This is a genomic window from Ferrimonas sediminicola (assembly GCF_005116715.1).
GTDB classification, from domain to species: domain Bacteria; phylum Pseudomonadota; class Gammaproteobacteria; order Enterobacterales; family Shewanellaceae; genus Ferrimonas; species Ferrimonas sediminicola.
Window position 1 is genome coordinate 1 of record NZ_SWCI01000001.1, and the last position, 57,421, is coordinate 57,421.

Consider the following 57,421-nt stretch of genomic DNA (forward strand, 5'->3'; position numbering starts at 1 on the left):
CGACTACATCGAGATGTTTTACAATTCGAAGCGCCGACATGGTTCCAATGATGGCTTGTCACCGGTAGAGTTCGAGGCCCAGTATTTTTCTAACCAATCGGGTGTCTAGGAAAATAGGGGCTATTCACACCACCACCTACTATGTCGACAAACTGTTTGAGAGCGACAGCGACGGTAGCTGGAGAGTATTCATAGATGATGTGGCGGTTGTGAGCTATACCCCGGATCGCAAACACCAGATTCTGTATACCTTGCGGGACCGGCTTGGGAGCGGAACAACGCTGGCTGACCACAATGGTGGTGTAGTTAGTCGTCGTTACTTTGATCCTTTTGGTCGCACTGCGTCAATGGGGGCGGACCACCACAACGACTTGCTCGGTGCTAATGTCAGCCTCTCGAAGTTTATGGATCTGGAGGGTACCAACAATTACCGCCGTGGATTTACCGACCACGAGCACTTGAATGAGCAGCAGCTGATTCATATGAATGGTCGGATTTACGATTACAACCTGGGCCGTTTCCTGAGTGTGGACCCGGTGATTCTGGACCCAAGCAGTACTCAGGCAATCAACCCTTACAGCTACATCATGAACAACCCGATGGCCGGGACGGATCCAACAGGTTACTGCCCAACGGCCAGTCGAGCGGGCGGTGGTGGTGGCATGCAATGCGTGTCAATTCTATATGATAAAGGAGAAGATAAGGGCGCCAGTGGCTCTAAACCTGAGGCAGAACAGAGTGAGCCTCCTCCAGTAAATGGTGCTCAAGCACAGCAATCTACTAAAGTGAAAGGGTCATCTACGAAAAGTGATGATGCTACCAGTGGAATTGGAGGAGCATTAATTAGCAAGCATGTATACGGGGAAGGTGGTGAACTTCCTGACGGGGTATCTCAAGTAAGCCCTGAGCAACTTAAGAAGTTAAAACTTGATGGGCTAGCTTTTAGTGATAGTGATTCTGGGTTTCAATCTGCGCTTTACTATGACTCTAATAATAAGAGCTATATATATGCCTTTGCAGGAACAAATGGTGATGGTGATATGGCCGAAAACTTTGCACAAGGAGCGGGAAGGTTTGCAACTCAATACGATTTAGCTCTAAGCAACACCAAGGCTATAAGGAGTGCTGTTGGAGGTGGCTTATCTCTCTCAGGGCATTCTCTGGGAGGGGGGCTCGCAAGCATGGCGGCTGCACTTACAGGGCTTTCAGCAAACACATATAATGCCGCAGGAGTACATATGAGTACACTTGCTAGGTATTCTGGAGGGATGGCTAATGCGGTTAGGTTGGCTGGGTCTGCAAATGTAAATGCGTACAATGTTGTGGGTGATGGGCTTACCAGCTTACAACGTTATAGTTCTTTTGCTCCCGCCTTGCCTTCAGCGTTAGGTCGTAATATCTCATTAACCCCAAGGGGTTTAGATGCTGTGATTGGTATGACTCCACTTTATGGAGGGTATCACCTTCATAAAATGGACACCGTTATAAACTCGCTGAGGTAAGCTAATGTTAAAACATATAACACTGTTAACTTGTATTTTAGTTTTCCTGAACATAGCTGCATGCGAAAGGCTTTCTGGCGAACCAAGTGTCTTTTCTTATATTAAGAACGGAAAGCTAGAAGAGGTGAAGGAGAAGGTGGAGGAGAAAGGTGTATTCGAATCCTTGAACTCTAGTGGTGTAACACCTTTGATTTACTCTATTGAAGAAAATAATTTTGATGCGTTCAATTTGTTGTTGGAAAGCGGGGCTAACCCTAATTTTAAAATTGCAAGTGGAGGAAGTGCCGTGACTTTCTCCGTTATAAATGACAACCCTGATTACTTGCGGACTTTGATTAAGTATGGGGCGAATGTTGATACCTTTCACGAAGAAAGGAAGCGAAATGTTATTTTTGATGCGCTATCACCAAACAAAATAGAACACCTAAAAGCCCTTGTGAGTGCAGGTGCGGAAGTTAACGTTAGGGATGGAGTTAATCAAACGCCTCTTATTGTTGCTGCAAATTTAAACCAATATGAAGTCGTTTTGTTTCTTCTCGAAAATGGAGCCAACCCCGACCTGACTGATAACTTTGGCAACAAATTATCAAGTGTTCTCGAAAGCAATGTTAAATTTGAAAGTGAATCAATGGCTAAAATCAAGTTGAAAATCCTGCCTTTCCTAGAATGATTTTGCTACGATGGTTGAGGTGAAAGGACGGCCTCAACCATCATCACAGTTTCAGTGGGTTGGTTTCGGACTGGAAATTAACAGAGTAGCAGCTATAAATGTGTTGGGCCGAGGAAGTTTATAACAGCATGGATAGAAAAAAGTACTATATGAAGCTGATGAGTGATTTTCTCGATGAGTCACTGACTATCGAAGAGTCTCAGAGAGAATTTTTGGAAAGATTTGAAAGTGAAGTGAAATTATTTTAAGAAGGTGGGCATGAGATTCTTGAAGGGGTATTTTGCTCTCTCGATATGTATAGTCCACAAGGTTCAATTGCTTTCTTAGGGGCAGTAAGCTGCGAAGATGTTGCGTCCGATGCAAGTCAGGCGCCGAAAAGCATAAGTTAGTGATTTTATTGGTGTTCTGGGCGCTTGTTTTTCGTAAAAACGTCGCTGAAACACTGCAATATTTAATGCCTTAACACTAAAGAACTTTGTCATTCTTGTTATGGTTGAGGTTTACCAGCAAGGGAGTTCCTCCGGAAGACAGATACGTTGAGACTTGAAGCCGTACATTGACCAGATTTCATCGGAAAGCTGGCCATTTTTTTTTGGACGTGTGGCCAGTTTTGTGCGGACGGGTGGTCGAGTTGGGGTGGAATCTACAGGGTTAGTTCAGTCTCCTACTGACCCTTCAGTTTGGAAGGTGTCCAGCACCAGTAGAGGTGTCCAGCTTTTTGCAGCAGGGTGGTCGGCGGTGGCCAGCGCTGCCATACCGCGATTGTTTCCCGATCTAAGCTTGTGCGACCTTCCTGGTGGGCAGGGGCCGAAAGTGAGTCGACGACTTGATGTGAAGCGGTAGTGTACAAACTTTATTGTTCCAAAGCGCTCTTGTGTACAAACTCTATTGTGCCTATACAGAGGTGAGGACCTCCGGGGCAGACTGGGGCTAGTCTCCCCCAGGCTCCGGAATCTCGATGGTAAACCTGGCTCCCCCCAGGTCACTGTCACCCACCGACAGGGTGGCGCCGAGGCGATGGGCCGCCGCCTGGGCGATGGCCAGTCCCAGCCCCAGGCCTCCGGTGGCCTGGGTGCGGCTGCTGTCCAGGCGCGAGAAGGGGATGAAGATCCGCCTCCGATCCGCGTTCGGGATCCCCTGGCCATCCTCGTCGACGTGGACGCGCACCCCGGCGCCGCAGGGCTCGGCGCTGAGCCTCACCTGGCTGTGGCCGTAGCGCTGGGCGTTGCTCATCAGGTTGTCCAGCAGCAGCCGGAAACAGGTGGGGTTGACCTCGATGGGGGGCAGTGGCGGGATACTGGCCCGCACCGGCAGGGTGCCGGTCTGCTGGAACCACTGTAGCCGCTGCTCCAGGACCTGACTCAGGGGCTGGTCTGGCTGTTCGCTGCAGGGGCGTCGGTCGGGGGAGTTCAGCCTGAACAGGGTCAAGACCTGCTGGGTCAGCTGATCCATGTCCTCAATGTAGTTGTCGATGTCATCCAGCAGCTCAACCTGTTCGGGCTTGTCGCACTGTTTGCGCAGCAGGCCATTGGCCAGCTGGATGCGGCTCAGGGGGGTGCGCAGTTCGTGGGGAACCGCCTGGGCCAGCACCCGGCTCTCCTCGACCGAGCGGCTGATGGCATCGGCCATCCTGTTGAACCCCTTGCTCAGTTGCCGAACCGGCTCGGAGCGGGGCACCAATGCCCTGGCGCCCAGGGCGCCGCGGCCGAAGCGCTCCTGGGTGTGGGCCAGTTGCCGTATCTGGCGCTGCAGCTGACGGGCGGGCAGGTAGAGCACGGCCCCGAAGGCGGACAGCATCAGGGCGAACAGCATCAGGGTGCTGGCCACATCCGGGTCCTCCTCCAGGACGGTCATCAGATCCTCGTCAAACTCGTCAAACTCCTTGTCGTACAGCAGCAACCGCCCGCCCTCCTCCAGATGGGTGAAGGCGGAGAGATAGCGAAACTCCTCCAGCTGATACACCCGCCCCCCTTCGAAGCTGGTCATCAGGGTGCACCCTTCGCAGGGCGCGGCCGCCAGATTGTCCTGCCAGGCGGCGTTCCAGGGAGACAGGCTCAGGTCGATGGCATCGATGTACGCCTGGGGGGAGATCCCCTGCATCTGCCAGCTCTTGCTCAGCAAGGTATCCATGGCATGGGTGTCGGCATAGAAGTCCTTCACCTCGGTCTCCTCATACCAGGAGTCGGTGTAGCTGGCGGTGAGAAACACGCTGCCGATCAGGGCCAGGATCATCCCCAGGTAGAGGCGGGTGAACAGCGGAGGGATCAGTCTATTCATTGATCAGCATATAGCCCCGGTTGCGGACGGTGAGGATCAGCCGGTAGGGAGCCTTGGCATCACCCAGCTTGCGGCGCAGGCCGGAGATGCGCATGTCAACCGACCGGTCGTAACCGTCGTAATCGATGCCGCGGAGGGCACGACAGCAAGCCTCCCGGGTGACCACCTGGCCGGCGCTCTCGGCCAGCAGCAGCAGCATCTTGTATTCGGATTCGGCCAGTTCCACCTCCTCCTGGTTGAGGCAGACCCGCTGGCGGCGGCGGTTGATGGTGATGGGGCCCACCTCGAGACACTCCTGCCCCTGGGGCTGCCAACGGCGCAGCAGTGCCTCGATGCGGGCGGCCAGAAGATGGGGCTTGACCGGTTTGGTCAGGTAGTCGTCGGCACCGATCCTCAGCAGGCTGATCTCGCTGAACTCATCGTCGCAGGCGGTAAGCACCATGATCGGTCGCTGGTAAAACTCCCGGGCGGCACGGCATACCTCGATGCCGCTCATCCCCGGCAGCATCAGGTCCAGCACCACCAGGTCCGGCTGAAACTCGCCAATGGCGGTCAGTGCTGCTTCACCGCGGTCCACCACTCGGGTGTGGTACTGTTCTGCCTGAAGGTACATGGCGGTGAGTCGGGCGATCTCGGCGTCGTCCTCGACGATCAGAATTCGGGCTTTAGCCACCTGGGTTCACTCTGCTGACGGTTTTCCGGAGTCTAAGTGTACCCACAGGCGCGGCGATACCCCAGCCCCCTTACATCGTCTTACAGCCTTGGGGCGATCGCGATCGCGGCCGCGATGGCGTGCCGTTCACCGGGGGCAGATCGCCGCTACCCCTCTGGCTGGCAGATCTCGTCGTCGACCACCGCCTTGAGGGTGCGGACCAGCAGCAGCAGGATCACAGCGGTCACCAGGGCCAGCAGGGCGTAGGCCAGGTAGCCGAACACCGCCTTGGCGGTGGTGGCGTACATTACCTGGGCGGCCACCGACGCGGCGGCCAGGGGGAAGGAGTAGGCCCACCAGCTGATGAAGAAGCGGATCTTGGTGAACCGGGGAAACTGGGTCACCAGCAACAGCACCAGGAACATGGCCACGTTGAACAGGATCTGGCCCATGGCGTCGATACCGCCGGTCAGCTTGGTGTAGGCGACAAAGCCCACCGCCGGCGGTGCGATAAAGATAAACAGGGTGGGCAGCAGCTTTTCCGGCAGGGGATCATGGAAGATCACCCGGTTGAGGATCAGCGCCTTGAGGATGATCCAGAACAGGATGCCGATGGAGAAGAAGAACCAGCTCAGCGCCATGAAGCCGTGCTCCACCCCGGCCAGGGGGACGATGACGTTGCCGACGATGGGGATAAACCAGGCCGGGGTGCTGTGGGCAATCTGGAACTTGGGGTGGTGGATCCACTGAGTCAGTACGTACAGGGTAAACAGCAGGTGCAGGGCGGCGCCGATGGCCCACAGCAGCAGGGAGAGCGGCTTGGAGACCGGCAGCAGGGCGGCGCTGAGCAGCAGCAGGCTGATGGAGATGGTGGGGAAGAAGCTTAGTTTCACCGGGTGCTCCAGCTCCGCCTGTACCGCCTGAGGCTGGGTGGCCAGCTTCATCAGGTAACTGCCGGCCACCACGGTAAACAGGCACAGAGTCAGCCCCAGTAGCAATTGGCCAATCAGTTCCGGGGCGCCCAGGACAAGGTGAGCTTTTTCCCAGGCCAGGGTCAGGCCACTCATGCCCATGATCATGGCGAAGAAGGAGATGGGGAAGTAGGCCAGCTTCGAAGCGTGGCTCAGTCGTGCCTGCTGATTCATCCAGAAGTCCTTATTTAGATAATTCTAATACAATAGGGCGGCAAGAGAGAAATTACCAGCAGGGTTGCCTCGGTCCGATCACAAAGCCGGTTACTGGGAGGAGACAACGAAAAAAGCCGCCCCAAGGGGGCGGCCAGGTTTCCGACTTTCATGATGCGTTGTGTCCGGGTCGGAAAAGTCAGCAGGGTCTACTTGTGGATCTTACCTCCGTAGTTGTCCTGCAGGCTCTGCAGCTTGCTGCCTTCGGCGTGACACTGGCCGCAGGCCCAGGCCTCTTTCAGGAAGGGGTTCATCTTGCTGTCTTCGCTGATTTGAGGCTTCTCGTTGAACAGGTCGATGGTCACCACGTGGGTCATCTCGTCACCGAAGGTCACCCCGCCATTGGTGGTGGTGCTGGTGGCGTTCTTCACCACTTCCGGCATGTGGCAGCTGGTGCAGTCGAAATTGGCATGCAGGCTGACCGTACCGTCGTTGAACGCCTGGGTGGCGTGGCAGTCGGTACAGGCCTTCACCGCGCCGTTGTGCTCCGCCTTGTCCTTGTTAACGGTGGACTTGTGCGGGTCGTGGCAGCTGACACAGTCCAGGCCGGCCAGGTAGTGAGGGTTGGTGGCCTCACCGGTTTCAGGGTCGATGCCAAAGAGTTCATCGGCGGTCTGGTGGTGACGGGTCAGCCCACCCTTGGCGTCGATGCGGCCAGCGCTCTCCGGCAGGGTGCTGTCGGGGAAGGCGGTGTGGAACTTATTGACGTAGCCGTTGCCATGGTTACGGTCGCCATCACGGGTGTGGCACTCACTGCAGTGCACGGCGGCGCCAAAGCCCATGGTGTCGCTCTGCAGCAGTTCCGAGGCGCGTGGCTGGGCGATCCTGGTGATATTGTCTGCAGAGGGAGCCTTGATGTGCTCGGAGCCGGCGCCGTGGCAGGCCTCACACTGTACCGCCGCCAGGGCGAAGGTGCCGCCCATGCCCGGCAGGTCATCCTGACGGTGGGGGTTCAGCGTTTCGTCGAAGGGTTTCCAGCCGGTGTTGTGGCAGTTACCACAGCTGTAGATCATGTCGACGTCACCGTCGTGGTAGCCGCTCATCTGGTTGCCCGCGGCCTCGGAGCCATAGAGGTTAAACTGCACCGCCGAGCCGCTGACGATGTGGCCGTTCTTATCGAACCAGCGAATCTTCTTCCAGTAGCCGCCGGTGGTGTAGCTGACGTCGGCATAGGAGTTGGGGGCGCCCAGGGTGTTATCGGTCAGGCCGTCGGTGTCGGTGTCGGTGGCTGCGTCAGAGATCAGGGTCAGGGCGGCGTCGAGATCCACCTCCTCGGGCAGATAGGGGAACTGCGGAGCCTCGTCGTTGACGATCTTGGAGATCTTGAAGTTGTGGCCGTGCAACTGATGAGTCTCAAACTCGTTGGCGTGGCAGGTCTGGCAAGACTCAGAGCCGACATAGGTCAGTTCGATCACCTCTTCGGTCACCGTCACCAGAATCTTGGCGGTGGTTTCGTCGGTGCCATCACTGACCTTGTAGTCGATGACATCATCACCCACAAAGCCGGCGGGGTCATACTGGATCTGACCATCTTTGATCTCGGCGTTGCCGTAGGTGGCGATGGCGGAGCTGAGAGTCAGGGTGTCGCCATCGGCATCGCTGGCGGACGCCAGGGCGTCGATCATGATGGCGGTGGCACTGGTGGTGGCGGCGTCCAGGTCCGTGGCAACCGGCGGTGTATTGGGGTCCGGAAGGACGGTGTCGCTGTTATTGTCGTCGCTGCCGCAGGCGGTCAGCAGGGTCGCGGCAATCAGGCTTGCCAGCAGCTTGGTGTGGGTTTTCATCATCATTCTCCTGCAGTGGTGATCCACTGTCTGTTTCCCAACTGCAGTATCGAATTTGATGAAAATGTCATCCAGATTAGGGAAGTTGACACAACCTTACCCTTTGATAAGAGAATTTATCAGAACCGGATTAATATTTTGATTTAATTGGTTATTTTAGTCTGATGATGAGCTGATCAACGCCACCATTTGTTGCCCCTGTGTTGTCAGAAAATAGATCTTGTTCGCATTTTGCTCGACCAGACCACTCTGACGAAGCTGTCTCAGGTGGAAGTTGAACTGGGTGTGGTTCTCCACACCGGCCAGACGGCACAGATCCATGAAGCGCAGCTTCTTATGGCGTGACAACTGCTGCAATACCGCCCGGCGCATCGGGTTGGAAAGGGCGGAGAAGACCCGGTTGGCGTCCTCATCTTCCAGGGCCATGGAGGGCTGTTTCTGGGCCTGAACCCGCCTCAGGGTGGTGATCAGGGTGGTTAGGTTGAAGGGCTTGGTGACAAAGTCGTCGGCCCCCTTCTTCATGGCGTCGACGGCAGTATCCACGGTGGCAAAGGCGGTGGTGATCACCACGCCGATACCGGGCTGCAGACGTTTCAGGGCGGCGATCGCCTCCACTCCGGTCATTCCCGGCATCACCAGATCGAACAGGGCGATGTCGAACTTGCGCTGTTCCGCCAGGTCCAGCGCCTGCTCGGCACTGTGGCAGGCGCAGACAGTACAGCCCTCGGTCTGAAGCACCTCGGTAATGGTGTCGTTGAGGGCCAGGTCGTCTTCGGCGAGCAGTATGGTCAGGCTCATGCACGGCTCCTGGGCATTGAAAAGGAGGCAACCAGTCCGTTGTCGCCATTGGCGAGGAGCAGCTCACCCTGGTGTTGCTGAATGATCTGCTGACAGATCGCCAGCCCGAGGCCGGTTCCCTGGCCCTGGGGTTTGGTGGTGAAGAAGGGGCTCATCGCCTGGCTCAACTGCTCAGAGGCCATACCCTTGCCCCAGTCCTCGACGCTGACCACCACCCGGTTCCGGAACTCTTTGACTGACAGCTTGAGCCGGCGGTGGTCACCACTGGCATCGATGGCGTTGTTGACCAGGTTGATGATTACCTCCTCCAGCTTGATCGGGTCCCCCTCAACCTGCAACTCCTCCTGCAGGTCCAGCTCCACATCAAAACTCTTCAGCCTATGCTGCATCAGCCGCAGGGCGGAGTCCACCACGCAGCCGATTCTAACCAGGCGATGTTCGCTGCTGTTTCTGGCGAAGTGCAGCACCTCCTGGCTGATGTGGCTGGCCCTTTCCAGACCATGACGAATCCGCTCCAACTGGCGCCTGGCCTCGGTAGAGTCTCCTAGCTGCCTTTCCAGCAGGTCACAACTCAGGGTGGCGTAGCTCAGCGGGGTCTTGATCTCATGGGCGATGCCGGAAGCCAGCTCCCCCATGGCTCGCAGCTTCTCTCCCCGCATGATGCGCCGTTGCTGCTCCTCAATCTGTTCCTGATACTCCAGGTCGAACAGCTTCAGGGCTTTTAACAGGCTGACCAGCAGGCCGAAGGCGCACAGCATCCGTACCATGGGAACCCAGATTCCCCAGGAGGAGGAGAGCAGCCCGGCGGCAACGGCATAGCCAATCAGTGTGATCCCGGCCCAGGCAAACGGGTGTGCCCCCTGGTGATGCAGGGCAGACAGTTCGCGAGCGTAGTAGATCATGGCGCCGCCCGCCAGGGAGCCTCCGGCCAGGCCGAAGATCCAGCGGGTCAGTTGTACCGACAGCAGCAGTGATTCCTCGACCGGAAAGATGGCCAGGTGCACCAGGGTAGCCAGCAGGTAGATCAGCAGCAGGCCCGGTACCAGGTAGCCGAGCCAGCGCCGGTGGGGAGCGGTAAGGATGTCCAGCATCTTCCAGGCAAACCAGACCAGCGCCAGGAAGGAGATCAACAGCTTGGCAATGCGCATCATCTTGATCCACACCCACCAGTCATGGCTCAAGGTGCTGCTCCACAGCTTGAGATAGAGCTCAGACCATTCGTGGAAGGCATGGGTGAAGCCGAACAGCGCCAGGGCGGGCAGGGCAGAGGCGATGGCTAACTTACTGAACTTGAGGTTGCGGAAGCTGATGACGCAGCCGATGGTGAAAAACACCAGGCCGTAGAACAGATAGACATTGAACAGAATCAGCTCATTCATGGTGCAAGCCTAGCTTAATCAAGGGGGGGATGAGTGTGATCTTTCAGGTGTTTTTTCCGCCAAACCCAGAGGCTGTTCACAAAAAAGCCTCCAGAGGTGGAGGCTTTTTCCGTTGCTGGTGCCGACGCTACTTCTCGGTGGCCAGGTAGTTCATCAGCTCGGTCAGTTCGCTCAGGGTGCGGATCTGGCTCATGTTGATCATGTACTTGTCGTTGACCACGAAGGTGGGCACGCTCTGGATACGAAACTTCTGCTGATCCATCATCCAGGCGGTGACCTTGCTCTTCACCGCATCGCTGGCGGCGATCTTGTCGTAGTCGGCGACGTCGACCCCGTTGTCGGTGAACACCTTCTTGATGTCGCTGCGGGTCTTGATCTGGTCTTCGGTCTCGGGGTCATGGGCTTCGCCGGGACCATGGTGGTGATCACCGCCGGCGAGGATGCCGAACAGCGGCTTCTTCACCTTGTCTTCGACGCCCATCTCCTGCATCACCGCCAGGGAGAGGATCACCTCGGTGCCGATCTCGGAGTTCATGAAATCGACGTGGGCCTGCTGGAAGTCGATGGACTTGTCCAAGCCGGGCTTGATCAGCGGCAGGTAACGCTTCTCCATGTTGTAGCAGTGGCCACAGTAGAGGGAGAAGAACTCCTTGATCACTGGGGTCTCGGTCGCCGGCTTGTCGCTGACGACCATGTAGTGGGTACCTTCGACAAATTGGGCAGCCCAGGTCGCCAGGGGGGCGCACATCAGGGCCAGGGCCAGGGCAATTCGCTTGCTCACTCGGTTGTCCTTCTGGTCAGGTTGTGGATTCAGCTTGGAACGTCTGCTGATGGGTATGCTAAACCCTGGGGCTACACCAAGGTCAATCCCCGTCGTCGCCAAAGGGTGAAGCGCTTCGCCTTTTGTAAACTCTTCAGGATTTTCGGGAACTTTCATCCGCTGGGGCAAGTGACCGGTGGAGACCGGGCGGAGGATCGCCGTCGGCCGCGGCGGCTGGGCGCCGGGACCGACACCGGTCCTGCGGTCGAGCCCGTGGACCTTCATCGTGGCCGGCATCATCCGCCTCTGCCTGCGGGTCGGAACCCTCTGGAACGGGCACACAAGCGACCCTCTGGCCAGCCACTGAGCTCGGCATTCCCGAAGGATAAACCCGCCGCAGCTTAGCCAGAGATGACCCGGAGGGTAACCGGCCGGAACTCCCTTGGCACCGGCGGAGGGGATCACTCCTCAGCGGCGGATTCCTGCTTGGCTTCCAGCTCGGCCAGGCGGGCCTCCAGCTGCTCCACCATCTGGCGGGTCTTGGCCAGCACCGCGCTCTGGCGGTCGAACTCTTCGCGGCTGACCATGTCCAGTTTCGACAGCTGGCTCTGCAGGATGGTTTTGGCCTTGGACTCGAAATCTTCGGCGGCGGCCTTGAGTCCCGGGGGCAGGGCATCGTTCATCTGCTTGGCGATCTGTTCCAGTTTGTCCGTGTTAATCATGGTATCTACTCCGTAATGCTTGGATTTATGGTAACAAAGAAATCGCCAACAGGGGGAGTCTGATGACCTGCGCACCGGGGCGCCATTTCCGGTAGAATAGCGCCCCTAACGGAAACGGGAGCAACGATGAGACTGAATCCTGGTCAGCAGGCGGCCGTAGAGTACGTGTCTGGCCCCTGCTTGGTACTGGCCGGCGCCGGCAGCGGCAAGACCCGGGTAATCACCAACAAGATCGCCTACCTGGTGCAGCAGTGCGGCTACCAGGCGCGCCATATTGCGGCGGTGACCTTCACCAACAAGGCATCCCGGGAGATGCGCGAGCGGGTGGCCCAGACCCTGGGCAAGAAGGAGGCCCGGGGCCTGTGGGTGTCCACCTTTCACACCCTGGGGCTGGAGATCGTCCGTCGGGAACACAAGTCTCTGGGGCTCAAGCCCAATTTCACCCTGTTCGACGACCAGGACAGCCTGGCCCTGCTCAAGGAGCTTACCGACGATGAGCTGCAGGGGGACAAGGACCAGCTCAACGGGCTGATCAGCGCCATCAGCAACTGGAAGAATGACCTGGTGCTGCCGGACAAGGCGCTGCAGCTGGCCCGTGACCCCCAGTCCATCCTGTTTGCCCAGCTCTACGGCCGCTACCGGGAGCACCTGACCGCCTACAACGCCCTGGATTTCGATGATCTGATCATGATCCCCACCCTGCTGCTGGCCAGCAGCGAGGAGGTGCGTGAGCGCTGGCAGAACCGCATCCGCTACCTGCTGGTGGACGAGTACCAGGACACCAACACCAGCCAGTACCAGCTGGTGAAGCTGCTGGTGGGCGAGCGGGCCCGCTTCACTGTGGTGGGAGACGACGACCAGTCCATCTACTCCTGGCGGGGCGCCAAGCCGCAGAACCTGGTGCTGCTGGGGCAGGACTTCCCCAGGCTGAGGCTGATCAAGCTGGAGCAGAACTACCGTTCCAGTCAGCGGATCCTCAAAGCGGCCAACATCCTGATCGCCAATAACCCCCATGTCTACGACAAGCGGTTGTTCTCCGAGCTGGGTTATGGCGATCCCTTGCGGGTGCTCAGCGCCAACAACGAGGACCACGAGGCGGAGCGGGTGGTGGCCGAGTTGATCCGTCACCGCTTCGTCAACCGCACCGGCTACAAGGAGTACGCCATCCTCTATCGGGGCAACCACCAGGCGCGGTTGTTCGAGAAGGCGCTGATGACCAACCGCATCCCCTACAAGCTGTCCGGTGGCACCTCCTTCTTCTCCCGGTCGGAGATCAAGGACATCATGGCCTACCTGCGGCTGCTGGTGAACGGCGACGACGACAACGCCTTCCTGCGCATCTGCAACGTGCCCAAGCGCGGCATGGGTCCCGCCACCCTGGAGCGGCTGGGCCGGCTGGCCAACCAGCGACAGCTGAGCCTGTTCGCCGCCGCCTTCGAGCCGGACCTGGAGCAGCACCTGCCCAGGGCCGCCGCCGAGTCGGTGATGGTGTTCACCCGCTGGGTGGTGGAGCTGGCGGACCGGGCGATGCGCGGCGATACCCTGGCGGCGCTGAAGGACCTGGTGCGGGAGATCAACTACGAGGATTTCCTCTACGACACCTCCCCCAGCCCCAAGGCGGCGGAGATGCGGATGAAGAACGTCTCCGAGCTCTACCGCTGGATCACCGACATGCTGGAGGGGGACGATCTGGAGGAGCCGATGACCCTGCCCCAGGTAGTGACCAAGCTGACCCTGAGGGACATGATGGAGCGTAACTCCGAAGAGGAGGAGGCGGACCAGGTGCAGCTGATGACCCTGCACGCCTCCAAGGGCCTGGAGTTCCACTATGTGTTCATGGTGGGGATGGAGGAGGGGCTGCTGCCCCACCAGAGCAGCCTGGATGAGAATAACGTCGAGGAGGAGCGACGCCTGGCCTATGTGGGGATCACCCGGGCGCAGAAGGAGTTGATCTTCACCCTGTGTCGCGAACGCCGTCAGTTCGGTGAGCAGATCCGATGCGAACCCAGCCGCTTCCTGGCGGAGTTGCCCCAGGATGACCTGGACTGGGACAGGGGCCACAAGCGTCAGACCGAGGCCCAGCGCCAGCAGACCGGCAAGGCCAACATCGCCGCCCTGCGGGCGATGCTGAAGAACAAACAGTGACTATCTTCGGTGTCGGGTGACAAAAACCGCCGCTTTAGCTATTTTTTGGTCGGTCGGGCGGCTTTTTTGGAAAAAACGTTGGACCTGTGTCGGTGTTCGCCGTAACATAGCCGCCGTCAAAGGAAGCGCCCATAGCTCAGCTGGATAGAGCGCACCCCTCCGGAGGGTGAGGCCGGGGGTTCGAATCCTCCTGGGCGCGCCATCTTCCCCCCGGGGGATCTGGTTTGACACAAAGACTCTGTGGTGGCTGTAGCTCAGTTGGTAGAGTCCCGGATTGTGATTCCGGTTGTCGTCGGTTCAAGCCCGATCAGCCACCCCATCATTTAGATTAAGCCCCTGATTTTCAGGGGCTTTTTCGTTTCTAGAATCTGTTTACACTCTGTCTGGTGGCGTTTATGGTGGCGTTTATGGTGGCGTTTAGGGCACCACCACTGGCACCATTCGACATTTTCGATCTAATTTTTCCTATGGTGGCACATCCTGTCTTGAAGTCGATACAGTCTATACCCCTGATGAACGCAGGCAATGGTATCGTGGGTTTAATCACGTTAGTTCGAAGAAATCGAAGGATTTGTGCTGAAATCGAAATGTTTGTGCTGAAATCGAGATAGTGTGCGCCACCAGAATCCTTGGTAACCAATTGATTTGAAAGAATATAATGGTGTCTCCGGTTGTCGTGGGTTCAAGTCCCATCAGTCACCCCATCATTTAGATTAAGCCACTGATTTTCAGGGGCTTTTTCGTTTCTAGAATCTGTTCACACTCTGTCTGGTCCCACATTGGGTCCCATTTTGGGTGGCACCAAGAATGACGCTTAAGCTATCGATATATAGATTGATGCTTTGCGTGGATTCAAGCCTCATCAGTCGTCTCACTGTTCCTGGAGGAATCGCTGTTTATCAGCGGCTTTTTCTGTTTCTGCCCCTCAGGAATGGTCCCCCGGTTGCCTCGGTTCCTGCCCCCTGACGGAACCCGTCTCCGCCCGGAGGGCGGCAGAAAAAAGCCCCGCACTCGGGCGGGGCTTACTGTCTGCAATCCAGATCGGGCTAGCCCCCGGTCAGGCTCATAAAGCGCAGGATCTGGGTGCCCTCTTCGTGACCGAACAGGTGCTTCTCCGGTTTCACCTTCATGGCGGTGATGATCGCCTGCTTGACCGCTTCGACGCTGCCGTCGTTGTCCCGCAGCACCCGCTTCAGGTCCACCGAATTTTCGTTGCCCAGGCACAGCAGCAGCTCCCCCTTTACCGTTACCCGCACCCGGTTACACTCGTGGCAGAAGTTGTGGCTGTGGGGAGAGATAAAGCCGATGCGGATATCGCTGTCTGCCATCCGGTAGTAGCGGGCGGGACCACCGGTCCGCTCCGAGGAGGGGGTCAGCGGATAGCTGGGTTCGATCAGGGCCCGAACCTCTTCTGAGGTGCACAGGGTCTGTTCGCGGCGATCGCTGTCGAACGCCCCCAGGGGCATCTCCTCGATGAAGCTGATGTCCACCCCCTTGTCCCGGGCGAAGTTCACCAGATCCAGCACCTCGTGGTCGTTCTTGCCCTTCATCACCACGGCGTTGAGCTTGATCCGCTCGAAGTCTGCGTCCAGGGCGGCGTCGATGCCGTCCAGCACCCGCTCCAGGTTGCCCTTGCGGGTTACCTGGGCAAAGCGTTCGGGATCCAGGGTGTCCAGGCTGATGTTGAGACGCTGCAGGCCGTTGCCGGACATCACGTGGGCAAACTTGGTCAGCCGCGAGCCGTTGGTGGTCATGGAGAGATCCTTCAGACCCGGCAGCTTGGCCAGCTTGCGCACCAGCACGCTGAGATCGGTCCGTACCAGGGGCTCACCGCCGGTGAGGCGAATGCGCTCCACTCCCAGTTCGGTGAACGCCTGGGCGATGACGCTCAGCTCCTCCAGGGTCAGCACGTCATCCCGTTTGAGGAAGGTGGGGTTCTCATCCATGCAGTAGACACAGCGGAAGTCACAGCGGTCGGTGACCGACAGCCGCAGGTAATCGATCTTACGGCCGAAGCCGTCCATCAGGCTCATGGGGTGCTCCCGTTACAGCAGATCGGCGAAGGGCTGAACCCAGACCGACTCGCCAGCGGCAACGTTGCCCTGGCATTCTTCAATAATAATCAGGCAGTTGCCTTGAACCATCGAGCTCAGGATGCCCGAGCCCTGGGCGCCGGTGGTGGTCACCGTCAGTTGTCCCAGGCTGTTCAGCTGCATCACCCCTCGCTGGAATTCGGTGCGGCCCGGCTTGGAGCGCATCGCCTCGGCGGCGGTGGCGCGCATCATCTGCGGCTGCCAGTCGGGTTCGCCCATCATCTTGCGCAGGGCGGGTTGAACAAACTGCATAAAGGAGACCATCACCGCCACCGGATTGCCGGGCAGGCCGAACAGCAGGGTGTCCTTGATCTTGCCGAACGCCAGGGGGCGGCCGGGGCGCATGGCGATCTTCCAGAAGTCGATGTGGCCTAGGCGTTCCATTACCGGCTTGATGAAGTCGGCGTCACCCACGGAGACGCCGCCGGAGGTGATCACCACGTCTGCCTGCTCGCTGGCGGCCTGCAGCGCCTCGGCCATCGCTTCTTCGGTGTCCTCCAGGATCCCCAGATCCACCACCTCGCAGCCCAGCTTGGCCAGCATCCCCTGGATGGTGAAGCGGTTGGAGTCGAAGATGCAGTTGGGCTTCAGCGGCTCGCCGGGCTGGCATACCTCGTCGCCGGTGGAGAACACCGCCACTTTGGGTTTGCGGTAGACCGGCAGCTCACCCAGGCCCAGGGAGGCCAGCAGCCCCAGCTCGGCGGGGCCGATGCGCTTGCCTGCGGTCAGGGCGGTGGCACCCTCGGCGATGTCCTCGCCGGCCTGGCGGATGTTCTGGCCGGTCTCGATGGCGCCCTCGAAGCGCACCTGGTCGCCCTCCTGGGTAGCCAGTTCGCGCATGATGACACTGTCCACGCCGGCGGGCAGCGGGGCGCCGGTCATGATCTTCACCGCTTCGCCAGACTGCACCTCGCCATCATAGCCGTGGCCGGCCAGCACTTCGGCGACCACGGTAAAGCTGTCGTGCTGGCCGTCATTGCGGATGGCGTAGCCATCCATGGCGGAGTTGGTGTGCTGGGGGACGTTGACCGGGGAGGCGATGTTGGCGCCCAGCACCCGGTTCTGGGCCTGCAGCAGGGGTGTGGTTTCGGTGGCGGTGACCGGCTTCACCTCGGCCAGGATGCGGGCCTGACCCTGGGCCACGGAGAGCTGTTTGCGTTCCACGTCGTCGCAGCCGCAGCTGCCCAGGGGGGCGTAGCCCACCGGCTTCCAGTCGGCGGCGAACCGCTCGATGAAGTCGGCGATGGCGTCCACGTCGTTGATGTCCAGCACCGGCAGGGCCAGATCGTCGGGCAGCCGGGTGGCGGCGTCCACGGCGATGCCGCGGATGGCCTCATCCCGGGTAAAGACGAAGGGCTTGCCCACCTCGGCCCGGTGCAGTTCCAGCTTGGGCAGGGGCAGCTTCTTGAACCCCTCCACCAGGATCATGTCCACCCGGTCCTGGTCGATCATCCCCAGCAGCTCCTTGAGGTCGGGGTCGCCGTCGGTGACCTTCTCCGCCATCAGGGCGCGGCGGATGTGGGAGGCCACCAGCATCTGCTCGGCGCCGGCTTTGCGCAGTTCAAAGGAATCCTTACCTGGGATGTCGACGTCGAAGTTGTGGTGAGCGTGCTTGATCACCGCCAGCTTTTTGCCGCGGCGGTTCAGTTCGGGGATCAGCTTCTTCAGCAGGGTGGTCTTTCCGGTGCCGCTGTAGGCGCAGATGCCCAGAACCGGCACCCGGCAATCCGCCAGAATTTGGTCGACATTCATAGTTACAAATCCTTATTCGCCAGCAGCCGCTGTTCCAGCTCGTCCCGCTGCTCGGCAGTATTGATATTGGCAAAGGCCTCGGCCTGACCGGAGAAGGTTACCTTGGTCAGGCGTTTCTGGTTGTACCAAAGCAGAATTTTGCGATCCCCGTTGGCCAGAAACTCATCGATGGAGGGGCCTAAATCCGACCTCATTAGTAGGATAACGGAGTGTTCGCGCTCATCGTCGCAGGCTACGGCGATCTGCGCATCCTCTCTCTGCAACTGATCCAGCATTTTGTGAAGCAGGTCACCGGGCAGCATGGGCACGTCGCAGGGCAGCACCAGCAGGTAGGGGGAGTCACAGTGGCGCAAGGCTGTGCGCATCCCCGCCATGGGGCCCTGGAACCCTTCCAGTTCGTCGCCAAAAACCGGATGACCCAGTTCGGCATAGGCCTGCTGGTTGCGGTTGGCGATGATTAGGGTTTGGGCGGCGTCGGGGGCAAAGCGATCCAGGACGTGGCTGATCATCGGCTTGCCTGCCACGGTCACCAGGCCCTTGTCTTCGCCTTCCATACGGCGGGCCCGGCCCCCGGCCAGTACGGCCAGGGTGATGTTGTTATTGGTAGCTGGCACGGGCGTGCTCCTCGCTGACGGTATGAAAAAGGTGGCCATTATGGATCTGCCAGACGTCGCTGCACAGCTTGGTCACCTCGGTAGTTTGGTGGCTGGTGACCAGGATGCCACAGCCACGCTGCTGCAGCTGGCGCACCATGGCGGCCACCACCTCGATGGAGTGCTGGTCCAGGTTGGCGGTGGGTTCGTCCAGCATCAGGATCGCCGGGCGCACCACCCAGGCGCGGGCCAGGGCCAGGCGCTGCCGTTCGCCGCCGGAGAGCACCTGGGCGGGACGATCCACCAGGTGAGTCAGTTCGGCGGCGGCCAGCGCCTCGTCGATTCGAGCCTCCTTGTCGCTGCGGTTCATCGGCAGCAGGCTGAGGCTGTAGGCCAGGTTCTGACGGACAGTGCCGTCGAACAGGTAGGGGGTCTGGTGCAGGTAGATGATCTGGCCGGCACCCACCTTGAGCCGCCACCAGGGGCCGGGTGCGCCATCGACCCGGCGCTCACCGCCATCCGGCTTGCGCAGTCCCGCCAGGGTTTTCAGCAGGGTGGTCTTGCCGGCGCCGTTGGCACCCCGCAGCCAGACGCTTTGTCCGGCTTCGATGCTGATCTCCTCCGCTTGCAGCAGGGTGCGCCCTTCGACGGCAATCAGGGGATCGATGAGAGAGACCTTAACCACGGTGACGATGCTCCTGTTTGCCGCGCAGTGCGCTCAGAGAGAAGTTCAGCAACAGTGCCAGCAACACCAAGACCATCCCCAGGGCGGCAGCCTGGGCAAACTCGCCCTTGCTGGTCTCCAGGGCAATGGCGGTGGGCATGTTGCGGGTCAGGTTCTGGATATTGCCCCCCACCAGCATGGAACTGCCCACCTCGGTGATGATGCGGCTGAAGGCGGCGATGATGGCCACCATCAAAGGCACCCTCAGTTCGTGGCACAGGGTCAGGAAGGCGCGCAGCTTGGACGCCCCCAGGGTGCGGGCGGTTTCCCAGGCCCGCCAGTCGCCGCCGGCGAAGGCGGCGTAGCTGGTGGAGACCAGCACCGGGGTGGCCAGCAGGATCTGACCCATCACCATGGCGTTCTGGGTGAACAGCCAGCGCAGATCCCCCATGGGCCCCTGGCGAAACAGCAGCAGATAGACCATCAGGCCGACCACCACCGTGGGGATCGCCTGCAGCGTCTGAAACAGGGCGATCAGGGTGTGGCGTCCGGGAAAGCGGCCCTGAGCAAGCACGAAACCCGCCGAGATGGCGGGTATCAGACAGAGGCCCAGGGCTTTGGCCGACACGGTGAAGGAGACCAGGATGATGCTCCACACCTTGTAGTCAAAGCTGAGCAGCAGGCCCACGGCCTGCTGCAGGGTATCCAGAGTACTACTCATTCACTCTACTTTTTATAGGTCGCTTTAAACAGCGGCTGTCCCTTGATGCGGAAGTCGTCGATCATCTTCTGGCCCTTGTCACTGGTCAGCCAGTCGGAAAAGGCCTTGGCGCCGTCATGATTCAGGTCCGGGTACTTCTTGTCATTGATCAGAATCACCTGATAGGGGTTTTGCAGGGTGGCATCGCCCTCAAACAGCACCTTCAGCTTCAGCTTGTGCATGAAGGCCAGGTAGGTGCCGCGATCGGCCAGCAGGTAGCCCTGCATCTCATCGGCGGTCAGCAGGGCGGGGCCCATGCCCTGACCGATGGCGCGGTAGCCGGCATATTCGTTGGAAACGCCGGCGGTTTTCCACAGGTTCAGCTCCTTCATGTGGGTGCCGGACTCATCGCCGCGGGACACGAAGATGGCGTTGGTGTCGTGGATCCGCTTCATGGCGTCGGCGATGCCCTTGGCGTGCTTCAGATCCGCCGGATCACTGTCCGGCCCCAGGATGATGAAGTCGTTGGCCATGATCTGGCGGGGCATACGGCCAAAGCCGTCGTTGACGAACTTGGCTTCGGCACCTGGGGCGTGGGTCATCACCACGTCCACGTCGCCGTTACGGCCGTGACGCAGGGCCTTGCCGGTACCGGTGGCGATCACCTGGACGTGGTAGCCGCTGTCCTGTTCGAAGGTGGGCAGCAGGTAGGCCAGCAGGCCCGAGTTGTCGGTGCTGGTGGTGGTGGCCAGTTTTACATCCTTGGCCGCAAAGGCGCTAAAACTCAGGGTCAGGGCCAACAGGCCGGTGACGATGCGCTTCATCTGTTTCTCCATTGTCTATTTGGGTGTGACCGGTAGTGCTTAATGAACAGCAATTTGGATGCCAACTTGAAATCCTTGGAAAGTTTGACCTGTCTCACAGGATTTTGCTGGTCAACTAGGTCAAAATGACACACCCTTTTAGGTGGCGCGGCCAAATTGGCCTAGCCTGGGACAAATTGGCTCCATATCAATCGGACAATGCTGCGCCATGAACAATGATGATGTGCTACAAACCCCTGCGCTGTCGGTTCTGATCGTCGATGACGAACCCGGAATGCGTTCTTTCCTGAAAAAAGCCCTCTCCAAGCGCTTTGCCCTGGTGGAGACGGCCGGCAGCGTGGAGGACGCCGAGCGGTTGCGCAGTCGTTGCCACTTCGACCTGCTGGTGGTGGACATCCGTCTTCCCGGCCGGGACGGCATCGAGTGGAACGAGGCGCTGGATCCGGGTAGTCGCCGCTCCGACATCATCTTCATGACCGGTTACGCCGATATGGAGACCGCCATCCGCGCCCTGCGGGCCGGGGCCGCCGACTTCATCATGAAGCCCTTTCATCTGGAGCAGATGATGCAGGCGGTGGACCGCTGCCTGGAACGCCGGCTGCTGCGCCGGGAAAACCTGCTGCTGAAGCGGGAGGTGAAGCAGAGCCAGGTAGGGGACAACACCCTGATCGGCATCAGCGACGCCATGACCCGGGTGAAGGAGGTGATCGACCGGGTGGCGCCCACCAACTCGGTGGTTCTGATCGAGGGGGAGTCCGGCACCGGTAAGGAGCTGGTGGCCCGCATGCTGCACAAGAGGTCCGGCCGCAGCGGCCCCTTCGTGCCGGTGAACTGCGGCGCCATCGCCCCGGAACTGCTGGAGAGCGAGCTGTTTGGTCATGTGGCCGGGGCCTTTACCGGCGCCCGCAGTGCCCGGGAGGGACTGTTCAGCTTTGCCAGCGGTGGCACCATCTTCCTGGATGAGATCGGCGAGATGCCGCTGCAGATGCAGACCGCCCTGCTCAGGGTGCTGGAGCAGCGCGCCATCCGGCCGGTGGGCTCCGAGAAGGAGACCCCGGTCGATGTGCGCGTGATCGCCGCCACCAACCGGGAACTGATGGATGAGGTGAAGGAGGGGCGCTTCCGCCGCGACCTCTATTACCGCCTCAACGTCCTCAATGTGCGCATCCCGCCGCTGCGGGAGCGCCAGGATGACATCGTCGAGCTGGTGCACCATTTTACCCGGCAACTGGCATCCGAGCTGGGCCTGAAGGAGGTGAGCTGGAGCCACGAGGATCTGGAACTGATGACCCGCCATGACTGGCCGGGCAACATCCGAGAGCTGCGCAACCTGGTGGAGCGCTGCCTGCTGCTGGGCAAGCCACCGGTGGAGTACTGGCGTCAGCAGGTGACCCCGGAGATCAGCAGTGCCGAAGCGGGGCAGCCGGGCTACCCCGACGAGATGCCCCTGAAAGAGGTGGAGCGGATGCACGTGATGCAGGTGGTGGACAGCCAGCAGGGCAACAAGTCCGCCGCCGCCCGGGTTCTGGGGGTGTCCCGCAAGACCCTGGACCGCAAGTTTAAAGAGTGGGGTCTGCAGGAGTGATCTTCTCCCATTGGCGCAAACGCTTCGAAGGCGATGTGCGCCTGCTGACCAGCACGGTACGCTACCGGTTGCTGGTGCTGATGCTGCTGCCGGTGCTGCTGACCCTGGCCAGCCTGGTGTTCATCACCATCTACTGGAACGTCTCCTACACCGGCAGTCAGCTGTTTATGAAGGTGCGGGCCGACCTGGGGGTGGCCCAGGGGGTGATCCTCGAACAGCTCCATGACCAGGAGCAGGTGATCTCCCAGGTGCAGAGCGCCTGGCAGCTGAAGAGCCTTCTCTCCGCCCAGGATTCCCACAACGTCGCCATCAACCGGCTGCTGGAGAAGAGCAGGGAGGATCTCGGCCTGGATTTCCTGCGGATGCTGACCCTTGAGCAGGTGATGAGGGAGCCCAGGCTGGCCAAGCTGATGCCGGTCGAGGGGGAGCGGGCCCGCTCCGGCATCCAGGTGCTGGGCAAGCCGGAGTTGGCGGACCTGGGGCCGGTCCTGGCCAGGCGGGCGGAGATGCCCATCCTGTCTACCCCGATGTCGGCCACCACCACCGGCGGTATGGAGAGCCGCGGCATGGTGATGCGCAGCCTGCTCAAGGTGAAGGCCACCAGCGGCGAGGTGGTGGGCTACCTGGATGGCGGGGTGCTGCTCAACCGCAACCAGACCCTGGTGGATAGCATCCGCGATCTGCTCTATGCCCCTGGCACCCTGCCCCAGGGTGCCCTGGGCACGGTCACCCTGTTCCTAGACAGCGTCCGCATCAGCACCAACGTACCCGGCAGCCGTGAAGGCGAACAGCGGGCCATCGGCTCCCTGGTGTCGGACCAGGTGCGGATGAAGGTGCTGGACAAGGGCCAGGTGTGGATCGACCGCGCTTTCGTCTACGACGACTGGTACATCTCCGCCTACGCCCCCCTCTATGATGTGGATGGCAAGCGCATCGGCATGCTCTACACCGGCTTCACCGAGGCGCCCTTCATCCATAACTACCTGCTCAACATCCTGGAGCTGGGCTCCATCCTGATGGTGGTGCTCTCCCTGTCCGGGCTGGCGGTGTACAAGGGGGCCACCGGCTTGCTGCAACCCCTGGAACGAATCCACGCGGTGGTGCGCGCCATGCAGGAGGGCAAGGAGCGGCGCATCGGCAACCTGGGGCTGGACCCGGACAACGAGCTGTCCCAGCTGGGACGGCAGTTTGACCGCATGCTGGATCTGTTGCAGCAGCGCAACCGGGAGATCAAGGCGGCGGCGGAGCAACTGGAGTTCAAGGTGGAGGAGCGTACCCGCAGCCTGAAGATGCGCACTCGTGAGTTGAAGGAGAACCTCAAGCTGCTGGAGGAGACCCGGGCCCAGATGGTGACCAACGAGAAGCTGGTGGCCCTGGGAGAGCTCACCGCCGGCATTGCCCATGAGATCAACAACCCCACCGCGGTGATCCTGGGCAACATGGAGCTGATGAAGTTCGAGCTGGGTGACCGGGCCGAAGCGGTGGAGGAGGAGATCGAGCTGGTGCTGCAACAGGTGCAGCGGATCAAGGCGATCATCCAGTCCCTGCTGCAGTATGCCCGCCCGGGCGATTTCGATGCGCCTCTGGAGCGTCAGCCCATCAACCCCATCGTCGAAGAGATGCGGGTGCTGGTGCGCCACTCCATCGAGAAGCGGGCCATCGACGTGGCCCTGGATCCCCAGGCCAGTGCCGAGGTGGTGGTCAACCGTCAACAGTTGCTTCAGGTGCTGATCAACCTGGTGATCAACGCCAGCCATGCCATGGAGGAGCGCGGCCAGATCCGGGTCAGTACCCGGGACTGGCTGGATGACCAGGGTCAGGTCAAGGGGGTGAAGATGGCGGTGTCCGACGATGGCTGTGGCATCGATCCCGAGCTGTTGCCAAGGATCTTCGACCCCTTCTTTACCACCCGCAAGACCGGCACCGGCCTGGGGCTGGCCCTCTCCTACGGTATCATCCGCCGCTTTGGAGGCCAGATCGAGGTGGACTCCACCCCGGGCGTGGGCACCACCTTCACCATCAGCCTGCCCAAGGAGGCGCCGTCGGAGGAGGCGGAGACCCAGTCCATCAGTCTTCGGGGCCTGCACGGCTGACAGCAACAATGGAAAGGGCGCCATCTGGCGCCCTTTCCGTCTCTGTCTGCTCGGATCAGCTTGGACTCCAGATGATCCGGCCGCAGCCGGACAGGTCATAGCCCCCCAGCCGCTGGGCGAAGGCCAGGGTATCTGGGGTCTGCATCAGCTCGAACAACTGCTGAAGCAGGTAGCGGAAGTAGACCCCCTGGGGCATCACCAGGTCGAAGGACTCCTTGCCCAGGGGCACAAACGCCAGGCCGAACTCGCCGGCGATCCCCTGACAGCCCATGCCGAACTCCGCCTCTCCCCGGGCGATCATCCCTGCCAGCTCCCGCTCACTGTAGGCGGTGTTGACCACATTGATGTCGGTGCTGGTGCGGTGCATCTTGGCCAGCCAGTTGTCGAAGTGGTGGCGGGCGCCGGCGCCCTCCTGACGGGCGATCCAGCGGTAGCGCAGGGCCAGGGTCTCGGTCAGGTCATGGCACAGGTGCTGATGGTCGCTGCGCATCATCAGGCCGTAGTCACGGCTGCAGGCGTGCACCATCACCCACTGCTTGAACTGCGGGTGGCGTTTGAGCAGGGCGGTGTGGCGAAGATCCCGCTCCGCCTCGTCCCCCCAGTGCATGGCGCAGACGTCGGCGTGGCCCCGGGCCAGCTGGTTCAGGCCCAGTTTGGAGCCGGTGGAGCAGTAGTTCACCAGCCCGGCGGATTCGATGCGGCGCCCCAGGCGGTTGATCACCCACTGCAGCAGCGGGTCGTCGCTGCCAGTGATGATCAGCCGGTCGGAGAGCATGCCGAAGTGGCAGGATTCCATTACCCATCGGTCGATCATTGGTTTGGGGAACAGCCATTTGCCTGTCACCTTGGTGCCGGGTAGCTGCTGCTCATTGGCCATGGCGTACACCTTCTTCTCGTTCAGGTCGAGATACTCGGCAACCTCCTTGGCATTCATAAACAGGTTTTCACGTTCCGTCGTCATGCAGGGACCTCATCGAATTCAATGGTTTCGGCACCGTTGTACACCAGGAAGTGACGCCCTTTGGCCCGGGAGACCAGGGTGATGCCCAATTTCTGTGCCAGCTCCAAGCCCATCTCGGTGATGCCGGAACGGGAGACCAGTACCGGAATGCCCATCTTGGCCACCTTGATCACCATCTCTGAGGTGAGACGGCCGGTGGTGTAGAAGATCAGGTCATCGCCTTGCTGGCGGCCGAGGAACAGCTCCCCGGCCAGGGTGTCCACCGCGTTGTGTCGGCCGATATCCTCGACGAAGGAGAGGATCTGCGACTGGCGGCAGACGCCGCAACCGTGGACGGCGCCGGCGTTCTTATAGGTTTCGTTGTACTCACCCAGGTTCTTCAGCAGCGCGTAGATGGTGGACTGCTTCAGACTGGGCGTTGCCAGTCGGATCTCGTCCAGCCCCGCCATAAAGCTGCCAAACACCGAGCCCTGGCCGCAGCCTGAGGTCACGGTCTTCTCACTGAGCTTCTCCTGCAGTCCGTCGATGGACTCGCTGGTGATCACCGCCGCCGAGTTGACGGACCAGTCGACGATCACCGACTCCACCCTGTCCACGTCGCTGATGAAGCCCTGGTTCTTGAGGTAGCCCAGGGCCAGCTTCTCGGGGCGGGCGCCCAGGGTCATCAGGGTGACCACCGGCTGCCAGTTGAGGTAGAGGGTCAGGGGCCGCTCGCAGGCGATCTGCTTCTCCAGGCGCTGGCCGGTGGCATCGATGGCGGCCACCGTCTTGGTCAGCGGAGCATCGGTGTCGGTTCGGCTGAAATGGGGCATAGAGGTTCTTCTGTTCAAGGGTAATGACAAACGCTGGTGAGTTATTTGCAAAAAACGTTCCACTATTCGTGGGTCTTCAGGGCCGATCCCTGTGAGGAGGATCACCCCGATCCGACCAACTTGACCCAACGGCCTGACCCGGCTGGGACAAAATGTCCTTGTTGCCGGTGTGGTTGTGATCCTGCTCACGTCCTGGGCCCCTTTTTGCGTTGGAACGGTTTTTGCAGCCCTGTTGCCATACCCAAGTACGGAACAGCCACTACAGGGCGAGGAACCGATGCAACGAACCGAAAACATCTGGCCGCTTCAGGTCACGCTGAAATCCGAACAGGTCACCATGGGGCGCTGGAGTGAAACCCGCTGGTCGGTCGACCAACTGCTTCCCGGAGATGCCGAGCCCGTCGACGGGGCGACCCTGGTGGGGCTGGAGTTGCACCTGGATGAGCGGGCCAACTACCGACTCAACCTGGATCTGGACAACCCGCTGCTGTTTGTGGTGTGCGACGAAGATGAATCCGGTACGCCGGTTCCCATGCTGGTGACCGCCAATCAGAACATCGCCGCCGGTTGCCTGGAGAGTGATCAGCCGGTGTTTACCTATCCACTGCCCAAGGCGGTCGGCTGCTGGATCGAAGCCTTTATCACCCGTCATGGTGAGCAGCAGATCTGTGCCCATCGCCGCAAGCACATCGACGTGCGCGGCGAGATGAAGCAGCGTAAGGAGCAGCGTCATGACCGACCCTAAGCCCGGCCTGCTTTCCCGCTGGCAGCAGCGGCTGACCAAGGTCAAGCAGGAGCAGGAGGAGGAGCGCCTGGCCGAAGAGCAGGCCAGGGCTGAGCAGCTTGAGGCGGAACAGGCCCGGGAGGCCGAGTCCACCCCGGAGGAAGCCGTCACCGGGAACGACGCCGAGGTGGCCGCCGAAGGTGAGCAGGCGCTGCCCGACCCCGACACCATCGAGGAGGGGGGCAGCTTCGCCGCTTTTCTCAAGGAGGGGGTGGATCCCACCAAGAAGCGTAGTGCCCTCAAGGCGCTGTGGAGCCAGCCTCAGTACAACATCACCGATGGCATGGCGGAGTACGCCCTGGATTACAGCAATCAGCCCAAACTCAGCGTCCAGGTGGCCAAAGAGGTGGCCACCAAGGTGTTCCGTCACCTGGACAAGGCACTGGAGGAGGAGCGCCGCCGTGAGGCCCTGGCGAAGGCGGAGCAGCAATCCGGCGAGATCGCTCACAGCCAGCCAGAATTACCCGATGTGTCGGCTCCTGACGGACAAATTGACCCAGTGGCAGACCAGGATGACCCGCCACAGCAGAGTTGATGGGGCCTGAGGTCAGCCTCTAGAGGGAGTTGTTGGTACAGCCTTTGCTGATCAACTGAAAAAAGAATTCATAGCCACGACCGGCCAGACACAGAGACAGGGCGGCGATGGCAAAACAGAAACAGGAACGCACAGTGAGCAATACCCAATACGCCGAACAGGCGCTGGCTCAGGTCCAGATGCTGGAAAACCTGATCCCGCAGACGGTCACCTATACTACCGCCGGTCATCTGCTGATCCTGGGGCCGGAGGACGCCATTCGCCTGGCCGCCGCCGACCTGGATGGCATGGCCAGCATCACCCTGGTGGCCACCGATCCCATCACCAGCCAGGATGAACACCACCTGGCGCGGGTGATGGAGGCGGTGGAACGCACCGAGGATCTTCCCAGCTACTACAGCAAGCAGGTTCGCCTGAAGGGCTTCCTGGGGCAGTATCAGGCCTTCATCAAGGAGAGTGACAAGGAGCTGGAGTTGGCGCCGGCCGCCGTTCGCCGCCCTCACTTCGACCTGGTGTTGGATCTGGGCCACAGTCCCAGTCTGAGCCTGGAGCTGCTGCCACCGGGTTACTTCCACATCGGTGAGGACGACAACAAACTGGCGGCGGCGCTGGCGCAACTGCCCGAGCTGGTCGGCGAGTTTTCCAAGCCCCGCTACGTCAAGATCAACGCGGACATCTGCGCCCACCACGGCAGCGGCATCGACGGTTGCACCCGCTGCCTCAACTTCTGTCCCGCCGACGCCATTGCCAGTGTCGATCACAAGATCGTGGTGGACCACAACCTGTGCCATGGTGCGGGCAGCTGTGCCAACGCCTGCCCCACCGGCGCCATCAGCTACGACCAACCGGCGCCGGCCACCCTGCAGGACTTCCTGAAGCGGTTGATCACCCGCTACATCGAACTGGCGGACAGCCGTCCTGTGGTGCTGCTGCACGATGCCAGCGCCGGCGAACAGGCGCTGAAGCAGCTGCAGGCGCTGCCGGGTGAGGTGCTGCCGGTGGCCCTGGAGGAGATTGCCGTCGCCGCTACCGACAGCTGGTTTTCCGCCCTGGCCTGGGGCGCCCGTCAGGTGGTGGTGCTCACCACCCAGGTGACGCCGCCCACCCTGATGGCGCTGATGAACCGGGAGCAGGCCCTGGCGGCCCAGCTGCTGGAGGCGATCGGCTTGCCGGGACGCATCGAACTGATGAGCGTGGAGCAGTTGCCGCAGCTGGCCAGCAAGGTGGCTGACTCGGCCTGCTGGCCCGAACTGGCCATCGCCGCCTACCCCGCCAGCCTGCCGAAGCGTGATGCCTTCTACAACGGCCTGGACCACCTCAACGGCTGTGCCGAGGACAACAAGGCCACCCTGGCCCTTCCCCATCTGCCCTATGGCCAGGTGGAGGTGGACCCCGACAAGTGCACCCTGTGCCAGAGCTGCTCCGCCCTGTGCCCACCGCGGGCCTTGACCGACGGCGGCGACATGCCGGCGCTCAACTTCACCGAACAGTCCTGTGTTCAGTGCGGCCTGTGTGAGAAGGCTTGCCCGGAGAAGGCGATCACCCTCGTCAGCCAGGTGACCCTGGACCGCGAGCGGCGTCAGCAGACCCGGGTGTTGCACGAGGAGCCGCCGTTCGAGTGCATCCGTTGTGGCAAGGCCTTTGCCACTGCCGCGGTGATCAACAAGATCACCGCTCAGATGCAGAACCACAGCGCCTTCGCCGGCGATGCCATCAAGCGTATTCAGATGTGTGAGGACTGCAGGGTCAAAGACATGTTTGAAGACATCATGAACGATCCAGAGAAACAACTGCGCGTCTAATCAGAGGTAATCATGACAGAACAACAGCAGAATCGAGTGGTGCCTGAGTTGCAGCAGTTCCGAGCCGACATCTACCAGTTGCTGGCGGCGCTGCTTCGGGACGCGCCGTCCCAGGAGTTGATGGATTTCCTGGGACAGCTGCAGGTGAGCAACGACGAAGATGGCGAGATGGTTCGTGCCTGGAGCGGCCTCAAACTGGCGGCCCAGACCTATGGCGTCGACAGTGTCACCCAGGAGTACACCGACTTGTTTATCGGCCTGGGTCACGGCGAGGTGATCCCCTACGCCAGCTGGTACATGACCGGCACCCTGATGGACACCCAGCTGGTGCAGCTGCGTCAGGACCTGGCCCGCCTGGGGTTTGCCCGGGAGGAGCAGGTGAAGGAGCCGGAAGATCACATCGCCGCCATCTGTGAAGTGATGGCGGTGCTGCTATTGGAGAGCCCGCAGCATGTGCAGCTGAGCTTCTGGAACAAGCATCTGCAGCCCTGGGCCGATCGCCTCTGGCGTGATCTGGCCGTTGCCAAGGGGGCCGCCTTCTATGCGGCGGTGGCCCATCTGGCGCAGCAGTTTTTTGCCCAGGAGGCCGACGAGTTTGCCGCCCTGACCCTGGACACGCCAATCCAGGAGGGCAGCGTTTAAACGGTGGCGGTGGCTGGTCTACACTTCTAGCCACTCCCAGAAGTCCGGAGTACCCGGCGGTGGGGCAGCCTGATGTCGCCCCACCTTAATCCATTAACACCACGGAGGTGTTATGAAAGACAGGCAAACCCAGCAACAGCGGCGCGCCCTGCTTAAGGCCTTTGGCCTGGGAGCGGGCTCCCTGGCCCTGGCCAGCGGCGGCGCCCGGGCGGCACTGACGCCGTCTCCCATCCCCACCGCGCAACCCGATACCCGATTCAGGGTGACGGCTCATGTTCAATCCTACTACCAGACCTTGAAGGACTGAGGGAGGGACGAGTATGAAACTGATGCGCAATCTACATCCTGAAAAAACCACTCGCGAGTCCGTGTCATTGGGTCTGAACCGACGTCAGTTCCTGAAGCAGGCGGGGATCGCCTCCGGAGGCATCGCCGCGGCGTCCATGCTGGGCTCCGGCATGATTCGCAAGGCCGAAGCGGCTGGCGCCGCCAGGGGGCCGGTTGAAACCAAGCGGACCATCTGTACCCACTGCTCCGTGGGCTGCGGCATCTATGCCGAGGTCAGCAGCGGTGTCTGGACCGGCCATGAACCCGCCTTCGACCATCCCATCAATCGCGGCTCCCACTGCGCCAAAGGGGCGTCGGTGATCCACCACACTCACAGCGAGAAGCGGGTGAAATACCCGATGAAGCTGGAGGGGGGCAAGTGGAAGAAGCTCTCCTGGGAAGAGGCGATCGATCAGGTGGGGGATCTGATGCTCAAGATCCGCCAGGAGTCCGGCCCCGATGCCCTGTTCTTCATGGGCTCCGCCAAGTTCTCCAATGAGCAGTGTTACCTCTACCGCAAGTTCGCCGCCATGTGGGGCACCAACAACATCGACCACTCGGCGCGGATCTGTCACTCCACCACGGTAGCCGGTGTGGCCAACACCTGGGGCTATGGTGCCATGACCAACTCTTACAACGACATGCACCACTGTAAGAGCATGCTGTTCATCGGCGCCAACCCCGCCGAGGCTCACCCGGTCTCCCTGCAGCACGTGCTTGTCGGTAAGGAGCGTGGCGCCAAGATGATCGTGGTCGATCCCAGGTTCACCCGTACCGCGGCCCATGCCGACGAGTACGTGCATATCCGCCCGGGCACCGACATCCCCTTCATCTACGGCCTGCTGTGGCACATCTTCGACAATGGCTGGGAGGACCAGGACTTTATCGATCGTCGGGTCTGGGCCATGGAGGAGATCAGGGCGGAGGTGAAGAACTACCCGCCTGACGAGGTGGAACTCATCACCGGGGTGGCACCGGAGCAGGTGGCCCGGGTGGCCAAGACCCTGGCCGACCACCGCCCCGGCACCATTGTCTGGTGCATGGGGGGAACCCAGCATACCGTGGGGAACGCCAATACCCGAGCCTACTGCATCCTGCAACTGGCCCTGGGCAACATGGGGGTCTCCGGCGGCGGCGCCAACATCTTCCGTGGCCACGATAACGTGCAGGGGGCGACCGATCTGGGATTGCTGTTCGATAACCTGCCCGGTTACTACGGTCTCTCCGAAGGCGCCTGGAAGCACTGGTCCAGGGTCTGGGAGCTCGACTACGACTGGGTTAAGAGTCGCTTCGACCAGGGTGAGTACCTGGGCAAGAAGCCGATGCATACCCCGGGCATCCCCTGCTCCCGCTGGCACGATGGGGTGATGGAGGACCCAGCCAAGCTGGGCCAGAAGGACAACATCCGCATGGCCTTCTACTGGGGCCAGTCGGTGAACACCGAAACCCGAGGACGGGAGGTGCGCGAAGCGCTCAACCGGATGGACGCGGTGGTGGTGGTCGATCCCTATCCCACCATGGCGGCGGTGATGCACACCCGTAAGGACAACGTGTTCCTGCTGCCCGCCTGCACCCAGTTCGAGACCTACGGCTCGGTGACCGCCTCCAACCGCTCCATCCAGTGGCGCGACAAGGTGGTGGAACCGGTGTTCGAGTCCAAGTCGGATCAGGAGATCATGTATCTGCTGGCCAAGAAGCTGGGGTTTGCCGACCAGCTGTGCAAGAACATCAAGGTCAACGGCAATGAGCCCCTGGTGGAGGACGTGACCCGAGAGTGGAACCACGGCATGTGGACCATCGGCATGACCGGCCAGTCCCCAGAACGGCTGAAGATGCACCAGCAGAACTGGGGCACCTTCGAGTTCGAGGACCTGTCGGCCCGTGGTGGTCCGGCCAAGGGCGATACCTACGGACTGCCCTGGCCCTGTTGGGGTACTCCGGAGCTGGGACACCCCGGCACCCATATCCTCTACGACACCTCCAAGCACATCATGAAGGGCGGGGGCAACTTCCGTGCCCGCTTCGGTGTGGAGTATGAGGGACAGAACCTGCTGGCCGACGACCCCGGTTCCAAGGGGAACGAGCTCGGTGGTGGTCATCCCGAATTCACTGACGAGATGCTCAAGCAGCTGGGTTGGTGGGAGGAACTGACCGCCGAGGAGAAGCAGGCCGCCGAAGGACGCAACTGGAAGACCGATCTGTCCGGTGGCATCCAGCGGGTGGCCATGGCCCACGGCTGTATCCCCTACGGCAATGCCCGGGCCCGCTGTAAGGTGTGGACCTTCCCGGATCCGGTGCCTGTCCACCGTGAGCCCCTGTATACCCCGAGACGGGATCTGGCCATCAAGTACCCCAACCTGGACGATCGCCAGGTGCATCGCCTGCCCACCCTGTACAAGTCAATCCAGGAGAAGGTGATTCGCGAGAATCTGGATAGGAAGTTCCCGCTGATCGTGACCACCGGCCGCCTGGTGGAGTACGAGGGCGGGGGTGAGGAGACCCGCTCCAACCCCTGGCTGGCGGAGCTGCAGCAGACCATGTTCGTCGAGATGAATCCGGCGGATGCGGCGGACCGCGGGATCAGGGACGGGGATGCGGTGACCCTGCACAGCCCGGAAGGTCCGGTGCTGTATATCTCTGCCATGGTCACCGAAAGGGTGATTCCGGGCGAATGCTTCATGCCCTATCACTTCGCCGGCATCTTCGAGGGCGAGAGTCTGGTTCCCAGGTACCCTGAGGGTACAGTGCCCTACATCCAGGGTGAGTCTGCCAACACCGCCATGACCTATGGTTATGACCCGGTGACCCAGATGCAGGAAACCAAGGTGTCCATCTGCCAGATCAACCGGGCATAAGGAGGTTCCATGGCAACGATGAAATTTCTCTGTGACACCAAGCGCTGCATCGAGTGTAACGGTTGTGTGGTCGCCTGTAAGAGCAAGAACGATTCCGCCCTGCAGTGGGGCATTCAGCGTCGTCGGGTGGTGACCATCAACGATGGTCAGCTGGGCAAGGAGGCCTCCATCTCGGTGGCCTGCATGCACTGTTCCGACGCGCCCTGTATGGCGGTGTGTCCCGCGGACTGTTTCGAGCGCACCGCCGATGGCATCGTCCGTCACTCCAAGGACAAGTGCATCGGCTGCGGCTATTGCTTCTACGCCTGCCCCTTCGGCGCGCCGCAGTTCCCGAAACAGTCGGTGTTCGGGTCCAAGGGCAAGATGGACAAGTGCACCTATTGCGCCGGTGGTCCCGATGCCGAGCCCGGTTCCGACAAGGAGCGGCGGCTGTACGGCGCCAACCGCATCGCCGAGGGCAAGCTGCCCTTCTGCGCCGAAGTATGCTCCACCAAGTCGCTGCTGGCCGGTGACGCCGAGGCGATCTCCGAGATCTTCCGCCAGCGGGTGGCCGTGCGCGGGGCCGCGGAAGCGGGATGGGACAGCTAAGGAGGTTAGAATGCGAAGCGATAAGCGGTTGCGGTTGCTGTGCCTTCCTCTGATGGCGCTGCTACTGAGTGTGGGGGCCCTGGCGTCCACGCCGGAGGCCGAGGATCAGGCGGGCAGGGCGCTGATGGCGGCCCAGGCTGCCGAGTTGCAGGCGGCGCAAGCCCAGGCGGCCAACGAGCCGGATCCCTTGTGGACCCAGGTGCGTGCCGGGGAGTCCGGGCGAACCACGGCCCAGGGTCCCTTTGTCGGGCAACTGATCAACGCCTATGATCCGGCGCTGGTCTCTACCCGCAGCGACACCACGGCTCCGGTGCTGACGGGGGCGCTGTTCGGGGTGTTCGTCATTTTCGCCCTGTTTGTTCTGGTGAACGGCCCATCAAGGCTCAGTGCCGGGTTCTCCAATGTCATGGTGAAGCGTTGGCCCAAGACCGACGTCTTTATCCACTGGCTGATGGCGATCCCCTGCCTGCTGTTGATCATCACCGGGCTGATGCTGCTGGCGGGCCGCTATGTGTTTGGCGCCTGGCTGGGGCCGGATGCGGTGGCGGCCATGGCCGCCATGGCCAAGCCGATTCACGATTACATGGCGATCCCCTTCGCCATCGGGGCCATACTGGCGATGTTGCGCTGGATGAAGCACAACATCCCCGCCGGTTATGATCTCAAGTGGTTCACCACCGTGGGCGGCTACCTCAACTTCGGGCCCTTCAAGGATGCCCACCCGGATGCTGGGTTCTCCAACGCCGGGGAGAAGCTGTGGTTCTGGTGTTTCACCATCTTCGGGCTGATCATCATCGGTTCCGGGGTGGTGATGCTGTTCCCGGATCTGGTGCAGCCCACCCGCAGTGGCAGCCTGTTGGCGATTACCCTCCATGGTCTCAGTGCCATCATCCTCACCGGTTTTACCGTGGTGCACATCTTCATGGCCACAGTAATGTCGGAGGGGGGGATGGAGTGCATGGTCTCCGGCTACTGCGACGAAAACTGGGCCAGACAGCACCACAATGTCTGGTACGACGAAATCAAAGCGGAGGGCTCTATCGAGTACCGTTCTTGATGACGGTGCTGTGAGCGAGGTGCTGAGCAGCACCAGCAATGCGTTCCGGTACGGCGACATCAAGGCGGAGGGCTCTATTGAGTACCGCTTTTGATTTCCTGTGTGCCATGACACTGATTGAAAGGCCCCCAAAGGGGCCTTTTTCTTTTGCCGTTCGACAGTGCCGGGAGAAGCGCGCTCAACCTTGCGGATTCTGCCTCTGTCACGACGGCTCGGGAACAGGGGTGTACAAAAAACGAGCAAACGGTTCGATCCAGACCACTTTTTTTACCCCCCTAGGGTGAGCTTTTTTCACTTCTGACCAGAAAAAGCCTGACTCAAAGCCTGCTGGCATAACCGCACCGCCCCTAGGGCCACCCCCTGACTGCCCCACCCTGACCCAAAGATCACAATCCGTTAACACCGGTGGCCAATATGTCCCAATCATCATGATTTTTCACGGAAAATCAGAGCGAAACAAAGTTGATTTGAATCACGTTTTCCCCCCGCGGTGCTGGCATAATCGGCGTTGCTAATGTGAGCAAACTCAAAAAATGGGTTGGGGTGTGATGGCGTGGTAACCGGTTTTTGCCGGATGAGGAGCCAGATCTCGTTCAGCCCCGTCTACCTAGAAAGAGGTAACAAATGACCAACAAAACCCAGCAGGCGCGCCGAGCGTTTCTGAAGAACCTGGGAATGGGCACCGTCGCTGCAGGCGCAGCGGTTGCGGTAACCAGCACCCAGGCGGTCGCGGCCACCGAAGAGAAGCGTGCGGAGTCCGACAAGGGCTACCGTGAAACCGACCATGTCCGCAGCTACTACGCCAGCCTGCGCGGCCAATAAGTGAGGTTTTCGATGAAACTGGAACGTCAATCCAAGGTTGTGGCGGCCGAGAAGAAGGTCGGACTGGGCCTTAACCGTCGTCAATTCCTGAAGAATGCCGGTGTGACCACCGGAGGCATCGCCGCGGCGTCCATGCTGGGTGCCGGCATGATCCGTAAGGCGGAAGCGTCTCAAAGCGTTGATCCCAGCGCGCCTATCGAAGTGAAGCGTACCATCTGTTCCCACTGTTCCGTGGGTTGTGGTATCTACGCCGAAGTACAGAACGGTGTCTGGACCGGTCAGGAGCCCGCCTTCGACCACCCCATTAACCGTGGCGGCCACTGCGCCAAGGGTGCTTCCATCCGTCACCACGGCCACAGCGAGAAGCGGGTTAAGTACCCGATGAAGCTGGAAGGCGGTAAGTGGAAGAAACTGTCCTGGGATCAGGCGATCAATGAGATCGGTGACCTGATGCTGAAGATCCGTCAGGAGTCCGGTCCGGATTCCCTGTTCTTCATGGGCTCCGCCAAGTTCTCCAACGAACAATGTTACATGTACCGCAAGTTTGCGGCCATGTGGGGCACCAACAACATCGACCACTCTGCCCGTATCTGTCACTCCACTACGGTAGCCGGTGTAGCCAACACCTGGGGTTACGGTGCGATGACCAACTCTTACAACGATATGCACAACTGTAAGAGCATGATCTTCATCGGTTCCAACCCTGCAGAAGCGCACCCCGTCGCGATGCAGCACATCCTGACCGGTAAAGAGCGCGGCGCCAAGATGATCGTTGTCGACCCAAGATTCACCCGTACTGCGGCCCACGCCGACGAGTACGTGCACATCCGTCCTGGTACCGACATCCCCTTCATCTACGGCCTGCTGTGGCACATCTTCGAGAACGGCTGGGAAGATCCTGATTTCATCCGTCGCCGCGTCTACGGCATGGAGATGATCCGCGAGGAGGTGAAGAACTATCACCCCGCCGAAGTTGAGAACATCACCGGTGTCACCGGGGAGCAGATGAAGCGCGTCGCCAAGACCCTGGCTGAACACCGTCCCGGCACCATCGTATGGTGTATGGGTGGTACCCAGCACACAGTGGGTAACGCCAACACCCGTGCCTACTGCATCCTGCAGCTGGCCCTGGGTAACATGGGTACCTCCGGCGGCGGTGCCAACATCTTCCGTGGTCACGACAACGTACAGGGTGCCACCGACATTGGCCTGCTGTTCGACACCCTGCCTGGCTACTACGGTCTGAAGACCGGTTCCTGGAAGCACTGGGCCAACGTTTGGGATCTGGACTACGACTGGGTGAAAGGCCAGTTCGACCAGGGTGAGTACCTGGGCAAAGTGCCGATGAATACCCCTGGCATTCCCTGCTCACGCTGGCACGACGGCGTTCTGGAAGACGCCAAGAAGCTGGGTCAGAAAGACAACATCCGCATGGCCTTCTTCTGGGGACAGTCTGTCAACACCGAGACCCGTGGTCGTGAAGTTCGAGAAGCCCTGAACAAGATGGACGCCGTTGTGGTTGTGGATCCCTATCCAACCATGGCTGGTGTGATGCACCAGCGCAAAGACGGTGTCTACCTGCTGCCTGCGGCGACTCAGTTCGAAACCTATGGTTCCGTCACGGCCTCCAACCGCTCCATCCAGTGGCGCAGCCAGGTGGTTGAGCCTGCGTTCGAGTCCAAGCCTGACCACGAGATCATGTACCTGCTGGCCAAGAAGCTGGGCTTCGCGGAGCAGTACACCAAGCGCATCTCCGTGCAGAACAACCAGCCTAACGTGGAAGACATCACCCGCGAGTGGAACCGCGGCATGTGGACCATCGGCATGACCGGTCAGTCCCCCGAGCGTCTGAAGACCCACCAGGAAAACTGGGGCACCTTCTCTTGGGAAGACCTGGCTGCACCAGGTGGTCCAGCCAAGGGTGAAACCTACGGTCTGCCTTGGCCCTGCTGGGGTACTGCCGAAGTTAAGCACCCAGGTACTCACATCCTGTATGACACCTCCAAGCACATCATGGAGGGTGGCGGTAACTTCCGTGCGCGCTTCGGTGTTGAGCACAACGGTGTCAACATCCTGGCTGACGACCCAGGCTCCAAGGGTAATGAGCTGGGTGACGGTCACCCAGAGTTCACCGCCGACATGCTCAAGCAGCTGGGTTGGTGGGATGAGCTGACCGCCGAGGAGAAGAAGCACGCCGAAGGCAAGAACTGGAAGACCGATATCTCCGGTGGTATCCAGCGTGTTGCCATGAAGCATGGCTGTATCCCTTACGGTAACGCCAAGGCCCGTGTACGTGTGTGGACCTTCCCCGATGAGATTCCGGTACACCGCGAGCCTCTGTACACCCCACGTCGTGACCTGATCGCCAAGTACCCCACTTACGACGATCGCCAGGTTCACCGTCTGCCGACCCTGTACAAGTCCATCCAGCAGAAGGTCATTAAAGAGGACCTGGATAAGAAGTTCCCGCTGGTGGTGACCACAGGTCGTCTGGTTGAGTACGAGGGTGGTGGTGAAGAGACCCGTTCCAACCCATGGCTGGCCGAGCTGCAGCAGGAGATGTTCGTTGAGATCAACCCTGCCGACGCTGCTGACCGCGGTATCCGCGATGGCGATAAGATCAAGCTCAAGTCCCCTGAGGGTGCGGTACTGACCATGCAGGCGATGGTTACCGAGCGGGTGATCGAGGGTGAGTGCTTTATGCCTTACCACTTCGCCGGTGTCTTCGAAGGCGAAGAGCTGCAGTATCCGGAGAGCGGTGGCGTAAGCACCAAGCCCTATGTGGTGGGTGAGTCCGCCAACACCGCCATGACCTACGGTTATGACCCGGTGACTCAGATGCAGGAAACCAAAGTGTCCCTGTGTCAGATCGTTAAAGCTTAAGGCCGTTAGAGGAGATTAGCTCAATGGCAACCATGAAATTCATGTGTGACACCAAGCGCTGCATCGAATGTAACGGCTGCGTCACCGCTTGTAAGAACGAGAACGACAGTGCCCTGGAATGGGGCATCTCCCGCCGCCGCGTAGTGACCATCAACGATGGTCAGGTTGGCAAGGAGGCGTCCCTGTCTGTAGCCTGCATGCACTGTGCTGACGCGCCCTGTATGGCCGTTTGCCCGGTGAACGTGTTCTCCAAGACCGACGACGGCATCGTGCTGCACGACAAGGAGCGCTGCATCGGTTGTGGCTACTGCTTGTACGCTTGCCCCTTTGGCGCCCCGCAGTTCCCGAAGCAGTCTACCTTCGGCTCCAAGGGCAAGATGGACAAGTGCACCTTCTGCGCCGGTGGCCCCGACGTAGAGGCGGGCAGTGCCAAGGAGCGCGAGCTCTACGGCGCCAACCGTCTGGCGGAGGGCAAGCTGCCCATGTGCGCCGAGCTGTGCTCCACCAAGGCGCTGCTGGCGGGTGATGCGGACACCGTGTCCTCCATCTTCCGTGAGCGTGTGGTCAGCCGTGGCGGCAACCAGGCCTTCGTGTTCAACACCAAGACGGGTGCTTAACGAGCATCGGCCCAAGGGGCGCTGGACGGGACGCCGCCAGTCGCCCCTTTTCTCCATGGAGAAACTTATGTCTAAAACTCTGTTACGACCTCTGCTGATGCTGGTGGCTCTGATGCTGCCGCTGATGGGGTTTGCGGCCGATGATCCCGGTACCGTAGCCCAACAGGCGGGTAACCAGACTGAGGTGGTATGGCAGGCGCTGCAACAGGGTCAGGAGGGGTACACCACCTCCCAGAGCCCGTTCCACGCCAAGCCCATCAACACCTATGACGAGCGCATCATTCCGGTGCGTGAGCAGGTCCTGGCTCCCGGCATGATGCTGGCCCTGTTCGGCATGATCGGCATCTTCGTGCTGTTCGTGCTGGTTAACGGCATCTCCAAGCTGCATGACGGCTACTCAGGCAAGATGGTGTTCCGCTGGTCCAAGGCGGACGTGGCCATTCACTGGCTGGGTGCCATCCCCTGTCTGCTGCTGATCCTCACCGGTCTGCTGCTGATGGCCGGTCGTCACTTCTTTGAGCCAACCCTGGGGCAGGGCACCTTTGCGGCCATCATGGCGGCGGCCAAGCCCATTCACGACTACATGGCGATTCCGTTCATGCTCGGCTGGTTGCTGATGACCATCAAATGGGCCAAGAACCAGATCCCTGCCAAGTACGATCTGGACTGGTTCATGGTGGTCGGCGGTTACATCAACTTCGGCCCCTTCAAGGGCAAGCACCCGGATGCGGGCTTCGCCAACGCCGGCGAGAAGATGTGGTTCTGGACCTTCGTACTGTTTGGTGCGGTGATTGTCGCTTCCGGCGCCGTCCTGCTGTTCCCGACGGTATTCGAGCCCAGCCGTACCCTGAGCCTGCTGGCGATCGTCGCTCACGGCGCGTCTGCGATCATCATCTGTGCCTTCTCCATCGTGCACATCTTCATGGCCACCGTGATGTCTGAAGGCGGAATGGAGTGCATGAAGTCCGGTTACTGTGATGAGAACTGGGCCAAGCAGCACCACAATGTGTGGTACGACGAGATCAAGGCCGACGGTACGTTGAAGTACAAGTCTGAATCGGCCTAAACCGCTTTCCTCGGAAGGGAAAACCAAGCCCCGCACAGCTTCGGCTGGCGGGGCTTTCTTTATGGGGGATCAGCTGGTGTTCTTGGCTTGATCTGAGCCTCCCGACCGTTAAGCTGTCCCTTTCCCTAATATCCAGAGAGATCCCATGCCCCAAACTGCCGACGACCTGATTCATGCCCTGAACCTGCAGCCCCATGTGGAGGGCGGCTATTACGCCCCCAGCTTTGTCTCTGACGCCGCCTTCGATGACCGGCGTGCCCTGTGGACCAGCATCTACTTCCTGCTCAAGTGTGGTGAGGTGTCCCATTTTCACCGGCTGACCGCCGATGAGATGTGGTACTTCCAGGGTGGTCAGTCGATGACCATCAGCATGATTCACCCGGACGGGCGACTGGAGGAGGTACAGCTGGGGATGGATCTGGCGGCGGGGGAGCGGCCCCAAGTGCTGGTGCCCAGGGGCACCATCTTCGGTTCGGCCATGAACAACCCGGGCTACTCCCTGGTGGGTTGCATGGTCTCCCCCGGCTTTACCTTCGGGGATTTCGAGCTGTTCGAGCGCGAGGATCTGTTGGCCCGCTACCCGCAACACCGGGCCATCATCGAGAAGCTGACCCGCTGATCAGCTGAGCTGGGCCAGGGCGACGCTGTGCAGGTAGTCGATCACCTGGGTGGCTGCCTCAGAGGCCGCCCTGGCATCACCGCAGGCCGCCGAGCGCATCACCTCGGCGTGCAGAGTGGCGGGATGTCCGCTGTCCGCTCCCTTATGGATAAACCAGAAGCGGCGGGACAGCCCCTGCAGGGGCTGCATCGCCTGGCGGATATAGTCGTTGCCGGAGCCCTCCACCAGCAGTTCGTGCGCCCGGCGCAGCAGGGTGAAGAAGGTGTGATCGTCGTGACGGTGGGCGCACTCGACGATGGCGTCCGCCAGTTCCAGCATCTGCCGCTTCTGCTCCTGGCTACTGCGCTGGGCCGCCAGTTCGGCGCACAGGGATTCCAGTGCCCGGCGGATCTCCAGCAGCTTCATCTGACTCTCTACTGTCACCTCGGGAATCTGGATGCCGCGACGGGGATGGATGATCACCATCTGCTCCCAGGCCAGCTTCTGCAGCGCTTCGCGCACCGGGGTGCGGCCGGCATCCACCATCTCCGCCAGTTGCTTTTCCGAATACATGGCGCCCGGCTTCAGGGACTGAAAGATGATCATCCTCTCCAGTTGGGAGTAGGCGACGTCCGTTAGTGAGACCTCTTGTTCCATTTGCGTGTCCATTTGCGTCAACTCTAGCGGTTTTTTGGTATCACCATTAAGACGGGTAGGAGTGCTGAATGAGTTGATATGACAATCAATATATCAGCAGAATATCATAACCACTTTGATAAAGAAGCCGACTCCGGAGAGTCGGCTTTATCACAGAGCCCAGCTTGGTTTAGGCGGGCAGCATCTGCAGCTCGCTGCCGTCCCAATGGAATCTGTGGGTACGGACATTGGCCAGGAAGGCGGCGCGGTTGTCGTAGAAGGAGGTCTTGGTCATGTTGACCCCATCCCACACCGTCGGCACGTTGAAGTACTCTACGGCGAAACCCTTGGCGGAGGCGGTGGCCACACTCACCCCATGCTCCCACATGCGGGAGAACACCAGCTTGGAACTGACGTCGTCCCGCTGGCTGGCGGTCAGGGCGATGGTGTCGAAGAAGTACTTCAGTTGGCTCACTTCTGGCGGTACGTCACCCAGTTGAGCGAGCAGGCCGTTGAGGCCGTCATCCAGGAAGCTGCCGAAGGTGCCGGAGCTGACCGAGGAGGTGGTAAAGTCCACCGAGGCCAGGCCGGTATTGGGGTTGGCCGGGTGCTGGGTGACGAAGCTGGCGTGGATATCCCCGGAGAGGGTCAGGGTGCCGGTGGCGCTGAGCAGGTCGTTGACCAGGCTGCCTTTGAACTGAGGGAAGCCGTCCCAGTGATCCACGTTCAGGTAGAAGCGCTGCTTGAGGGCGGCAGGCACCAGGTCCGAGTCCAGCACCGCCTCCAGCTCCGTCACGCCGCTGTCCGCCCGGGCGGGGGAGAGGTCTGCCAGCAGCGGGGCGAAGGAGACCGAACTGGCCATCACCTTATGGGTGGCGTCGGACTGGGTCAGCACTCCCTGCAGCCAGGCGAACTGGGCCTGGTCATAGGGGGTCTGCACGCTGCCGCCTTGCTGCCGGGCCATAGACTCCAGATAGCCTGCGTAGAGGTCGAAGGTCTCCCGGATCACCAGGTAGCGGGCACCCAGGTCTGAGAACAGGGTGGTCTTGCCCAGGGTGTAGTAGGCCAGGCCGGTGTCCACCCCGGTTTCCGGCAGCGGCGGCAGCGCCTTCAGCGGATGGCCGTCGGGCAGGGTCGCCTGGGCCTGGGTCAGCACCAGGTTGAGGTAGCTGGAGGTCAGCTTGCCAGTCACGGCGGCGGTGGCCCGGGCGCTGGCCTGGGCCAGGGCGCTGGGCTGATCCAGCCCCAGCCGGGTCATCAGCTCCTGGGTGTAGAGGCCGGTGAAGATCTCCACGAAGGCAGCCTTGTAGGGGGCCAGTGCCTCGGCGTCGATCTCCACCACTGGACTCATCTGGGCCAGGGTGGCGTCGATGGCGGCCTGAGGCATCCCCTGGGCGCTCAGGAAGGCGGTCAGGGTGGCGCTGTCCATCACCACGGTTGCCGGGAAGGCGTCCTCGGGGATCAGGTGATCCGGGCGGAAGGTGCGATAGTCGGTCATCGCCAGGTGCAGGTGCTGACCGAACCTCAGGTCGCGGTAGATCTTGGTGTTGGGGAACAGCTGCTGTTCGCTCACCTCCAGGGCGCCGCTGCCGCTGTCCCCATGGGGGGCGGCGTGGTCGATGGGCATGAACTCGAAGTAGACCTGCTCGGCGTTGCGTTTGCGGCCGGTCTGCTCCTCGCCGGCGGCGCCATTCAGGTAGGTGGCATTGGTCTGCCAGCTGTCGTCGGAGAACTCGTGATCATCCCAGATGGCCACCAGGGGGTAGCGCTCATGCAGCTCCTGCAAAACCGGGTCGGCCCGGTAGACCTCATACAGCTGGCGGTAGTTGTCGATGCTGGCGGCGGCCTGGAAGGCGCTGTCGCCGCTGCCCAGGGTCAGGGCACCGTCACCGTCTCGGAACTCGAACTGGCGTTCGCCGTCGGTGGCCTGGAAGCTGGCATCACCGCTGGTCTCATAGATGTAGTCCCCCAGATGGAGGACAAAATCCAGGTCATCCCGGGCCAGCAGAGACAGGTAGGTGTTGTAGTAGCGACCCAGGTAGTCCTGGCAGGAGGCGAAACCGAACTTCACCTCCACGTCGGCATCGGCGGCCGGGGCGGTCTTGGTGCGGCCGATGCGGGAGCTGACCAATTTGCCCTCTTTCTCAAAGAGGAAACGGTAGTAGTAGTGGCTGTAGGGGGACAGATCGGTGACCCGCACTTTCAGGCAGTGGCCGTTGGCGGCGGCGGCGGTGAAGGCCTCCTCCACCATCACCTCCTGGAAGGCGGGATCGGTGGAGAGCTGCAGAGTCAGGGAGAGATCGCCGTCGCCATCCACCGCCCGGGTCCAGAGGATCACCGAGTCGGGGCGGGGATCGCCGGACATCACCGACTGGGGGAAGTACTCCGGCATGATCTCCGGCAGCACCATGGCCTGGTCTTGGGGGTTGTCGTTGGAGCAGCCGGTGAGGCTGGAGAGGGTCATGGCCCCGGCGGAAACCACCAGGGTGTGCAGAAAGCGGCGGCGGGTAAAGCTCATCGAGTCATCCTTGCTTTGTTGTCGTTATCTTTGCCTCATCAACCCAATGGGTTGTACATCCTGTAAGGCTGCGGGCTCAGGGGTGAGCGCCCTATGTTGATAACAGATTATTACAGGTGTGTGAACAGGTAGGACCTCAAAAGAGCGGGCGGCCAAGGGGAGGGACCGCCCGCTGCGGGGGGTATCGCTACTTGTCGCGAACACTTAAGCAGTGTCCATTTCACTCGACTGGCGTCACTTAGAGACCTATTTAGAGTGCGTAGCGAATTGAAAGTTGACCGTATGTAGAGTCACTGTCGGCATGGTCGATTGAGTAGTTACCCACTTCTAGCCCCATGGACAGCTTCTTGGTAAGATTCGTAAATAGGTTCATGCCCCACTGGCTGGTTTCATTTCTAGAAACGTCCCCTTCGATGTGGCCGTAGAACAGGGTCGAGCGAACAGTCTCGCTCCAGAAGTGGCGGTAGGCGATGTTGTAGGCAGTGGTATCTTCCACCTCTTCACCGACTAGGTCTTTAACGGCGGCGGTTCCCACATAACGACCCAGTTCGCCTTTGTGGATCTGGAAACGAAGGTCATCTTTGCCAAAAGTGTTGATGCGACCCGCAATGGAGAGGCCCAGGGCGTTTTCAGTTTTACCACCGGCGGTGTTCAACTGACGAGCCAGGCCAGCAATGGACACATTCCCCCAATCACCCTTGAAGGTGTACTTGCCAATCAGATCAGGCAACTTGTCATTCGCGGTATCGCCACCAAAGCTCTCTGGATTCTCGATCGACAGTTGCAATCCGTCCCTGGTGTATCGGATCTGGCCCTGGCGGATAAAGGAGATGCCCATCATGCTGCCGCCAAAGTCAGCGGTCTCACCTATGGCGCTGGTGTTCATCAAGGTAGACCATGTTTGGCCAGCGGTGACGTTCTTATACTTGATGAATGCGTGACGCAAACGCGGTTGAGCGGCGTTGGAGATCACTTGGTTCCCGCCGCCGCCAAAGAAGTCCATTTCGATGAAGCCGACCAGGTCGCCGTGGATATACTTGGTATTGAAGCGGGTTTCGTTGGCAAAGAGACGAAATTGAGAGGCGCTCTCCTCCAGTGGGGTGCCTGCGCCGGTCCATTGATCTTGATACGCCACGTCACCATCTACATAGCGAACATCAGCCTTGATGTAACCGCCAAAAATCAGTTTGTTTTGATCGTCTATCTGAATGCCATAGGCGGCTGCAGCCGGCAGGGATATCGAAGCAACTGAACCGAAAAGAAGAGCGTATATTAACTTTTTATTTGTAACCATGATTTCATTACTTTTTCAAAAATGCATGTTCAACCACCGGGCCATATTCACTTTGTGTAGGGGTGAGAACGAATATGGCCGGCGGCTGAACATCATCTTTTCCTCGGAAGGGGGCTGTTATTTAAACTTCGGATAGTCGAAGTTGTGGCACTCCTGGCACAGCGCTTTCTTCGCCGTGTGCTCGCCGTGACACTCCTGACAAGGGGCTTCCTTGCCGTAGTGCATGCTGTCGTGGGGGTTCTGACGGGCTTCCTCACCATGGCGTTCGGTCTGCTTGGCGACCTCCTCCATGCTGTGGCACTGCAGGCAGGCATCGTCAGAGGGGAAGCGCTTCATCCCCTGGTCGTGGCAGGTCTTACAACCGGCGTCGTAGACGTCCATGTGGTAGTCACGCGTGTTCTGGGCGGCGGCGCCAAAGCTCAGGGTCAGGGCCAGGGCGGCGGCAAACAGGGTCAGGGTCGATTTCATGGCGATTAGGCCTCCATGATTGAGCGGGCGGCGGTGACGCCGAACGCCATACATTCGGGGGTAGAGCAGCCACCCAGTCGGCTCACTCCGTGGATGCCTCCGGTCACTTCGCCGGCGGCGTACAGGCCTGGGATAGGCTTGCCAGTCTTGGCGGCCAGTACTTCGGCCTTGGTGTTGATCTGGATGCCGCCCTGGCAGTAGTGCACCTTGGGCCACAGGCGCTGAACGATGAAGGGGGCGGTCAGCTTGATGCCGCGGCCAGCGTCCATACGCTTGCCGAACTGGGTGTCTTCACCGTTTTCTACAAAGCCGTTCCAGTCGTCGATCTGCTTCTTCAGCGGGGCCAGGGGCACATCGAAGTGGTTGGCAATGGCTTCCACGGAATCGAACTCCCAAGCCACGTTATACTTGAGTACGTTGTGCATGGAGGGGTCTTTCTGCGCCTCGTGCTTGGGGGCGATCAGCAGGGCAGGGTTGGGGTTGCCATCCTTGTCACGGCGCTGCAACTCCAGGTCGGCCCGGGTCTTACGGTCGGCAATTTCGTTCATGAAACGCTGGCCGGTGTTGCGATCGATGGCGATGGAGTGGGGGAAGTTGTACAGGGAGAAGCCCGCACCGTAGCCGAAGCCACCCTCATCTGGAGAGGCCCAGGGACCGGACTGGATGTGAGCCAGATGGACAGGAGTCGCGCCTGCCGCCAGCATCTCGATCAGGCCGTCACCGGTGGCGCCCTTGGCGTTGGTGCAACCCACTTCGGCAGTCAGGGTCGGATCCTGTGCCATGCGGAAGTTGATGTTGTAGCCGAAGCCACCGGTAGCAATGATCACGCCGCGCTGGGCCTTAACATTGATGAGTTCACCGCTCTCTTCGTGACCGAAGTGGTAGCCCTTGCGAACCTGGATGCCGATCACCCGGCCGCTGTTGTCGCGGATCAGGTGCTCGAACTTGTGGCGAATGAAGGTCTTCACCCCCATCTTGCGGGCAGTGTCCAGCATGGGGCGGATAAAGCCGGAACCGGAGCGCTCCACCACCTGGTGGCTGCGGGTGGCGCTGGTACCGCCGGTGGTGATGATGTGGTCACGGTAGACACAGCCGCAATCCTTGGTCATCTGGTAGATGTAGGGTCCCAGCTCGGCGCTGTGACGCAGCAGAGTTTCGCTGGCGATACCACGGCCAGATTTCAGCTGGTCCTTCACCATCAGCTCGGCGCTGTCCTTGATGCCCAACTTTTTCTGCAGCTCGGTGCCGGCGAAGCAGGCCTGGCCGGCATTCAGGGTGCTGTTGCCGCCATAGACCCCCATCTTTTCGAAGACCACCACATCCTTGGCCCCCTTGCGCATCGCCTCAACGGCGGCCGCCAGTCCGGCAAAGCCGGAACCGATGATGATGACCTCGTGCTCGGAATCCCACTGGGTGGGTTCGTCGCCACATTTGGCGGATGCCACCATGGGCATCATGGCGCCGGCAGCCATGCCGGCTCCCAGTTTCATAAACGAACGTCTGTCATGCATAGTGTTTATCTCGCTCAGTGAATGTGGAATTACTTTATCGCTGGCGGTAGAGGCAAAAATAAGCGCGAGATCACAGTGGGATTTGGGTGAAAAAAGTTTTCGTGAGTCTTTCGCAGAAAAAATTTCTGGCGCCAAAGTTGAAATAAAAATTGTGGTCTGGGTAGCGAAAATAGCTTGTGCATTGTGACAAAGTAACGGCGCCTGAAATTAATCAGTGATGAGGTGACCATGCACTGCCCCAAAACCAATCTGGATATCATGCGCTGTAACGAGCTGTTGACTGTGGCCGAAAGCCTGGTAGACGAGCATGGTGTGGTCTCTTTCCGCTTTGCCCAGATGGCCAAGGAGGCCTCCTGCTCCAACCACACACTGTACAAGTTCTTCCAGTCCAAGGAGGATGTGCTGGTGTGCCTGTTTCTGCGCAACTGCACCTCCAACTACATGCCGCTGTTCCTGGAGCAACACCCTGAACTGACGGCGCTGGAGAGGGCGGCGGTGCCGGCGGTGTTCTCGCTGGTCTCGGTGTCTCGCAGCCAAACCTTCAACATCTTGCGGGTGGTGTCCATCAACTCCATGTTCTGGCAGATGGCCAGCGACGAAAAGGTTGCCCTGCTGCGGGAAAGGGTAAATCTGTTCTGGAGCCGGGTGCATCTGCACATCGAACAGGCACAGCACAGCGGTGCCCTGCAGGCCAGCGAGGCCCAGGTGATGGAACTCACTCAGGCGATCTATTTCTTTATGGCAGGCAGTCTTTCCTCCTATGAAAGTCAACTGATGGAAAGCAAATATTTAACTGAGAAGAACCCAACCTATTATCGCCACCTCGCAGACCTGATGAATCGATATAAGTGGAATGAGGTGGCGACAGAAAGCAAGTTTGAAAAATTGGCGAATAAGATGGAGCTGTTTTTTGATAAACATTACAAGCCAAATAAGAACTGTGAGCGCTGCCTGAAGTTCCATGGCTATAACGACGTTCGCCAGCTTCCATAACCCCCTTCTCTTTACCTGACCCACCCTTCTGCCGGCTCGCGCTCCGAACCGGCATTTGCGCTGGATCACATTTCTTCCCGAGGCTACAATGGCGCCGCGCCAAGGCGCATCAACGGAAGATGATAAGAAACGCACCTGCCAAGCAGGGCAAAGGGGTCAATATGGATACACAGGTAACACGCCTGGAAGCCGTGGACTTTCGCAGCGAGGACGCCGCCGAGCGTTTTGTGGAGTCGTTACGAAACACCGGGTTTGGGGTGCTGAAGAACCATCCGCTGTCCCAGCAGAGGGTCCAAGGCATCTACGACAACTGGCTGACTTTTTTCGGCACCGAGGAGAAGCACCAGTTTGCCTTCAATTCGGAAGCTCAGGATGGCTACTTTGCCGCCGAGGTGGCGGAGAGCGCCAAGGGGTCAGACAAACGGGACATCAAGGAGTACTACCACTACTACCCTTGGGGTCAGTGTCCCGGACAGTTGAAGGGAGAGCTGCAGGAGTACTATGACACCGCCCTGGCGTTTGCCACTACCCTGCTTGAGTGGATTGAGCGATACACGCCGGAAGAGGTGGCCGAGCACTACCGCGAGCCCCTGCCCAATATGATCGAGGGCAGTGAGCAGTCTCTGCTGCGGGTGTTGCACTATCCGCCCATGACCGGAGAGGAGGAGCCCGGCGCCATCCGCGCTGCCGCCCACGAGGACATCAACCTGATCACCATCCTGCCTGCGGCCAATGAGCCTGGGCTCCAGGTGAAGGGCAAAGATGGCCAGTGGCTGGACGTTCCCTGTGATTTCGGCAACCTGATCGTCAACATCGGTGACATGTTGCAGGAGGCCTCCCAGGGATACTTCCCCTCCACCACCCACAGGGTGATCAACCCCGGGGGGGTGGACCTCAATCGTTCCCGGGTGTCTCTGCCGCTGTTTATCCACCCTCGCTCCGAGGTGGTGCTGTCTGAGCGTCACACCGCCCACAGTTACCTGATGGAGCGATTGCGCGAACTTGGCGTCATCTAACAGCCAAAATTCATGATGATGGTATTAAGCCGCTGACCCGGGTCAGCGGCTTTTTTATGTCACCTTGTGGGGGCCGGGACACAGATCCGCGGCCCCAAGGGGCGCCGGCGGTCGTGTCAGCGGGCCAGCCGATGGATCCGTTCCAGGGGTTCATACCAGCCGGCCAGGGCCGGATCGATGGTGCCGTTGCGGATCGGCACCACCGCCTTGCTCCTGATATCCAGCTGTGCCTGTAGGTTCACCTCCGGCTGCATGTGCACTTTGCTCCACAGGTCGTTGTAGGCACCGGCCGCCATCAAGGTCAGGCCGTCCAGGTTGATCGCCTGCCACTTCAACACCTTGATGATCTTGTCGTCGCGGATCTCTCCGCTGCGCGATGGGATCGGTTGCTTGGGTGTAGCTGCCTACGGCAGCCATTGGCCGATGACCGCCTAGGTTGTGCAGGTCGATTCACTGATGTGCGACATGGATGTTGCTCCTCTCTCGGGTAAAGCGGTACTGGCCGGGAGCGTGCACTCCGATCTATGCTGACCACTTTGCCGATGCCTGAGAATAGAGTGATGAAGATAGTGATCGCCCCCGACTCCTTCAAGGAGAGCCTCTCCGCCATGGAGGTGGCCAGCGCCATCGAGGCGGGCTGGCGCCAGATTGACGCCGATGCCGAAGTGCTGAAACTGCCCATGGCCGATGGTGGCGAGGGCACGGTCCAGGCCCTAGTGGCGGCCACCGCCGGCGATCTGGTAGAGGTGGAGGTCACCGCCCCCCTGGGAAACCGGGTGCGGGCGGGGTTTGGCCTGGTGGGCGATGGCCGTACCGCCGTGGTGGAGATGGCCCAGGCATCGGGACTGCATCTGGTGCCCAGGGCGCGGCGCAACCCGCTGCTGACCTCCACCTTCGGTACCGGTGAACTGATCCTGGCGGCGTTGGACCGGGGGGTGGAGAGGATCATCATCGGCATCGGTGGCAGCGCCACCAACGACGGCGGTGCCGGCATGATGCAGGCCCTGGGAGCCCGATTGCTGGATGAGCAGGGGGAGGAGCTGCCGGCGGGCGGCGGTGCCCTGGACCGACTGGTCAACCTGGATCTCTCCGGGCTGGACCCCCGCCTCAGCAAGCTGTCCCTGGAAGTGGCCTGCGACGTCGACAACCCCCTCTGCGGCCCCAAGGGGGCCTCTGCGGTGTTTGGGCCGCAGAAGGGGGCTGATGAGGCGATGGTGGCTCAGCTGGATGCCAACCTGGGCCATTACGCCAAGGTGATTCGGCGGCAGCTGGGGGTGGCCGTGGCCGAGATCCCCGGGGCCGGCGCCGCCGGCGGGCTGGGCGCCGCGTTGGCCGGCTTGCTCCAGGCCCGGCTGCGGCCTGGCATCGAGATCGTGATGGAGGCGGTGGGGCTGGAGCGAGCGCTGCAGGGCGCCGATCTGGTGATCACCGGCGAGGGGTGCATCGACGGCCAGTCGGTCCACGGCAAGACCCCGGTCGGGGTGGCTCGCCTGGCCAGGGAGCTTGGGGTGCCTGTGGTGGCCCTGGCCGGTTCCCTGGGCCCGGGCAGCGAGCTGGTGCACCGGGAGGGGATCGATGCCCTGTTCAGCGTCGTGCCTGGCGTTACCAGCCTGGATCAGGCCCTGGCCGATGGGGCGCACAACCTGATCCTGACCGCCCGCAACCTGGCGGCGCTGTGGCAAATGGCGAGATAGGCAGAGGGCGCCCCTTGGGGCGCCCTCTCAGCAATGACGGGAGCCGACCTAGAACAGGGCGATCTCCTCCTCAGTCAGCGCTCGCCACTCCCCCGGGGCCAGCTGAGGATCCAGGGCGAGGCGGCCGATGCTGTGGCGGTGCAGGCCCACTACCTTGTTGCCCACGGCGGCGCACATCCGTTTCACCTGATGGTATTTCCCCTCTGCGATGGTCAGCCACAGGGTGTGACTGCCGATTTGTTCCACCTCTGCGGCCACTGGCTCAGACTCGCCATGGAGCATCACCCCGTTTTTCAGCGCGGCGAGTTGTTCCGGCGCCAGGGGATCGGTCAGGGTGACCCGGTAGCGCTTGGGGCAGCGGCTGTTGGGGGAGGTGATGCGGTGGGACCACTGGCCGTCGCTGGTCAGCAGCAGCAGGCCGGTGGTATCGGCGTCCAGACGACCGACGATCACCAGCTCCTCGCGTCTGGGCTGGTCGATAAAGGTGAGCACCGATCGGTGGCCGTCGTCCACGTGGGAGCTGACGCAATCGGCCGGTTTATGCAGCATCAGGTAGCGCGGGCCGATGGGGCGCACCGGCTCGCCATCGATGCAGACAAGGTGGTGGTCGGCCACCTTGAAGCCCGGATCCTTGATCACTTCGCCGTCACAGGTCACGTCACCGCGATGCAGCAGTTTCTTGGCCAGGGAGCGGCTCAGCTCGGTGGCGCTACAGAGGTATTTGTCCAGTCTCATGGGGAATCCAGGGTAGAAGCGGTCTCCCATTATCCCCCTTTGTGCTGGGCCAAGGCCAGCGTCCGTTGGATATCCGTGTCCGGCTACAGCGGTTTTGGCCCCTTCTCCAACGCTTCGTACCACTGAGTTCTCAGGGAGTTCAACAGCTGCTGCTTGACCCAGTCGTGGCAGGCGGACTGGTTGATGCTGGAGTAGACCAGGTAGTTGCCTACGGTGCGGCCGACATCGATCTGGCCGATCAGCAGCTGGGTGATCTCATCGGGCAGCCGGCAGGTACGCATCCGCTTGACCAGTTTCAGGTAGTCTCGGGTAAAGGCATTGCAGCTCATGGCGATGGCGCTGCTGTCCAGCAGGTGACGGCTGAGGGCTGCCAGGTTGTCGGTGTAGCCCGCTACCTTGACCGACAACCCCTGCTTCGAGGCCACCTGGGCCAGCAGTGGGCAGGGGATGTCGTCGTAGTTGTCTAGCTCGAAATAGGGGAAGCGGCACAGCCCCTCTAGGGTGATCTCATCGTGAAACACCGGATGTCCCTCCCGGGCCACCAGGTACATCTCCTCGGTGGGGGAGATCAGATCCGCCACCAGCTTGCTGCCGCCGAAGTTTTCATAGACCACGGCAAAATCGATGTCGCCATTTTCGATGGCCCGGCTGCAGTCGGAGGAGAGGGTGCGCACCTCGAAGCTGAGCTGCGGTGCCTGGGGCAGAATCACCTCGTGCACCGTCTTGTTGGTGACATAGGTGAACTCGTTGTAGGCGTAGATGGTGAAGTGTTCCTTGGCGGTGCGGGGGTCGAACCGGGTATGGGCCTTCCTTAGCTCACCATAGCTCTGGATCAGCCGCTGCACCGTGGGCAGCATCTCCATCGCTTTGTCCGTGGGGATAAACCCCTGGCTGCGCCGGATGAACAGCACATCTTCGAACACCTCTCTCAGGTTGCCCATGTGCCGGCTGACGGTGGAACTGCTCATGCCCAGCTCATTGGCGGCCAGGCCGGCGTTGAGGTGGCGGGCGACGGACTCGAAGACGATCAGAGAACGGTAGTCTAGGCGTTCAATATCCACGGGACTCTCCCAAGGTTGTTTCCTAAGATTGTGCTCGGGCCGTGGCTGGACCACTTTGCACAAGATCACAGGCTGAAAAGCCGCATTTCAAAAATTGTTAACCTGGGCCGAATTTGCATATCCGCAAAAATGAATTTTTACGAAAACAGGATTGTCTCGCAGGAGGGTGTGTTGCTCAAATGTATAGGTTTTGAGTATTTGCTTTAGCTCTCCTGCCGCCGAATTAACCAAGACTAAAGCCGCCATTTAGTGCTCGTCAATACCTTGGGTGCAGAATGAGGCCGAATTCGAGTGAGCTTCATCACATCTGGATTGCCGATGTACAAATTAGGAAATATCGAATTTTGAAAGTTAGGTGAGAACTCAAGTTCTTCAAATTTGACCCCCGTGTAATGTGATCTGTGTAATAGTCAGCCAGCACCGAAAGGGGGACCATCACCGCACACCCACTTTTCGCGAAACTGAGTGTTATGAAACTGGATCAACTGAATTACAACCAACTCAAGGTCCTGCTGGCGGTGTACAAGCACGGTCAGGGTCACCAGGCTGCCAACGAGTTGGGAATGACGGCGTCGGCGGTGAGTCGGACCCTGAAGGGACTCAGGGACATCTTCAAGGACTCACTGTTTGTGCGCCGCTCCTGTGGCTTGATCCCCACGGAGAAGACCAATCAGCTGATCCCCCTGGCGAAGAAACTGGTCGATCAGTACCAGCAGATTGAGCAGCACTACTCGGTATTTACCCCCGAGGAATCCGGCGGCCAGTTTACCATCCTGGCCTACGACGAGTTTGTCTATGCGGTGCAGAAAGTGGTCAACGACTGCATTCTGCCGGAGGCGCCAAACCTGAAGTTTGAAATTCGTACCCTGAGTCACGACTGCACCGCAGAGGTGGCTAACGGTGATATCGACTTTATGGTGGTATATGAGGGTTTTGAAGGTAAGAACCTGAATTGGGATATGTTTGCCGAGACTGGAGACATCTATATTCTCGCCAATCATCGCCACCCGATTCTGGCGAAAAAACCCAACCTGGCGGATATTTCCCGTTATCCACTGTTGGAGCTGGATAACTACAATGACCTGACCTGTCCTCTGCTGGTGAATCTGTGCCGTGAGGTGGGCCAGGAGATGGAGGTGGCCGGGTATACAGACAGTGTCGCCACCGCCATGAGACTGCTGGCCGAGTCCAATAGCATTACCCTGAGTTGCAACCAGTTTACTCGTAATTTTGTGGAGATGGTGCCTCAGGTGGATTATGTAAAACTGCCGGATGAACTGGCTCGGCTGGTGCGGGAACGACGCTGCACCGAGCGGGACGTCGGCAACTATATTCTCTACGGTGATATTAATAACTCCGCCTCTTTCAACTGGGTTAAATCTAAACTGATTTACGGGTTGGAAAGGGAGTGGCGCCTGGCGGCAGAGCGGTAAATCGCCCGCCTTAAATTATTGACGTAAAGATCTCATGGCTTCCCTGGCGGGAAGCCATAGGGGACCGCTGTGCCCCGAAGCCGGAGATTGGCGAGATTCGAGCCCGATTAAATCTCGCTTGGATGGCGATGGCAAAACACGGATTCAGTCGGTTGGCAGGCCTGGTCTCAGGTCCGCTGGCCGACAGGAAACCCGGTGGCTGGCCGCGACGGTGGCGAGACACCAGGCTCCCGACATCGCTGACAGGATAGCGATCAGGGAGCGGTTCCAGGGCCTCTGGATGGAGGTTGCACCCTCGGTTGCAGGGGCAGTGTTCATCAGGAGGGGTTCTGGCGTACTGGTAAGGGAAATGGGTCCGGCGAAGGTGACGGAAAAAAAACCGTGATATTACCGGACCTGGAAAGGGATTTAACTTGATTGTCCAGTACAACATTTAAATCGTTTGCCTGTTGTGAACCGATATTTAGCTGAAATTAAAAAAGTTGGTGCAAATTAGGCCTGGTGGTGAGGCTCATCTCTCTCATTCCCTGCTAAAGCATGACCCTCAGTTGTCCTAAAGCAATGTGGTTTTGCCCCGGGCCCTCTTTTTAATCAGTTGAATGTCAGGTGTTAAATAACGAGAGCACGATAATTTGACCTTGCATAAAAAGTTAAAAAGGTTGGTAGTAAGATGATGAAACTCGATAGACGTAAGTTCCTGAAAGGAGTCGGTGCTACATCGGTTTTTACCTCCTTGTCCGGACTGGCGCCCGGCGTGGCCAGTGCCAAACAGCCTGGATCCCACAACAGCCTGTTGGACAAGCGTAACGGTGAAGTGAAGTATCACACCTGTGCCCGTAACTGTGCAGACCGCTGTCTGCTCAAGTTCCGCGTCCAGAACGGTCGCATGACCTACGTGAGCGGTGCGGAAGAGCAGGAGAAGACCGGTACCTCTCCCTGCGTCAAGGGCCATACCTACGTACAGTACACCTATGCCGCAGACCGTATCCTGCACCCGATGAAGCGGGTCGGCAAGAAGGGCGAAGGCAAGTGGAAGCGCATCACCTGGGACGAGGCCTATGCCGAGATCTCCAGCCGTCTGAAGCAGGTGATCGCCGAGCACGGCCCCGAAGCGGTGCTGCCCTACTCCTACTCGGGTCACGAGGGGATGATCGGCAAGTACGGCGGTCCATGTCGCTTCTTCCACAAGCTGGGCGCGACCCAACTGGATCGCCTGGTGTGCGTATTCGCCGCCTATGAGGGCCTGAAATCCGTCACCGGTACCTGGCGTGGTCCCGACCCGGAAGACACTCCCCTGACCGACTGTTATGTGGCCTGGGGTCAGAACGAGACCGCCACCAACGTACACGGTATCAAGTACATCAACCGGGCCCGGGACAACGGTGCCAAGCTGCTGGTGGTTAACCCCGTTCGCACCCCCATCGCCTCCCAGGCGGACATCTGGCTGCAGCCTCGCCCCTCCACCGATACCCACCTGGCGGCCGGTATCATGAAGTACCTGGTGGAGAAGGACCTGGTTGACCACGACTTCATCAAGCAAAACACCTTGGGTTACGACGAGTTGGTTGAGCGTCTGGCCGAGATCAGCTACGACGAAGTCGAGCAGGTGACCGGTGTACCTCGCGAGAAGATGTTCGAGTTTGCCCGCGTCTATGGCCAGTCCGACAAGTCCGTCCTGCGCCTGGGCTACGGCATGCAGCGTAATTACAACGGCGCCCGCATGTCCCGCGCCATCGCCATGTTGCACGCCATCGCCGGTAACTTCGGCCAGGTGGGCAATGGCTTCATCTACGATAATGTTCAGGCCGATGATGGCATGAACTACGCCAAGGGAACCGCATCTCACCTGCGCACCAATGCTGACACCGTGCAGCACGTGAACATGACCGAGATCGCCAAGGCGATTCACCCCACCAACCCCACGGCTTACGGCAAGCCGATCAAGCCGATCCATGCTCTGATCAACTACAACGGCAACTTCGTGGCGGTAGCCCCGGACTCCAACGCCTGTCGCCGTGGCGCCATGCGTGAGGATCTGTTTCTGGTGGTGCATGACTTCATCATGACCGACACCGCCGAGTTGGCCGACATCATCGTGCCTGCGGCCACTCAGTTCGAGTCCGATGACTACTGCCCCGACTACAACTGCTACTACCAGCAGATCTGTGAGAAGGTGATCGAGCCTGTGGGCGAATCCAAGGACAACTGGACCTTCTTCAAGGAGCTGGCGCACCACATGGGCTTCGATGATCCCGAGTTCCAAGTGGATCACGAGGGGATCCTGCGTGACTTCCTGGATACCGACGATTACGCCTACGAGGGGATCACCTACGAGAAGATCGCCAAAGAGAAGTTCGTCAAAGTGAACGTGCCCAAGCCCTTTTTCGGCGACGGCAAGTACTTCACCGAATCCGGCAAGATCGAGCTCTACTCCGACTACATGAAGAAGGCGGGCTTCGATCCGGTGATCGACCTGGGTCTGCCCGAGGATGAGATGATCCCCGAAGAGCGGGATCTGCCGTTCCGCCTGCTGTCCCCTGCGATTCCGCAGCGTGCCAACAGCTCCTTCTACAACGTGAAGTACATCCGCAACTTCCCGGCTTACTTCGCCAAGATCAACCCGGTTGATGCCGAGAAGTACGGCATCAAGAACAACGACCGGATCCGTCTGCACAACCACCGAGGTGAGGCGCACTTCGTGGCCATGGTTACCAGCCAGGTTGTCCCCGGCACCGTGATGGCGCCGAAGAACAACTGGCGTCGCATGGACCCTCAGGGCCTCGACAGCTGCACCAACAACCTGACCACCGACAAGTTGACCGATATGGGCGGTTGCTCTGCCTATCACTCAACCCGTGTAGGCCTGAGCAAGGCGTAAGGAGTAATCGATGGAAAACAAACATCAACGTGGATTTGTCTTCAGACAAGAGAACTGTGTGGGTTGCGGCGCCTGTACCATCGCCTGCCAGATCCACAATGAACTGCCTGAAAACGTGCGTTTCCGTAAAGTGGACCGCTACGAAGTGCAGAAGGGCGACGGCATCGTCGATGTGTGGCTGAGCCACTCCTGCATGCACTGCGGTAACCCCGCCTGCCTGATGGTCTGCCCCGCCAAGGCCTACACCGTGCGCCACGACGGCCTGGTGGTGCTGGACCGCGACAAGTGCACCGGTTGTGGCCTGTGCGTTTCCGCCTGCCCCTATGACGCGGTGGCCATGGTGGAGACCGACGGCAAGGCGGCCAAGTGCAACATGTGCATCGAGCTGATCGACCAGGGCAAGAACCCCGCCTGCGTCGACGGTTGCCCGGTACAGTGCCTGAAGGCTGACAACGTCAACCAGGTACTGGCCCAGAAGGCCTCTGCCAGCAAGCAGGGGATCGGCTACGGCGACTGCGTAACCAAGCCAAACATGGTGATTATTAAGGAGCGGGCATGATGAACGGCGAGTTTGGTCCCATTGCTTCGGCGTATCACGCCTTCAAGGGCATGGTGTTTGAGCCCTCCAATCCGGAGTCCCTCGAGCGTCTGATCGCCC

Annotated in this window: 50 protein-coding genes and 2 tRNA genes (1 of these 52 cut by a window edge); 28 read left to right on the plus strand and 24 right to left on the minus strand. The window is 60.2% G+C overall.

Annotated features, from left to right (window positions below):
• The 3 genes from FCL40_RS00005 to FCL40_RS00015 all read left to right on the plus strand — a co-directional run.
• A partial coding sequence (locus FCL40_RS00005; RefSeq protein ID WP_136850104.1) for an IS3 family transposase occupies positions 1-109 on the plus strand: 109 nt, incomplete at its 5' end.
• A 100-nt stretch (positions 110-209) separates the two neighbouring features.
• On the plus strand, positions 210-1,502 hold the full coding sequence (locus FCL40_RS00010; protein ID WP_229360239.1) for an RHS repeat-associated core domain-containing protein: 1,293 nt from the start codon (positions 210-212) through the stop codon (positions 1,500-1,502).
• A gap of 4 nt (positions 1,503-1,506) precedes the next feature.
• Positions 1,507-2,172: an ankyrin repeat domain-containing protein gene (locus tag FCL40_RS00015; protein ID WP_136850106.1), complete on the plus strand. Its 666-nt coding sequence runs from the start codon at positions 1,507-1,509 to the stop codon at positions 2,170-2,172.
• A gap of 930 nt (positions 2,173-3,102) precedes the next feature.
• Here FCL40_RS00015 and FCL40_RS00020 read toward each other — a convergent pair.
• The 8 genes from FCL40_RS00020 to ubiK all read right to left on the minus strand — a co-directional run bounded on the left by FCL40_RS00020 (position 3,103) and on the right by ubiK (position 11,728).
• Positions 3,103-4,449 (minus strand): ATP-binding protein, encoded by a 1,347-nt coding sequence (locus FCL40_RS00020; protein WP_136850107.1) that lies wholly within the window; start codon positions 4,447-4,449, stop codon positions 3,103-3,105.
• A complete protein-coding gene (locus FCL40_RS00025; RefSeq protein ID WP_136850108.1) occupies positions 4,442-5,122 on the minus strand; it encodes a response regulator transcription factor in 681 nt (226 codons plus the stop codon). The genes FCL40_RS00020 and FCL40_RS00025 overlap by 8 nt, the downstream gene beginning before the upstream one ends.
• Before the next feature lie 146 nt (positions 5,123-5,268).
• Entirely contained in the window at positions 5,269-6,246 is a 978-nt protein-coding gene (locus FCL40_RS00030) for an SLAC1 anion channel family protein (protein ID WP_136850110.1), read from the minus strand.
• A gap of 188 nt (positions 6,247-6,434) precedes the next feature.
• Positions 6,435-8,069: an Ig-like domain-containing protein gene (locus tag FCL40_RS00035; protein ID WP_169306950.1), complete on the minus strand. Its 1,635-nt coding sequence runs from the start codon at positions 8,067-8,069 to the stop codon at positions 6,435-6,437.
• 156 nt (positions 8,070-8,225) lie between these two features.
• Entirely contained in the window at positions 8,226-8,867 is a 642-nt protein-coding gene (locus tag FCL40_RS00040) for a response regulator (RefSeq protein WP_136850114.1), read from the minus strand.
• Positions 8,864-10,246, minus strand: coding sequence for a sensor histidine kinase (locus FCL40_RS00045; protein WP_136850116.1), 1,383 nt, complete (start codon positions 10,244-10,246; stop codon positions 8,864-8,866). Before FCL40_RS00045 ends, FCL40_RS00040 begins: the two co-directional genes overlap by 4 nt.
• Before the next feature lie 127 nt (positions 10,247-10,373).
• Entirely contained in the window at positions 10,374-11,027 is a 654-nt protein-coding gene (locus FCL40_RS00050) for a thiol:disulfide interchange protein DsbA/DsbL (RefSeq protein ID WP_136850118.1), read from the minus strand.
• 440 nt (positions 11,028-11,467) lie between these two features.
• Positions 11,468-11,728: a ubiquinone biosynthesis accessory factor UbiK gene (gene ubiK, locus FCL40_RS00055; protein ID WP_136850120.1), complete on the minus strand. Its 261-nt coding sequence runs from the start codon at positions 11,726-11,728 to the stop codon at positions 11,468-11,470.
• 126 nt (positions 11,729-11,854) lie between these two features.
• On the opposite strand from ubiK, the gene rep reads away from it, so the two are divergent.
• From rep to FCL40_RS00070, 3 genes are all read left to right on the plus strand, one after another.
• Positions 11,855-13,873, plus strand: coding sequence for a DNA helicase Rep (gene rep, locus FCL40_RS00060; RefSeq protein ID WP_136850122.1), 2,019 nt, complete (start codon positions 11,855-11,857; stop codon positions 13,871-13,873).
• Positions 13,874-13,998: 125 nt separating this feature from the next.
• Positions 13,999-14,075 (plus strand) — tRNA-Arg (locus tag FCL40_RS00065).
• A 41-nt stretch (positions 14,076-14,116) separates the two neighbouring features.
• Positions 14,117-14,192, plus strand: a tRNA-His gene (locus FCL40_RS00070).
• A 727-nt stretch (positions 14,193-14,919) separates the two neighbouring features.
• Here the strand turns inward: FCL40_RS00070 and moaA are convergent.
• The 6 genes from moaA to FCL40_RS00100 are packed head-to-tail and all read right to left on the minus strand — an operon-like array spanning position 14,920 to position 20,499.
• On the minus strand, positions 14,920-15,906 hold the full coding sequence (gene moaA / locus FCL40_RS00075) for a GTP 3',8-cyclase MoaA (protein ID WP_136850124.1): 987 nt from the start codon (positions 15,904-15,906) through the stop codon (positions 14,920-14,922).
• Between the two features lie 12 nt (positions 15,907-15,918).
• Positions 15,919-17,718: a bifunctional molybdopterin-guanine dinucleotide biosynthesis adaptor protein MobB/molybdopterin molybdotransferase MoeA gene (locus FCL40_RS00080; RefSeq protein WP_136850126.1), complete on the minus strand. Its 1,800-nt coding sequence runs from the start codon at positions 17,716-17,718 to the stop codon at positions 15,919-15,921.
• 2 nt (positions 17,719-17,720) lie between these two features.
• Complete coding sequence (gene mobA, locus FCL40_RS00085) at positions 17,721-18,332, minus strand: molybdenum cofactor guanylyltransferase MobA (protein WP_229360240.1); 612 nt, start codon at positions 18,330-18,332, stop codon at positions 17,721-17,723.
• On the minus strand, positions 18,316-18,996 hold the full coding sequence (locus FCL40_RS00090; protein WP_169306951.1) for an ABC transporter ATP-binding protein: 681 nt from the start codon (positions 18,994-18,996) through the stop codon (positions 18,316-18,318). Before FCL40_RS00090 ends, mobA begins: the two co-directional genes overlap by 17 nt.
• Positions 18,989-19,696 (minus strand): ABC transporter permease, encoded by a 708-nt coding sequence (locus FCL40_RS00095; protein ID WP_136850132.1) that lies wholly within the window; start codon positions 19,694-19,696, stop codon positions 18,989-18,991. The genes FCL40_RS00090 and FCL40_RS00095 overlap by 8 nt, the downstream gene beginning before the upstream one ends.
• A gap of 5 nt (positions 19,697-19,701) precedes the next feature.
• A complete protein-coding gene (locus FCL40_RS00100) occupies positions 19,702-20,499 on the minus strand; it encodes a substrate-binding domain-containing protein (RefSeq protein ID WP_136850134.1) in 798 nt (265 codons plus the stop codon).
• 208 nt (positions 20,500-20,707) lie between these two features.
• Between FCL40_RS00100 and FCL40_RS00105 the strand changes: the two genes are divergently transcribed.
• Complete coding sequence (locus tag FCL40_RS00105) at positions 20,708-22,084, plus strand: sigma-54-dependent transcriptional regulator (RefSeq protein WP_136850136.1); 1,377 nt, start codon at positions 20,708-20,710, stop codon at positions 22,082-22,084.
• Between the two features lie 80 nt (positions 22,085-22,164).
• Positions 22,165-24,177, plus strand: a complete 2,013-nt coding sequence (locus FCL40_RS00110; protein ID WP_136851331.1) for a sensor histidine kinase — start codon at positions 22,165-22,167, stop codon at positions 24,175-24,177.
• Between the two features lie 55 nt (positions 24,178-24,232).
• On the opposite strand, the gene FCL40_RS00115 is transcribed toward FCL40_RS00110, so the two are convergent.
• Together FCL40_RS00115 and FCL40_RS00120 are read right to left on the minus strand one after the other, a co-directional pair.
• Positions 24,233-25,138 (minus strand): helix-turn-helix transcriptional regulator, encoded by a 906-nt coding sequence (locus FCL40_RS00115; protein WP_136850138.1) that lies wholly within the window; start codon positions 25,136-25,138, stop codon positions 24,233-24,235.
• Positions 25,135-25,950, minus strand: coding sequence for a formate dehydrogenase accessory sulfurtransferase FdhD (locus tag FCL40_RS00120; RefSeq protein ID WP_136850140.1), 816 nt, complete (start codon positions 25,948-25,950; stop codon positions 25,135-25,137). Before FCL40_RS00120 ends, FCL40_RS00115 begins: the two co-directional genes overlap by 4 nt.
• Before the next feature lie 277 nt (positions 25,951-26,227).
• Between FCL40_RS00120 and FCL40_RS00125 the strand changes: the two genes are divergently transcribed.
• From FCL40_RS00125 to FCL40_RS00185, 13 genes are all read left to right on the plus strand, one after another.
• Entirely contained in the window at positions 26,228-26,695 is a 468-nt protein-coding gene (locus FCL40_RS00125) for a DUF3305 domain-containing protein (RefSeq protein WP_136850142.1), read from the plus strand.
• Positions 26,682-27,269 carry a DUF3306 domain-containing protein gene (locus FCL40_RS00130; protein ID WP_136850144.1) on the plus strand — a complete coding sequence of 196 codons (588 nt, stop codon included), beginning with the start codon at positions 26,682-26,684 and terminating at the stop codon, positions 27,267-27,269. The genes FCL40_RS00125 and FCL40_RS00130 overlap by 14 nt, the downstream gene beginning before the upstream one ends.
• 107 nt (positions 27,270-27,376) lie before the next feature.
• Positions 27,377-29,071: a 4Fe-4S binding protein gene (locus FCL40_RS00135; protein ID WP_136850146.1), complete on the plus strand. Its 1,695-nt coding sequence runs from the start codon at positions 27,377-27,379 to the stop codon at positions 29,069-29,071.
• Between the two features lie 12 nt (positions 29,072-29,083).
• Positions 29,084-29,713, plus strand: coding sequence for a TorD/DmsD family molecular chaperone (locus FCL40_RS00140; protein ID WP_136850148.1), 630 nt, complete (start codon positions 29,084-29,086; stop codon positions 29,711-29,713).
• 112 nt (positions 29,714-29,825) lie between these two features.
• Positions 29,826-30,020 (plus strand): formate dehydrogenase, encoded by a 195-nt coding sequence (locus tag FCL40_RS00145; protein ID WP_136850150.1) that lies wholly within the window; start codon positions 29,826-29,828, stop codon positions 30,018-30,020.
• A 13-nt stretch (positions 30,021-30,033) separates the two neighbouring features.
• The gene (locus tag FCL40_RS00150) at positions 30,034-32,895 is read left to right on the plus strand and encodes a formate dehydrogenase subunit alpha (protein ID WP_136850152.1); all 2,862 of its coding nucleotides are present in this window, start codon (positions 30,034-30,036) and stop codon (positions 32,893-32,895) included.
• Positions 32,896-32,904: 9 nt separating this feature from the next.
• Complete coding sequence (fdh3B, locus tag FCL40_RS00155) at positions 32,905-33,483, plus strand: formate dehydrogenase FDH3 subunit beta (RefSeq protein WP_136850154.1); 579 nt, start codon at positions 32,905-32,907, stop codon at positions 33,481-33,483.
• A 124-nt stretch (positions 33,484-33,607) separates the two neighbouring features.
• Complete coding sequence (locus FCL40_RS00160; protein ID WP_407644133.1) at positions 33,608-34,540, plus strand: formate dehydrogenase subunit gamma; 933 nt, start codon at positions 33,608-33,610, stop codon at positions 34,538-34,540.
• Positions 34,541-35,164: 624 nt separating this feature from the next.
• Positions 35,165-35,362: a twin-arginine translocation signal domain-containing protein gene (locus tag FCL40_RS00165; RefSeq protein ID WP_136850158.1), complete on the plus strand. Its 198-nt coding sequence runs from the start codon at positions 35,165-35,167 to the stop codon at positions 35,360-35,362.
• A gap of 12 nt (positions 35,363-35,374) precedes the next feature.
• Positions 35,375-38,245 (plus strand): formate dehydrogenase subunit alpha, encoded by a 2,871-nt coding sequence (locus tag FCL40_RS00170; RefSeq protein WP_136850160.1) that lies wholly within the window; start codon positions 35,375-35,377, stop codon positions 38,243-38,245.
• A 23-nt stretch (positions 38,246-38,268) separates the two neighbouring features.
• A complete protein-coding gene (gene fdh3B / locus FCL40_RS00175; RefSeq protein WP_028107996.1) occupies positions 38,269-38,862 on the plus strand; it encodes a formate dehydrogenase FDH3 subunit beta in 594 nt (197 codons plus the stop codon).
• A gap of 67 nt (positions 38,863-38,929) precedes the next feature.
• Positions 38,930-39,928 carry a formate dehydrogenase subunit gamma gene (locus FCL40_RS00180; RefSeq protein WP_136850162.1) on the plus strand — a complete coding sequence of 333 codons (999 nt, stop codon included), beginning with the start codon at positions 38,930-38,932 and terminating at the stop codon, positions 39,926-39,928.
• Between the two features lie 145 nt (positions 39,929-40,073).
• Complete coding sequence (locus tag FCL40_RS00185) at positions 40,074-40,547, plus strand: cupin domain-containing protein (protein ID WP_136850164.1); 474 nt, start codon at positions 40,074-40,076, stop codon at positions 40,545-40,547.
• Here the strand turns inward: FCL40_RS00185 and FCL40_RS00190 are convergent, their stop codons facing one another.
• The 5 genes from FCL40_RS00190 to FCL40_RS00210 all read right to left on the minus strand — a co-directional run bounded on the left by FCL40_RS00190 (position 40,548) and on the right by FCL40_RS00210 (position 46,953).
• A complete protein-coding gene (locus FCL40_RS00190; protein WP_136850166.1) occupies positions 40,548-41,183 on the minus strand; it encodes a GntR family transcriptional regulator in 636 nt (211 codons plus the stop codon).
• A gap of 169 nt (positions 41,184-41,352) precedes the next feature.
• Positions 41,353-43,680, minus strand: coding sequence for an alkaline phosphatase D family protein (locus FCL40_RS00195; protein ID WP_136850168.1), 2,328 nt, complete (start codon positions 43,678-43,680; stop codon positions 41,353-41,355).
• A 250-nt stretch (positions 43,681-43,930) separates the two neighbouring features.
• Positions 43,931-44,974, minus strand: coding sequence for a DcaP family trimeric outer membrane transporter (locus tag FCL40_RS00200; RefSeq protein ID WP_136850170.1), 1,044 nt, complete (start codon positions 44,972-44,974; stop codon positions 43,931-43,933).
• A 117-nt stretch (positions 44,975-45,091) separates the two neighbouring features.
• The gene (locus FCL40_RS00205; RefSeq protein ID WP_136850172.1) at positions 45,092-45,442 is read right to left on the minus strand and encodes a cytochrome c3 family protein; all 351 of its coding nucleotides are present in this window, start codon (positions 45,440-45,442) and stop codon (positions 45,092-45,094) included.
• A 5-nt stretch (positions 45,443-45,447) separates the two neighbouring features.
• Entirely contained in the window at positions 45,448-46,953 is a 1,506-nt protein-coding gene (locus FCL40_RS00210) for a flavocytochrome c (RefSeq protein ID WP_136850174.1), read from the minus strand.
• Positions 46,954-47,181: 228 nt separating this feature from the next.
• On the opposite strand from FCL40_RS00210, the gene FCL40_RS00215 reads away from it, so the two are divergent.
• The gene (locus FCL40_RS00215; protein WP_136850176.1) at positions 47,182-47,946 is read left to right on the plus strand and encodes a TetR/AcrR family transcriptional regulator; all 765 of its coding nucleotides are present in this window, start codon (positions 47,182-47,184) and stop codon (positions 47,944-47,946) included.
• A gap of 161 nt (positions 47,947-48,107) precedes the next feature.
• On the plus strand, positions 48,108-48,962 hold the full coding sequence (locus tag FCL40_RS00220; protein WP_136850178.1) for an isopenicillin N synthase family dioxygenase: 855 nt from the start codon (positions 48,108-48,110) through the stop codon (positions 48,960-48,962).
• Between the two features lie 116 nt (positions 48,963-49,078).
• Here the strand turns inward: FCL40_RS00220 and FCL40_RS00225 are convergent, their stop codons facing one another.
• Positions 49,079-49,300: an MBL fold metallo-hydrolase gene (locus tag FCL40_RS00225; protein ID WP_136850180.1), complete on the minus strand. Its 222-nt coding sequence runs from the start codon at positions 49,298-49,300 to the stop codon at positions 49,079-49,081.
• 222 nt (positions 49,301-49,522) lie between these two features.
• On the opposite strand from FCL40_RS00225, the gene FCL40_RS00230 reads away from it, so the two are divergent.
• Positions 49,523-50,656 carry a glycerate kinase gene (locus FCL40_RS00230; protein WP_136851333.1) on the plus strand — a complete coding sequence of 378 codons (1,134 nt, stop codon included), beginning with the start codon at positions 49,523-49,525 and terminating at the stop codon, positions 50,654-50,656.
• A gap of 48 nt (positions 50,657-50,704) precedes the next feature.
• On the opposite strand, the gene FCL40_RS00235 is transcribed toward FCL40_RS00230, so the two are convergent.
• On the minus strand, positions 50,705-51,391 hold the full coding sequence (locus FCL40_RS00235) for a pseudouridine synthase (protein ID WP_136850182.1): 687 nt from the start codon (positions 51,389-51,391) through the stop codon (positions 50,705-50,707).
• An 83-nt stretch (positions 51,392-51,474) separates the two neighbouring features.
• Complete coding sequence (locus tag FCL40_RS00240) at positions 51,475-52,452, minus strand: LysR family transcriptional regulator (RefSeq protein ID WP_136850184.1); 978 nt, start codon at positions 52,450-52,452, stop codon at positions 51,475-51,477.
• A gap of 470 nt (positions 52,453-52,922) precedes the next feature.
• Here FCL40_RS00240 and FCL40_RS00245 point away from each other — a divergent pair, with 470 nt between their 5' ends.
• From FCL40_RS00245 to FCL40_RS00260, 4 genes are all read left to right on the plus strand, one after another.
• Entirely contained in the window at positions 52,923-53,885 is a 963-nt protein-coding gene (locus FCL40_RS00245; RefSeq protein WP_136850186.1) for a LysR family transcriptional regulator, read from the plus strand.
• 673 nt (positions 53,886-54,558) lie between these two features.
• Positions 54,559-56,763: a molybdopterin-containing oxidoreductase family protein gene (locus FCL40_RS00250; protein ID WP_136851335.1), complete on the plus strand. Its 2,205-nt coding sequence runs from the start codon at positions 54,559-54,561 to the stop codon at positions 56,761-56,763.
• Between the two features lie 10 nt (positions 56,764-56,773).
• A complete protein-coding gene (locus FCL40_RS00255) occupies positions 56,774-57,322 on the plus strand; it encodes a 4Fe-4S dicluster domain-containing protein (RefSeq protein WP_136850188.1) in 549 nt (182 codons plus the stop codon).
• Positions 57,319-57,421: the beginning of a TorD/DmsD family molecular chaperone gene (locus FCL40_RS00260; protein ID WP_136850190.1), read on the plus strand. The gene runs 491 nt beyond the window's last position; the window shows 103 of its 594 coding nt (coding positions 1-103); it begins with the start codon at positions 57,319-57,321; the stop codon falls past the right edge of the window. Before FCL40_RS00255 ends, FCL40_RS00260 begins: the two co-directional genes overlap by 4 nt.

Bases quoted from the DNA above. Each gene is read 5' to 3' on its own strand.
- FCL40_RS00015 (WP_136850106.1), top strand. From the start codon at position 1,507: ATGTTAAAACATATAACACTGTTAACTTGTATTTTAGTTTTCCTGAAC.
- FCL40_RS00020 (WP_136850107.1), bottom strand. From the start codon at position 4,449: ATGAATAGACTGATCCCTCCGCTGTTCACCCGCCTCTACCTGGGGATG.
- FCL40_RS00030 (WP_136850110.1), bottom strand. From the start codon at position 6,246: ATGAATCAGCAGGCACGACTGAGCCACGCTTCGAAGCTGGCCTACTTC.
- FCL40_RS00035 (WP_169306950.1), bottom strand. From the start codon at position 8,069: ATGAAAACCCACACCAAGCTGCTGGCAAGCCTGATTGCCGCGACCCTG.
- FCL40_RS00040 (WP_136850114.1), bottom strand. From the start codon at position 8,867: ATGAGCCTGACCATACTGCTCGCCGAAGACGACCTGGCCCTCAACGAC.
- FCL40_RS00045 (WP_136850116.1), bottom strand. From the start codon at position 10,246: ATGAATGAGCTGATTCTGTTCAATGTCTATCTGTTCTACGGCCTGGTG.
- ubiK (WP_136850120.1), bottom strand. From the start codon at position 11,728: ATGATTAACACGGACAAACTGGAACAGATCGCCAAGCAGATGAACGAT.
- rep (WP_136850122.1), top strand. From the start codon at position 11,855: ATGAGACTGAATCCTGGTCAGCAGGCGGCCGTAGAGTACGTGTCTGGC.
- moaA (WP_136850124.1), bottom strand. From the start codon at position 15,906: ATGAGCCTGATGGACGGCTTCGGCCGTAAGATCGATTACCTGCGGCTG.
- FCL40_RS00080 (WP_136850126.1), bottom strand. From the start codon at position 17,718: ATGAATGTCGACCAAATTCTGGCGGATTGCCGGGTGCCGGTTCTGGGC.
- FCL40_RS00095 (WP_136850132.1), bottom strand. From the start codon at position 19,696: ATGAGTAGTACTCTGGATACCCTGCAGCAGGCCGTGGGCCTGCTGCTC.
- FCL40_RS00100 (WP_136850134.1), bottom strand. From the start codon at position 20,499: ATGAAGCGCATCGTCACCGGCCTGTTGGCCCTGACCCTGAGTTTTAGC.
- FCL40_RS00105 (WP_136850136.1), top strand. From the start codon at position 20,708: ATGAACAATGATGATGTGCTACAAACCCCTGCGCTGTCGGTTCTGATC.
- FCL40_RS00110 (WP_136851331.1), top strand. From the start codon at position 22,165: ATGCTGCTGCCGGTGCTGCTGACCCTGGCCAGCCTGGTGTTCATCACC.
- FCL40_RS00115 (WP_136850138.1), bottom strand. From the start codon at position 25,138: ATGACGACGGAACGTGAAAACCTGTTTATGAATGCCAAGGAGGTTGCC.
- FCL40_RS00120 (WP_136850140.1), bottom strand. From the start codon at position 25,950: ATGCCCCATTTCAGCCGAACCGACACCGATGCTCCGCTGACCAAGACG.
- FCL40_RS00125 (WP_136850142.1), top strand. From the start codon at position 26,228: ATGCAACGAACCGAAAACATCTGGCCGCTTCAGGTCACGCTGAAATCC.
- FCL40_RS00130 (WP_136850144.1), top strand. From the start codon at position 26,682: ATGACCGACCCTAAGCCCGGCCTGCTTTCCCGCTGGCAGCAGCGGCTG.
- FCL40_RS00135 (WP_136850146.1), top strand. From the start codon at position 27,377: ATGGCAAAACAGAAACAGGAACGCACAGTGAGCAATACCCAATACGCC.
- FCL40_RS00140 (WP_136850148.1), top strand. From the start codon at position 29,084: ATGACAGAACAACAGCAGAATCGAGTGGTGCCTGAGTTGCAGCAGTTC.
- FCL40_RS00145 (WP_136850150.1), top strand. From the start codon at position 29,826: ATGAAAGACAGGCAAACCCAGCAACAGCGGCGCGCCCTGCTTAAGGCC.
- FCL40_RS00150 (WP_136850152.1), top strand. From the start codon at position 30,034: ATGAAACTGATGCGCAATCTACATCCTGAAAAAACCACTCGCGAGTCC.
- fdh3B (WP_136850154.1), top strand. From the start codon at position 32,905: ATGGCAACGATGAAATTTCTCTGTGACACCAAGCGCTGCATCGAGTGT.
- FCL40_RS00160 (WP_407644133.1), top strand. From the start codon at position 33,608: ATGGCGGCCCAGGCTGCCGAGTTGCAGGCGGCGCAAGCCCAGGCGGCC.
- FCL40_RS00165 (WP_136850158.1), top strand. From the start codon at position 35,165: ATGACCAACAAAACCCAGCAGGCGCGCCGAGCGTTTCTGAAGAACCTG.
- FCL40_RS00170 (WP_136850160.1), top strand. From the start codon at position 35,375: ATGAAACTGGAACGTCAATCCAAGGTTGTGGCGGCCGAGAAGAAGGTC.
- fdh3B (WP_028107996.1), top strand. From the start codon at position 38,269: ATGGCAACCATGAAATTCATGTGTGACACCAAGCGCTGCATCGAATGT.
- FCL40_RS00180 (WP_136850162.1), top strand. From the start codon at position 38,930: ATGTCTAAAACTCTGTTACGACCTCTGCTGATGCTGGTGGCTCTGATG.
- FCL40_RS00185 (WP_136850164.1), top strand. From the start codon at position 40,074: ATGCCCCAAACTGCCGACGACCTGATTCATGCCCTGAACCTGCAGCCC.
- FCL40_RS00190 (WP_136850166.1), bottom strand. From the start codon at position 41,183: ATGGAACAAGAGGTCTCACTAACGGACGTCGCCTACTCCCAACTGGAG.
- FCL40_RS00195 (WP_136850168.1), bottom strand. From the start codon at position 43,680: ATGAGCTTTACCCGCCGCCGCTTTCTGCACACCCTGGTGGTTTCCGCC.
- FCL40_RS00200 (WP_136850170.1), bottom strand. From the start codon at position 44,974: ATGGTTACAAATAAAAAGTTAATATACGCTCTTCTTTTCGGTTCAGTT.
- FCL40_RS00205 (WP_136850172.1), bottom strand. From the start codon at position 45,442: ATGAAATCGACCCTGACCCTGTTTGCCGCCGCCCTGGCCCTGACCCTG.
- FCL40_RS00210 (WP_136850174.1), bottom strand. From the start codon at position 46,953: ATGCATGACAGACGTTCGTTTATGAAACTGGGAGCCGGCATGGCTGCC.
- FCL40_RS00215 (WP_136850176.1), top strand. From the start codon at position 47,182: ATGCACTGCCCCAAAACCAATCTGGATATCATGCGCTGTAACGAGCTG.
- FCL40_RS00220 (WP_136850178.1), top strand. From the start codon at position 48,108: ATGGATACACAGGTAACACGCCTGGAAGCCGTGGACTTTCGCAGCGAG.
- FCL40_RS00230 (WP_136851333.1), top strand. From the start codon at position 49,523: ATGAAGATAGTGATCGCCCCCGACTCCTTCAAGGAGAGCCTCTCCGCC.
- FCL40_RS00235 (WP_136850182.1), bottom strand. From the start codon at position 51,391: ATGAGACTGGACAAATACCTCTGTAGCGCCACCGAGCTGAGCCGCTCC.
- FCL40_RS00245 (WP_136850186.1), top strand. From the start codon at position 52,923: ATGAAACTGGATCAACTGAATTACAACCAACTCAAGGTCCTGCTGGCG.
- FCL40_RS00250 (WP_136851335.1), top strand. From the start codon at position 54,559: ATGAAACTCGATAGACGTAAGTTCCTGAAAGGAGTCGGTGCTACATCG.
- FCL40_RS00255 (WP_136850188.1), top strand. From the start codon at position 56,774: ATGGAAAACAAACATCAACGTGGATTTGTCTTCAGACAAGAGAACTGT.